The sequence below is a fragment of the Pseudoxanthomonas taiwanensis genome, assembly GCF_010093135.1.
Classification (GTDB): domain Bacteria; phylum Pseudomonadota; class Gammaproteobacteria; order Xanthomonadales; family Xanthomonadaceae; genus Pseudoxanthomonas; species Pseudoxanthomonas taiwanensis.
The window spans coordinates 1-51,930 of sequence record NZ_PDWK01000013.1 but is presented as its reverse complement, the minus strand read 5'-3'; the positions used below and the strand labels follow the sequence as shown (position 1 = coordinate 51,930).

Genomic DNA, 51,930 nt, shown 5'->3' with positions numbered 1-51,930 from the left:
AGTGAAACGCAACAGCGCCGATGGTAGTGTGGGCTTCCCATGCGAGAGTAGGTCATCGCCAGGGTCTTTACCCCGAACCCCCAGGCCAAAAGCCTGGGGGTTCTTCTTTGCGCCAGCCCAAACCCACACCCCGACAGACGCAGCCCCACCTGACCACCCGTCACCCCCACAAACCCGAAGACGGAAAGGGCGCGCCGGCCATGTACCGGGCCGAGGCGGATGCCCCCGGGGGAAGCAGGACTTCCGTACCTGTACGCGGCGGCCCGCATCGCCAACAATCGGCGGACCTGTCATGGGGGAGAGCCGATGAAAGCAGTTGTAGCCGCGACGCTGGCCGCGAGCCTGGCCCTAGCCTGGCCGTACGCATCCGAAGCCGCCGGGAAGAAGGTCGATCCGCAGGAGGCCGCGCGCATCCACGAGCGCCTGCTGGTGCTGGACACCCACCTGGATACGCCGGCCAACTTCGCCCGGCCCGGCTGGAGCATCCTCGACGACCACAGCCACGAGCGCGACCTGTCCCAGGTGGACCTGCCGCGCATGCGCAAGGGCGGCCTGGACGGCGGCTTCTGGGTGATCTACACCGGCCAGGGCGAACGCACCCCCGAAGGCAACCGCCGGGCGCGCGACCACGGCCTCAAGCGCCTGGTCGAGATCCGCGAGATGGTGGCGGCCCATCCGCAGCACTTCGAGCTGGCGCTGAGCGCCGACGACGCGGTCCGCATCGCCGCGGCCGGCAAGCGTGTGGTGTTCATCAGCATGGAGAACGCCTCGCCGCTGGCCAGCGATCCCACGCTGCTGACCGCCTACCACGCCCTGGGTCTGCGCATGCTGGGCATCACCCACATCGGCAACAACGACTTCGGCGATTCGGCCAACTCCGCGCCGGAATGGAACGGCCTGAGCCCGGCCGGCAAGGCGCTGGTGGCCGAGGCCAACCGCTTGGGCATCGTGCTGGATGCCTCGCATGCCAGCGACCTGGTGTTCGACCAGCTGCTGGAGCTGTCGCGCGCGCCGATCGTGCTCTCGCACACCAGCTCCGATGCGGTGTACGAGCATCCGCGCAACATCGACGACGAGCGCATCCGCAGGCTGGCGGCCAAGGGTGGTGTGATCCACGTCAACGCCTATCCGGGCTACCTCATCCCGCGCGAGGAAAGCCCGGAGCGCAAGCGCGCCATGGACGAGCTGGAGGCGCGCTTCGGCGACTACGAAAAGCTGCCGCCGGAGCAGGTGGCCGCCTACCTGCGCGAGCGCGACGCCATCGACGCCCGCTACCCGCTGGCCCAGGCCACGTTCGAGGACTACATGCGCCACCTGCTGCACATCCTCGAGGTGGCCGGGCCCGAGCACGTGGGCATCGGTGCCGACTGGGACGGCGGTGGCGGCGTGCAGGGGCTGGAGGACGTGTCCGCGCTGCCGCGCATCACCCAGGCCCTGCTGGAGGCTGGCTACAGCGAGCAGGACCTGGCCAACATCTGGGGCGGCAACATCCTACGCGTGCTGCGCCAGGCCGAGCAGGTGGCCGCGCAGATGGCGGAGGAGGCCACCGGCGGCTGAGCCGCCCGGTCACGGGTACGGCAAAAGGAAGGGCCGGTCGCCGCAAGGCGCCGGCCGAGGTCTCCAGGCCGATCCGGGCCTTCTCCAGCGCGTCGCGGGCACGTGCCAGCTCGTTGTTGGAGACCGCGCCGCCGGCGGCCGGCCACAGCCAGCGGCGCCAGCGGGGAACGGGAGTGGTCGAGAGGGGGCGGTCCTGGGCGGAGGTGTCGCGGATCATGCGGGTCCGGGGGTGTGGTGTCCCTCCTGCCTGTGCAGGCCCCGTGCCAAGCGCAAGCCATTGATGCGCAAGGGTGTCCGCCGCCGTTCACGGTGTCCGCGGTGTCCGCCGGACACCCGCGCGGACACCGCCGGCGGGCCGGTCCGGACAATTCCGGCCAAGCTGTCCGGAAGCTGGCCGGACGGCGGCCGCGCCCGCCGCGGCGCCCGGGTGCGCCGGGCCGCTCGGCTAGAATCACGGGCCTTGTCACGGATGGAAGCAGCGCAATGTGCGGCATCGTTGGCGCGATCGCGGATCGCGACGTGGTTCCGGTCCTGGTCGAGGGCCTCAAGCGCCTGGAGTACCGCGGCTATGACTCTTCCGGCATCGCCGTCGCCGATCCGGACAGCGTGCGCCGCGTGCGCCGCACCGGGCGCGTGGCGGAGATGGAGCAGGCGGCGGTCGCCGAGGGCTTCAACGGCCGCCTGGGCATCGGCCACACCCGCTGGGCCACCCATGGCGGGGTGACCGAGGCCAACGCCCACCCGCACATCAGCCACGGCGAGCTGGCGCTGGTCCACAACGGCATCATCGAGAACCACGAGGAGCAGCGCGAGCGCCTGCGCGGCCTGGGCTACGAGTTCGAGTCGCAGACCGACACCGAGGTCATCGCCCACCTGATCCACCACTACATGGCCAGCGGCAAGGACCTGCTGGGCGCGCTGCAGGCCGCGGTCAAGGAGCTGACCGGCGCCTACGCCCTGGCCGTGGTCAGCCTGCGCGAGCCCGACCGCCTGGTCGGCGCGCGCATGGGCTGCCCGCTGCTGGTGGGCCTGGGCGAGGGCGAGAACTTCCTGGCCTCGGACGTGTCGGCCATCGTCCAGGCCACCCGCCGGGTGATCTTCCTGGAGGAGGGCGACACCGTCGAGGTGACCCGCGCCGGCGTGCGTGTGTTCGACGCGCAGGACCGCCAGGTGCAGCGCGAGGTGCACGTGTCGGACGTGTCGCTGGCCTCGCTGGAGCTGGGCCCGTACCGGCACTACATGCAGAAGGAGATCCACGAGCAGCCGCGTGCCATCGCCGACACCATCGAGGCGGTCATCGACGCCGGCAGCTTCCGGCCGGCCCTGTTCGGTGCCGGGGCGGAAGAGGTCCTGGGCAAGGTCCGCGGCGTGCAGATCCTGGCCTGCGGCACCAGCTACTACGCCGGCCTGACCGCGCGCTACTGGATCGAGGCCATCGCCGGCCTGCCGTGCAGCGTAGAGATCGCCAGCGAGTACCGCTACCGCGAGGCTTGGGCCGATCCGGACCACCTGGTGGTGACCATCTCCCAGTCCGGCGAGACCCTGGACACGCTGGAGGCCCTCAAGTACGCCAAGGCGCTGGGCCACCGCCACACCCTGTCCATCTGCAACGTGCCCGAGAGCGCGATCCCGCGCGCTAGCGAGCTGGTCTGCTATACCCGCGCCGGCGCCGAGATCGGCGTGGCCTCGACCAAGGCCTTCACCACCCAGCTGGCCGCGCTGTTCCAGCTGACCGTGGTCCTGGCCAAGCTGCACGGCCGCCTTGGCCCGGAGCAGGAGGCCGACTACCTGGAGCAGCTGCGCATGCTGCCGGGCAGCGTGCAGCACGCGCTGAACCTGGAACCGCAGATCCAGGTCTGGGCCGAGCGCTTCGCCGCCAAGCAGAACGCCCTGTTCCTGGGCCGCGGCCTGCACTACCCGATCGCCCTGGAGGGCGCGCTCAAGCTCAAGGAGATCTCCTACATCCACGCCGAGGCCTACCCGGCCGGCGAGCTCAAGCACGGCCCGCTGGCGCTGGTGGACGCGGACATGCCGGTGGTGGTGATCGCCCCCAACGACCGCCTGCTGGAGAAGGTCAAGTCCAACATGCAGGAAGTGCGCGCCCGCGGCGGCGAGCTGTTCGTGTTCGCCGACCAGGACAGCAACTTCACCGCCTCCGAGGGCGTGCACGTGATCCGCACCCCGCGCCATGCCGGCGTGCTGAGCCCGGTGATCCACACCATCCCGGTGCAGCTGCTGGCCTACCACACCGCCCTGGCCCGCGGCACCGACGTGGACAAGCCGCGCAACCTGGCCAAGTCGGTCACGGTCGAGTAGCCGGCATCGGCCGGGGCGGCGCGGGTGCGCTGCACCGCGCCGGGCGCCATGGCCCCCGGCGCGGCCCGCGGCAGGGTGGCGCGGGGACGCCCCCCCGCCGCGTCACCGGGCGGCCGATTCGCGCATGACCATGGCCGCCTCGACCATCCTGCGCAGCGCCAGGTCCGTTTCCTCCCAGCCGCGTGTCTTCAGCCCGCAGTCCGGGTTCACCCACAGCTGGTCCGGCGCCAGCACCTCCCGCGCCTTGCCGAGCAGTTCCACCATCTCGGCGGTGGTGGGGATGCGCGGGGAGTGGATGTCGTACACGCCCGGGCCGATCTGGTTGGGGTAGCGGAACCTGGCGAAGGCATCCAGCAGCTCCATCCGCGAGCGCGAGGTCTCGATCGAGATCACGTCCGCGTCCATCGCCGCCACCGCCTGGATGATGTCGTTGAATTCGGCGTAGCACATGTGGGTGTGGATCTGGGTGGCATCGTCCACCCCGGACGCGCACAGGCGGAAGCATTCGACCGCCCATTCCAGGTAGGCGTCCCAGTGCGCGCGCCGCAGTGGCAGCCCCTCGCGCAGGGCCGGTTCGTCGATCTGGATCACCCGGATGCCGGCCGCCTCCAGGTCCAGGACTTCGTCGCGCAGGGCCAGTGCGATCTGCCTGCAGGTGTCCGCGCGCGGCTGGTCGTCGCGCACGAACGACCACTGCATCAGGGTCACCGGGCCGGTGAGCATGCCCTTGACCGGGCGCGAGGTCAGCGACTGGGCGTACCGCGCCCAGCGCACCGTCATCGGCGCCGGCCGCGCCACGTCACCGAAGATCACCGGGGGTTTCACGCAACGGCTGCCGTAGCTCTGCACCCAGCCCAGCCTGGTGAACGCGAAGCCGTCCAGCTGTTCGCCGAAATACTCGACCATGTCGTTGCGCTCGAACTCGCCGTGGACCAGGACGTCGATCCCGACCTGCTCCTGGAAGCGCACGCACTGTTCGATCTGCGCCTCCAGGAACGCCTCATAGGCCGCCCCCTCCAGCTTGCCCGACTTGAACTTCGCCCGCGCCTCGCGCACCTGGCGGGTCTGCGGGAAGGAGCCGATGGTCGTGGTCGGGTACGGCGGCAATGCCAGGGCCGCCTGCTGGGCCTGGCGGCGCGCCGGGTAGTCCGAGACGCGGCGGCCCAGCGCCGGGTCGATGGCGGCCACGCGCTGCGCCACCTCCGGCCGGTGCACGCGCGTGGAGGCGCGGCGCGAGGCGTGGCGCAGGCGTGCGTCCTCCAGCGCGGCCTCGGCACCAGGGTGGCCATCCAGGGCATCGGCCAGCACCCGGATCTCGCCGAGCTTCTGCTTGGCGAAGGACAGCCAGGAGCGCAGTTCCGGATCCAGGCCGTTCTCGGCGTCCAGGTCCACCGGCACGTGCAGCAGCGAACACGACGGCGCCAGGCACACGTTGTCCGCGCCGAGCCGGGTGCGCGCGTACCGCGCCAGCAGCAGCGCGTTGTCCAGGCGCGTGCGCCATACGTTGCGCCCGTCCACCAGGCCCAGCGACAGCATGCGCCCGGGCGGCAGCGCATCCAGCGCCGCTTCCAGCTGCTCGGGGGCGCGGACCAGGTCCAGGTGCAGGCCGTCCACCGGCAGCGATGCGGCCAGCTGCAGGTTGTCGCCGAGCGCGCCGAAGTAGGAGGCGAGCATCAGTTTCGGCCGGGGGCCGGCTGCCAGAGCCGCATAGGCCCGGCGGCAGGCGTCGCGAACCGGCTCCGGCAGGTCCAGCACCAGCGCCGGCTCGTCGACCTGGACCCAGCCCGCGCCCGCCGCGTGCAGTTTCTCCAGCAGCTGCACATAGGCCGGGACCAGCCGGTCCAGCAGCGCGAAGCGGTCGCTGCCGTCGACCGTCTTGGACAGCCACAGGAAGGTGACCGGCCCGATCAGGACCGGCCGGGTCTCGATGCCGAGCCTGCGCGCCTCCAGGTACTGCGCCACCGGCGTGTCGCCGCGCAGGGCGAAGTCCTGGCCGGCCTCCAGCTCGGGCACGAGGTAGTGGTAGTTGGTGTCGAACCACTTGGTCATCTCCAGCGCGTGCAGGTCGATGCCCGGGCGCTGCAGTCCGCGCGCCATGGCGAAGTAGCCGGCCAGCGGTGCCGCCTCGACCACGGCGCGGTAGCGCCGGGGGATCGCGTCGAACAGCAACGCCGTGTCCAGGACCTGGTCGTACAGCGAGAAGTCGTTGGAGGGCGGCAGGTCGATGCCGGCCTCCCGTTGCAGCCGCCAGTGGCGGGCGCGCAGCTCCCGCGCGGTGTCGAGCAGTTGCGTGGCGGGCAGCTCGCCGCGCCAGTGGGCTTCCAGGGCCCGCTTCAGTTCGCGGCGTGGCCCGATGCGGGGAAAGCCGAGGTTGGTGGTCAGTGTCATCGATGTGATTCCTCATGCGTGGACGATGAGGAACGAAGGACCGGCGGCGTGCGCGGCTGGACACCGCGCACGCCGCCATGGCGACCTTCGCCCCCGCGGGCGAGCCGGAGCAGCCAGGGGGACGGGCGCGGGAACACTGCGTGGCCACGGCCACGCGATGCCTCCGGCCACCTCCCCGCGGAGGCTCCAGGTCAGGCGGAAGACGGACGCGTCTTCCGGCCGGGGCAGGTCTTCGGGCTCATGGACGGGCGGCCGGGGCCGCGTGCCTACTGTCCGCCGCTTCCCGGCCGGTGGGCCAGTGCGATGGCGGGGTTCGTTTCCAATTACCGCTGCGGGGCAGCGCCGGAATTGTCCTGCAGGGCAGGACGCACCGGACTTCCCTTTTAATTCATCGCTACATCTGGATGAAGCGATGAAACCTTCGGCGCGGAGAAGGTAGCCGGTCCACCGGCGACCGGTCAACCGCCGCCGCCTGCGCGGGCATGGCGCCGATCTGGGAAAATGGCGGCCGATCCGGGCCTGGCGCCCGGCAGGATTCCCGCTTGAGCAGTACCGCGTTCCCGTCCCTGTTCGCGCACGTGCCGGCCGGCGCCTTCGGGCCGCTGGCCTCGCCCAGCCGCGAGCGCTACTGGCGGCTGCTGGGCCGCCTGTTCGACGAGTACTTCGGCCCGGACGCGCCGCTGCCGCCCAGCCACGGTTTCCCGCGCCGGGAGATCGTCGGCGCGCTGGAGCGCTACCTGCTGGCCGAGGAGGCCTGGGAGGACGAGGACGGCGCGCCGCTGCAGGAGGGCCTGGCCGCGCGCGCGGTGGCCGTGTACGAGCGCCTGCGCCAGGCCGGCTGGCTGCGCCAGGACAGGCTGGGCGCGCGTGAGATGGTGCTGATGCCGCCGGTGATGGCGCAGCTGCTGGCCACCCTGGTGGAGTTCGCCGAGCGCGGCCCGACCTTCGTCTCGGCCAAGATCCGCTCCATCGAACTGCAGCTGCAGCAGGTGGCAGAGGGGCGCGCCGGCGCCGAGGCGCTGGACGAGGCGGCCGAGCAGGCGCGCCGGCTGCTGGCCTCGCTGGCCTCGATGAGCCTGCAGGTGCGCGACCTGATGCCCGAGCTGGTGCGCGCGGAGACCACCGCGCAGTTCGCCCGGCAGTGGTTCGAGCGCTACGTGGCGCAGTTCTTCATCCGCGACTACGCCGACCTGCACCGCGCCGACCACCCGCTGGCACGGCGCGCGCAGATCCTGCTGCTGGTGCAGCAGATCGAGACCGGCCCGCTGCGCCAGGCCATGCTCGACTGGTACCGCACCCACCTCACCGACGGCGACGGGACGCGCGCCCAGCAGCGCCTGCAGCGCAGCCTGATGCGCCTGCGCGAGCTGGAGCGCATCGACGAATACCTGGCCCGCCTGGACGAGGACGTGCGCCAGGCCAACCGCCGCGCGCTGGCCTTCCTCGACTACCGCCTGCGCGCACCCGACCGCCTGGACGTGCTGCTGCGGCGCGCCGCGCGCGGCGCCCTGGCCGCGCCGGAGGGGGCGCTGCGCCTGCCGGTCGGCCCCGGGCCGCTGATGGACGAATCGCAGCTGCGCCCGCCGCGGCTCCGGCCGCAGCCGATCCCGCGCAGTGCCAACAGCCCGGCCCGGCCCAGCCCCGAGCAGAACGCGCGGCTGAGCCTGCTGCGGCGGATGAAGCGCGTGCGCCTGGTCACCGCCGAGGACATGGCCGCCTACGTCGGCCGCCAGCTGCCACCGGGCGGCAGCGTGGACTCCACGCGCCTGGAGATCGCCACCATCCAGGACCTGCGCGCCTACCAGACCCTGCTGACCCTGGCCCTGCGCGGCAACCGCCCCGGCGGCCTGCGCCGCGACGACCCGCTGCACCGCCTGCTGCGCGGCTTCCGCGTCGAACTGGTCGACGGCGGCGAGCGCGGCGACAACGGCTGGCTGCGCGCCCCGCGCTTCGTCGTCCGCCACGTCGCCGGCCGCCAGGCCGCCACCACCGCCGCGCGCCCCGCCGCGCCGGCCGAGTCCGATCCCGCATGAAACGTACCTGGAACACCCTCAGCCAGCAGTCCAACGGCCTGTACACCGTGGCCGACTTCGAGCGCGCCGCCTACCGCCTGGTGACCGAGCAGGTGCTCTATGCCAGCGACCCGCGCTCGCGCAGCGCCTACCACCTGGTGGAGGCCTACCTGGAGGATTTCGCCGCCGCCCTCGAGCCGCTGGGCATCCGCCTGGAACGCAACGCCCGCCACCGCTACGTGGTCGCCCTGCCCAGGCACGGCGAGGGCACGCCGGTGCGCCTGGACGAGACCCTGCTGCTGCTGGTCCTGCGCCAGCGCTACGACGAGGGCATGAAGCAGGGCCTGGTCGAGGACTCGGGCGAGGTGGTGGTGGAACTGCCGGACCTGCAGGAGGCCTGGCCGGCGTTGACCGGCCGGCCGATGCCGGAAATCGGCGCGCTGCGCGCGCTGGCCGCCACCGCCCGCCGCTGGGGCGTGTGCCGGCTGGTGGAGGGCGAACCGGACGAGCTGCAGCCGTTCCACCTGGTGGTGCGTCCGGCGATCGTGGACATCGTCGGCGAGCAGTGGCTGCACCGCCTGGACCAGCACAACCTGGGCACGGACGGGACGGACGAGGATGCCGACGCCGACACCCTGGACACGGAGGACGACCATGCAGCTGCTTGAGCGCATGCACCTGGTGCAGTACTTCCTGTTCGAGGCCAAGACCCTCGAGCTGGACCGCACCAGCGCCATCATCGCGCCCAACGGCGCCGGCAAGAGCGCGCTGCTGGACGCCCTGCAGCTGGTGCTGCTGGGTGGCGACCGCCGCCACATCCACTTCAACGCCCAGGCCGGCGGCAAGGCGCGCGCACGCAGCATCCGCGACTACTGCCTGGGCGTGTACCGCAGCGGCGAGGACGGCCGCAAGCGGCGCACCGCCACCACCTACATCACCCTGGTGTTCCGCGACGAGGAAACCGGCACGCCGCTGAGCGCCGGCATCGCCCTGGGCGCCTCGGCCGACGAGCCGGACCACCGCCAGCATGGCCTGTACCTGCTGCCGGGCGTGGCCCTGGAGCTGGACGAGCACCTGGAGCGGGTGGACGGCCGCGAGCTGCCGCTGGAATGGAGCCGCTTCCGCGAGCGCGCGGCCAGGCGCTGCCGCCAGGCCAGCACCGCACCGGAGTTCCACGCCAGCGGCGAGCGCTTCGTCAAGGACCTGCTGCACCGCCTGCGCGCCAGTCCCGGCGCCGGCGTGGACTTCAACGCCTACCGCAAGGCGTTCCAGAACGCGCTGAACCTTCAGCGCGTGGAGGACGTGGACCTGTTCGTGCGCACCCTGGTGGCCGAGGACCGGCCCACCGACGTGGCCCGCTTCCGCGCCCTGCTGGACAGCTTCCGCCAGATCAAGGAGCGTATCGAACAGCTGGAGCGCCGCATCGCCGAGGCCGAGGCGGTGGACGCGCAGTACGCGAAGGTCGCCGCACAGGCCGTGCGCGCGGCCTCCTACCGTGCGCTGGCCGCCGAGTACACCCGCGACCTGCTCGGCGAGCAGGTCGAGCAGGCCGGCGCCGACGTGGAGGCCGGGCGCGAGCAGCTGGCCGCCGCCGGCCGCGCGCTGGAGCAGGCCCGCGCCGAGCGGCGCAGCCTGCAGGAGGAGTACGAGCGGGTGCGCGAGCAGCTGCAGGGCAGCGCCGGCTACGGCGAGCAGGCCTCGTTCCGCGAACTGGCCGCGCGCGACCAGGAGCAGCTGCAGCGCCTGCAGGCCGAACTGCTGCGCCGCTTGGAGCAGCTTCGCGGGCCGCTTGAGGAAGTGGCCGCGCTGCGCCTGCCGGGCGTGGACGGGGCCGTTCTGGCGCAGGCGCTGGAGCCGCTGCGGGCGCTGCAGGAGGAGGTGGCCACGGCCGGGCATGGCGAAGGCCCGGCCCCGGATGCCTTCCATGCCCGGCTCAGGCAGGCGCTGGCCGCGGCCGCGCCGGTGCAGGCCGCGATCGCGGCCTGGGCGCGGCAGCCGCACGAGGCCTGGCAGCGGGCGCGCGCGCGCCGCGACGCCGCGCGCGGCAACCGCCAGCGCCTGGACGCCGGCCAGGTCAGCCTGCGCGACGAGGTCATGCGCCTGCTCAACCACCTGCGCGAGGCCGGCATCGAGGCCCGCCCGGTGTGCGACCTGGTGCGTGTCACCGACAAGAGCTGGCAGCCGGCGATCGAGGCCTACCTGCGCAGCCACGTCGAGGCGCTGCTGGTGCCGGCCGGGCAGGAGGAGGATGCAGTGCGCGTGTACCGCTCCCTGCAGGGCGCGCGCGCGGTGTACGGAGTCAAGCTGGCCCTGCCCAGCCAGGCGCGCAGCCACCGCCTGGAGCACCCGGCGCCGGACAGCGTCGCCGCCCTGATCGAGGGTGACAATGCCGACGCGGTGGCCTACCTGCGCCGCCAGCTGGGCGACCTGCGCTGCGTGGAGACCGAGGCCGAGGTGGTGCGCGCCCGCCAGGGCCTGACCCGTGACGGCCTGGTGGCCAAGGGGGGTGGCATCGAGCGCCGGCGCCTGCCTTCCAGCGGCGAGTTGAAGATCGGCGTGGCCCAGGACGGCGAGCGCCTGCGCCTGCTGCGCGCCGAGCTGGACGAGGCCGAGCGCGAGCTGCGCCGCTGCGAGCCGGAGGCGCGCCGCGCCGAGGCGCTGCGCCAGAAGCTGGCGCGCCTGGAGGGCGAGGACGCCGCGCGCGGCCTGCACGAGCTGCTGCTGGAATACCGCCAGGTGCTGGCGCGCTGGCGCGCGCTGGAGCGCAGCCATGCCGAGGCCATGGACCCGGACCTGCTGCGCCTGGGCGAGCGCGCCGGCGAACTGCGCCGCAGGATCCAGGAGGCCGAGGCGGCCATCGAGTCGCTGGTGCGCGCCGAGGCGCTGGCCCAGGGCGAGCTGGAACGGCGCGAGGGCCTGCTGCGCGCGCTGCAGGCGCAGGAGGAGGTCGTCGCGCGCAACGCGGTGGAGGCCTTCCGCGACCCGCACGTGGATCCCAACCGGGTCGAGCAGCTGCGCGAGGAGCTGGAAGCCAAGGGCACCAGTCTGGAGGAGGCGCGCAACCTGTGCGAGCGCCGCGCCCAGGACAACGACCGCCAGCTGGCGGCGCTGCTGCCGGAGGCCTGGAGCCAGCTGCAGCGCTACGCCGGCAGCCACGGCCTGGACCTGGAGCTGGCCGCCGACCAGTGGAAGGCGGCGCGCGCGCTGATGCAGCAGGAGCTGGTGCAGCTGCGCGAGTCGGAGCTGGTCAACTACCGCGCCGAGGCCGAGCGCGCCTACGAGACGGCGGTGGAGACCTTCCGCTCCAACGTGGCCAATACCCTGCACGACAACTTCGTGCGGCTGAAGGCGCAGATCGACTCGCTCAACCGCACCCTGCGCAACAGCCCGGCCTTCTCCAACAACGAGCGCTACCGCTTCCACTACGAGGTGGTGCCCGAGTACCGCGAGCTGTACCAGTTCATCCGGAAGGTGGCCGACGTGGGGGCCGAGGACACCCTGTTCGGCTCGGCCGGACAGGTGCCGGAGGCCTTCCGCCAGCTGATCGAGGACAGCGCCAGCGCGAAGCTGGCCGCCTCCCCGCTGGACGACTACCGCCGCTTCTTCCACTTCGGCGTGGAGATCCGCCAGGACGACCGGGTGATCGGCACCCTGAGCGAGCGCATGCGCTCCGGCTCGGGTGGCGAGCACCGCGCACCGCTGTACGTGATCGCCGGTGCCGCGCTGGCCGCCGCCTACGGCAAGAACGAGGCCAACCCGGGCGGCATGGGCGTGATCCTGCTGGACGAGTTCGGCGACAAGATCGACGCGCAGAACGCCCGCGCCACCACCAACTACCTGCGTTCGCTGGGGCTGCAGCTGGTGCTGGCCGCGCCGGACACCGCGCTGGGCACGCTCTCGGGGGTGCTGGACAGCTACATCGAGCTGTTCCGCGATGGCGACCTGCTCCAGGCCGAGCGCATCGAGGTCAGGGAGGCCGCGCGCGAGCTGCTGCTGTCGGACCAGTTCGACCTGCACCCGGAACTGCTGGCCGAGGAACTGGAGCGGCTGGCGCGCGAGACCGGCGTGACCTGAACGCCTTAACGGGGCTGGCACTCGCCGCCGGCGGCTGCCAACACCCGGCCCGCGGGCCGTACTAGGCTCGTGGGCAGGTGGTGGCAAGTCGCAGGAGAAGTTCCATGTCCGCCAACTTCAGCCAGGGGGCGCCGGCCGCTTTGTGGCAGGCGCTGGTGCACGAGGCGGCCGGCCGCGCCGGCCATCCGCTGGACGAAACGCGCGAGAGCTACCTCGTGTTCGTGCTGCTGCGTTTCCAGAACGACGGTGCGCTGCTGGCCCGGACCCAGGCCCTGGACTGGCTGCACGCGCTGGGCCAGGCGGGGCAGGTGCGCGCCGACGCGCTGCGCGACGTCGGCGACCGCTGCCTGCTGATCGCCGGCCTGTTCCCCGGCCTGGCGGCGCGGCGCCGGGTCAGCGTGGACTATTTCGTGGAACTGGGCCGCGGCGCGTACCGTGAGGTGGCCGAGGCCGGGCGCAGCGCCTACGCGGCGCTGTTCGGCCAGCTGGCCGAGGGCTACCGCGAGCTGGTGGAGGTGCTGCGCGGCCTGTGCGGCGATCCGCGCAGCGCCGGGCTGGAGCGGCTGGCCGCGGCGGTGCCGGCCCACGCCACGCGCCACTGAACGGCGCGACAGCACGGCGTGACGGCGGTCCGGCCCGCGGCGGCCGGCCCCGGTAGAATCCGGGGTTTTCCACTTGCCGCACCGCCATGTCGCAACGCCAGTGGGTGGCCGCCGCCATCCGCAAGATCGAGGCCGACTTCAACCGGTCGGCCGACACGCATCTCATTCCCATGCCGCTGCCCGGCTATCCGGGCATCGACGTGTACCTGAAGGACGAGTCCAGCCATCCGACGGGCAGCCTCAAGCACCGCCTGGCGCGTTCGCTGTTCCTGTACGCCCTGGCCAACGGCTGGCTGAGCGAAGGGCGGCCGGTGATCGAGGCCTCCAGCGGCTCGACCGCGGTGTCCGAGGCCTACTTCGCCCGCCTGCTGGGCCTGCCCTTCATCGCCGTGATCCCCGCCGGCACCTCGCCGGAGAAGATCGCCGCCATCGAGTTCCACGGCGGCCGCTGCCACCTGGTGGACGATCCGTGCACGATCAACGAGGTCTCCGCGCAGCTGGCGCGGCAGACCGGCGGCCACTTCATGGACCAGTTCACCTACGCCGAACGGGCCACCGACTGGCGGGCCAACAACAACATCGCCGAGTCCATCTTCAAGCAGATGGCGCAGGAGCCGCACCCGGTGCCGGCCTGGATCGTGTGCGGCCCGGGCACCGGCGGCACCAGCGCCACCTTGGGCCGCTACGTGCGCTACCGCCAGCACGACACTGGCGTGCTGTGCGCCGACCCGGAGCACTCGGTGTTCTTCGACTTCTACCGCGGCGCCCGCGCCGGCCAGCCCGACCCGGGCCTGACCCTGGCGTGCGGCTCGCGCATCGAAGGCATTGGCCGGCCGCGGGTGGAGGCCAGCTTCGTGCCCAGCTGCGTGGACGCGATGGTCAAGGTGCCTGACGCGCTGAGCCTGGCGGCCATGCGCCACGTCAGCCGGGTACTGGGCCGGCGCGTGGGGGGATCCACCGGCACCAACTTCGTCGGCGTGCTGCTGGCGGCGCAGGCCATGCGCCGCGCCGGCCGCAGCGGCTCGATCGTGGCCATCCTGTGCGACAGCGGCGAGCGCTACGCGCACAGCTACTACGACCCGGACTGGTACGCGCGCCAGGGCATCGACATCGCTGCGGCCGACCGTGCCATCACCGCGGCGGTGGCCGGAGAACCGCTGGACCTGCCCGTGTGCGGCGACCTGTAGGCCGCCGCTCCGCTGGACCCCGCCTGCGCGTGGCCGTGCGGCCGCACCGCGCGGCTTGATTTCCCGGCGCCGGGCGCGCATCTGCATGGAATGCGCGGCCCGGCACCGCTCCCACCGTTCCGAGGACGTCCCATGGACAATCCGCTGCTCGACTTCTCCGGCCTGCCTCCCTTCGACCGCATCCGGCCCGAACACGTCGGCCCGGCGCTGGACGTGCTCCTGGCCCGGGCCGAAGTGGCGGTGAAGCAGGCCGAGGCGGTCAGTCCGGTGACCTGGGACAGCTTCGTGCGCCCGCTGGAGGACGCCACCGAGCGGCTGTGGCGGGCCTGGGGCCAGGTCTCGCACCTGCAGGCGGTGGTCAACACCCCGGAGCTGCGCGAGGCCTACAACGCCAACCTGCCACGGGTGACCCGCTTCGCCAGCGCGCTGGCGCAGAACCAGGCGCTCTACGCCCAGTACCGCGCCCTGGCCGCCTCGCCCGAGTACGCCGGCTACGACGCGACGCGGCGCAAGGTGGTGGACAACGCCCTGCGCGACTTCCGCCTGGGCGGCGCCGAGCTGGACGAGGCCGCGCGCCAGCGCTTCGCCGCCATCCAGGAGGAGCTGGCCGCGCTGTCGGCCAGGTTCGCGCAGAACGTGCTGGACGCCACCGACGCCTTCGCCCTGTACGTGGAGGACGAGGCGCGCCTGGCCGGCCTGCCGGCCGAGGTGGTGGCCGCCGCCCGCGCCGCCGCGGAGAAGGACGGCAGGCCGGGCTGGAAGCTGACCCTGCAGATGCCCTGCTACCTGGCGGTGCAGACCCATGCCGAGGACCGGGCCCTGCGCGAGGCGCTGTACCGCGGCCACGGCCTGCGCGCCTCCGAGGCCGGCCCGGCCGAGCTGGACAACGGCCCGTTGATCGCCCGCATCCTGGCCCTGCGCGCGGAGCTGGCCGGGCTGCTGGGTTTCGCCAACTACGCCGAGTATTCGCTGGCCACCAAGATGGCGCAGAGCCCGGACGAGGTACTGGCCTTCCTGCGCGACCTGGCGGCCCGCGCGCTGCCGTTCGCCCGCCGTGACCGCGCCGAGCTGGAGGCCTTCGCCCGCGAGCAGCTGGGCCTGGACGAGCTGCAGCCCTGGGACATCGCCTGGGCCAGCGAGAAGCTCAAGCAGGCCCGCTACAGCTATTCCGAGCAGGAAGTGAAGCGCTACTTCACCGAGGAGCGCGTGCTGGCCGGCCTGTTCGGCCTGATCGAGACCCTGTACGGGGTGAAGGTGAAGCCCGACAGCGCCCCGGTCTGGCACGAGGACGTGCGCTTCTACCGCGTCGAGGACGCGCAGGGCCGCCTGCTGGGCCAGTTCTATCTGGACCCGTACGCGCGCGAGGGCAAGCGTGGCGGCGCCTGGATGGACGACTGCCGCAACCGCCGCACCACCCCGGCCGGGGTGCAGACGCCGCTGGTGTACCTGGTGTGCAACTTCGGCAAGGGCGTGGACGGCAAGCCGGCCACCCTGGGCTTCAACGAGGTCACCACCCTGTTCCACGAGATGGGCCATGGCCTGCACCAGCTGCTGACCACGGTCGGCGAGCTGCCGGTGGCCGGCATCAACGGCGTGGAATGGGACGCGGTGGAGCTGCCCAGCCAGTTCATGGAGAACTTCTGCTGGGAGTGGGAGCGCGTGCAGGCCATGACCGCGCACGTGGACACCGGCGCGCCGCTGCCGCGCGAGCTGTTCGAGCGGATGCTCGCGGCGAAGAACTTCCAGAGCGGCATGTTCACCGTGCGCCAGCTGGAGTTCGCCCTGTTCGACATGGAACTGCACAGCCGCTTCGACCCGGCCCGGGACGATTTCATGCAGCTGCTGGAGCGGGTGCGCGACGAGGTGGCGGTCAACCGCGCCCCGGCCTGGCACCGCTTCCCGCACCAGTTCAGCCACATCTTCGCCGGCGGCTACGCGGCCGGTTACTACAGCTACAAGTGGGCCGAAGTGCTCAGCGCCGACGCCTACGCCGCCTTCGAGGAGGCGCCGGACCGGCTGGCCGAGACCGGCGCGCGCTTCCTGCGCGAGATCCTCTCCCGCGGCGGCAGCCGCAGCGCGCTGGAGAACTTCGTCGCCTTCCGCGGCCGCCCGCCGCGCATCGACGCCCTGCTGCGTCACAGCGGCATGGCCGCCGCCTGATCCGGTGCCCCTGCAGAAGCCGCGTTCGCGGCGACCCGGCCGGCGCATCCGGCGCCGGCGTCCGCGCGCGTCGTGCCCTGGGCACGTGGAACGGCCCGGGCGGGTCGCATCAGGGCCGGGCGAACACCAGGGTGGCGTTGGTGCCACCGAAGCCGAAGCTGTTGGACATGACCACGTCCAGCTTCGCGTCGCGGCTTTCGCGCGCGATCGGGAAGCCCTCGGCCTTCGGGTCCAGGGTCTCGATGTTGGCCGAGCCGGCGATGAAGCCGTCGCGCATCATCAGCAGGCAGTAGATGGCCTCGTGCACGCTGGCCGCGCCCAGGGAGTGGCCGGACAGGGCCTTGGTCGAGGAGATCGGCGGCATGTCCTCGCCGAACACCTCGCGCACCGCGTTGAGCTCGACGATGTCGCCCAGCGGGGTGGAGGTGCCGTGGGTGTTGAGGTAGTCCACCCTGCGCCCGCCCAGGTTCTCCAGGGCCATGCGCATGCAGCGCACCGCGCCCTCGCCCGAGGGGGCCACCATGTCGGCGCCGTCCGAGGTCACGCCGTAGCCGACCAGCTCGGCGTAGATGCGCGCGCCGCGCGCCACCGCGTGGTCCCAGTCCTCCAGCACCAGCATGCCGCCGCCGGCGGCGATGACGAAGCCGTCGCGGCCGGCGTCATACGGGCGCGAGGCCTTCTCCGGGGTGTCGTTGTAGGAGGACGAGAGCGCGCCCATGGCGTCGAACATCACGCTCATGGTCCAGTGCAGGTCCTCGCCGCCGCCGGCGAAGACGATGTCCTGGGCGCCGTGGCGGATCAGGTCGGCGGCCGCGCCGATGCAGTGCGCCGAGGTGGCGCAGGCGGCACCGATCGAGTAGCTGACGCCCTTGATCCTGAAGGCGGTGGCCAGGTTGGCCGACACGGTCGAGCACATGGTGCGCGGGACCATGTACGGGCCGACCTTGCGCACGCCCTTCTCGCGCAGCAGGTCGGCCGTCTCCACCTGCCAGTGGCTGGAGCCGCCGCCGGAACCGGCCACCAGGCCGGTGCGCGGGTGGCTGACCTGGGCCTCGTCCAGGCCGGCGTCGGCGATGGCGTCGCGCATGGACACGTAGCTGTAGGCGGCCGCGTTGCTCATGAAGCGCTTCAGCTTGCGGTCGATCAGCGCGTCCAGGTCCAGGTCCACCGGGCCACCGACCTGGCTGCGCAGGCCGCGCTCGGCGGCCTCGGGCAGGTGGCGGATGCCGGAACGGCCCCCGCGCAGGGCGGCCGAGACGGTGTCCAGGTCGTTGCCCAGGCAGGAGGCGATGCCCATGCCGGTAATGGCGACGCGACGCATGCTCAGAAGTCCTCCGTGGAGGTGAACAGGCCCACGCGCAGGTCCTTGGCGGCGTAGATCTCGCGGCCATCCACCAGCATGCGCGCATCGGCCTGGGCCATGACCAGCTTGCGGTTGATCACCCGGCTGATGTCGATCTCGTAGGTCACGAGCTTGGCGGTCGGCAGCACCTGGCCGAAGAACTTCACCTCGCCACAGCCCAGGGCACGGCCGCGGCCGGGCGCGCCCAGCCAGGTCAGGTAGAAGCCGACCAGCTGCCACATCGCATCCAGGCCCAGGCAGCCGGGCATCACCGGATCGCCGATGAAGTGGCACTGGAAGAACCACAGGTCCGGATGGATGTCGAGCTCGGCGCGGATGAAGCCCTTGCCGTACTTGCCGCCCTCCTCGTTGATCTCGACGATGCGGTCGAACATCAGCATCAGGTCGGCGGGCAGGCGGGCGTCGCCGGATTCGAACAGTTCACCGCGGCTGCTGGCGACCAGCTGTTCGCGGGTGAACGAGGAAGCGCGAGTCATGGCTGTCCCGGGAGGAGGTAAATCGCCAAGCGTGCCCGATGCCGCCGGCCGGCGCAAATGCCGTTGGACAGGGTCGCCCGGGCGGGCGCGGGCAGGATGGTGCGGCAGGCGTTAGCCCGCCGTCCACGGGCCGCGCCGGCGGCCGGGAGCGCACAATAGGGCCCGTGACCCAGCCCGAGGCCCCGCCGCGCAAGATCATCCACGTGGACATGGACGCGTTCTACGCGTCGGTGGAACAGCGCGACGACCCGTCCCTGCGTGGCCGCCCGGTGGTGGTGGCCTGGCGCGGGCCCCGTTCGGTGGTGTGCGCGGCCTCCTACGAGGCACGCAAGTTCGGGGTGCGCTCGGCCATGCCGGCCCTGCGCGCCGAGCGGCTGTGCCCGGAGGCGGTGTTCGTGCCGCCGGACTTCACCCGCTACCGTGCCGTGTCCCGCCAGGTGCGCGAGATCCTGCTGCGCCACACCGGCCTGGTGGAGCCGCTGTCCCTGGACGAGGCCTACCTGGACGTGACCGTGCCCAGGTCCGGGTCGTCCACCGCCACCGCCGTGGCCGAGACCATCCGCCGGCAGATCCGCGAGGAGCTGGCCCTGACCGCCTCGGCCGGCGTGGCGCCCAACAAGTTCCTGGCCAAGATCGCCTCGGACTGGCGCAAGCCCGACGGCCTGTTCGTGGTCCGCCCGCACCAGGTCGAGCGCTTCCTCACCCCGCTGCCGGTGGAACGCATCCCCGGCGTGGGCCGGGTGATGCGCGAACGCCTGCAGGCGCTGGGCGTGACCACGGTGGGCGAGCTGCGCGCGCTGCCGCTGGAGGTGCTGCAGGAGCGCTTCGGCAGCTTCGGTGCCACGTTGTACCGGCGCGCCCGCGGCATCGACGAGCGCCCGGTGGAGCCGGACCAGCCGGTGCATTCGGTGTCCTCCGAGGACACCTTCGCCCAGGACCTGCCGCTGGAGGCGCTGGAGCCGGCCATCCGCGAGCTGGCCGCGCGCACCTGGCAGGCGGCCGCGCGCACCGGCCGCGTCGGCCGCACGGTGGTGCTCAAGCTCAAGACCGCGCAGTTCCGCATCCTCACCCGCAGCTTCACCCCGGACGTACCGCCGGCCTCGGCCGCGGAGCTGGTGGAGATCGCCCTGGCCCTGCGGGCGCGCGTGGACCTGCCGGCGCATACCCGCTACCGCCTGGTCGGTGTCGGCCTGTCCGGCTTCCGCGACCGCGAGGAGGTGGCCCTGCAGCGCGACCTGTTCCAGGCCTGAAGCGGCAGCGCCGCTACAATGCGCGTTTCCTGCAAGGCGGAGCGTGGCGTGGCGACGAAGGCGGTGCTGTTCGACCTGGACGGGACGCTGGTGGACAGCGCGGCCGACATCGCCGAGGCGCTCAACCGCACCCTGGAGGCCCTGGGCCATGCCCGGGTCTCCGAAGCCACGGTGCGCGGCTGGATCGGCGAGGGCACGCGTCACCTGCTGGCCACCGCGCTGCGCCATGCCGGCGACGCGCGCGACCCGGACGCGGTGCTGGCGCCGTTCATGGCCCACTACCGGCAGTGCCTGCTGCGCTCGCCGGTGCTGTATCCGGGCGTGGCCGAAGCCCTGGCCCTGCTGCGCGGACGCGGCCTGCCGCTGGCCGTGTGCACCAACAAGCCGGAGGCGATGGTGGCGCCGCTTCTGGAGCACCTGGGCATCGCCGGCTTCTTCGCGGCCATCGTCGGCGGCGACACTCTGCCGCGGCGCAAGCCGGATCCGGCCCCGCTGCTGCACCTGGCCGGCCGCTTCGGCGTGGCGCCGCGGGAGTGCCTGATGGTGGGCGATTCGGCCACCGACCGCGACGCCGCGCAGGCCGCGGGCATGCCGGTGGTGCTGGTGCGCTACGGCTATCCGCGCGGCCTGGACCTGGAACGCGCCGGCGCGCTGGCCGTGCTGGACGACCTGCGCCAGCTGCCGGCCCTGCTCTGAGGGTGCCCGGGCCGCGCGGGGCGGCCCGGGCACTCCGCTTCAGCGTGCCTGCGGCCGCCAGCGCAGCTGCAGGCCGAACTCGCGGCCGGGCTGGTTGTACCAGTCCACGATCTGGTAGCGCTGGTCCAGCAGGTTGGTCACCCGCGCCAGCAGGCTCCAGTCCGCGTCCAGTGCGTACTCGGCGCGCAGGTCGAAGGTCAGGTGCCCGCCCACACGCGCGCTGTTGGCCGCATCGTCCCAGCGCGGGCCGGCGGCCTTGAGCGTGGCACCCCAGGCCAGGCGGCCGTCGCGGCGGTCCAGGTCCAGGCGGCCGCTGTCGCGCGCGCGGCGCGGCAGCAGGTGGCCACGGTAGGGGCCGTCGGAGCGGTTGCGCGGATCGACGTGGCTGTACTGCGCCGACAGGTCCCAGCCGCCCAGCGTGGCGGCCACGGTCAGTTCGCCGCCGCGCAGGCGCGCGCGGTCGATGTTGCCCGGCAGGAAGGTGGCCGCGTCGTAGCTGATCAGGTCGTCGACCCGGTTCTCGTACACATCCAGGCTCCAGCGCCAGTCGCCGTGCTCGCCGGCCAGGCCCAGGTTGAGGTTTTCCGACTCTTCCGGGGCCAGGTCAGGGTTGCCGAAGCCGGGGTAGTAGAGGTCGTTGAAGCTCGGGGCGCGGAAGCCGGTGGCGTAGCGCGCCGACAGCCGCAGGCCGCCGCCCAGGTGCCAGCCCCAGCCGAGGTTGCCGGTGGTGTGGCCGCCGAACTGCGCGTTGTCGTCGTGGCGCAGGCCGGCCTGCAGCTGCTGGGCGCCGAAGCGGCCCTGGTATTCGGCGAACACGCCGGTATTGTCGCGATGGTCTACCTCGTAGGCGGTGGTGCCGTCGATGCGGTCCTCCAGCCAGTCGGCGCCGGCCATCAACGACTGGCCGTCGCCGAGCACGAAGTCGCCCTGCAGCGAAGCCTGGTCGCGGCGCGTGCGCAAGCCGCCGGCATGGCCGCTGGGGCCATAGTCCTGTGCGTCGTCGTAGCTGCGGCCGGCATTGGCCTGCAGCGCCAGGCGCGCGGACGGGGCGTAACGCAGGCGGCCCGAGTACACCCGCTGCTCGGTCTCGGAATAGTCGGCCCAGCTGCCGTCATAGTGGTTGTAGCCGGCCGCGTGCAGCACGCTGCCCTCCAGGGTCCAGGCCTCGGCCAGCCGCGCGCCGCCGCGCACGCTGGCCGAGCGGTTGCGGTAGCCGTCGCGGTCAGGGTCGTCGGCGAAACAGCCCGCGCCCCAGCCGGCGGCGGTGCCGGCGCAGGCATTGATGCCGTCGGTACGCAGGAAGGCCAGGTCCGCGCCGAACCAGCCGCGCTCGCCGCCCAGCCCCAGGCCGGCGCCGGCCTCGCGCAGGCCGTTGCTGCCCGCGCCCAGCATCAGTCGCGGCTGCGGCGCACCACGGTCGCGGCGGGTGAAGATCTGGATCACGCCGCCGATGGCGTCGGCCCCGTACAGGCTCGAGTGCGGGCCGCGCACGATCTCGATGCGCTCGATCTGGGCCACCGGGATGTCCTGGATCGCCGGCTGGCCGGCGGTGGCCGAACCGATGCGCACGCCGTCCACCAGCACCAGCACCTGGTTGGAGCCGGCGCCTCGCAGGAACAGCGAGGTCTGCTTGCCCGGCCCGCCGGTGTTGGCCAGGTCGATGCCGGCGCGGCCGGCCAGCAGTTGCTGCAGGCTGGTGGCCTGACTGCGCTCGATCTCGTCGCGGTCGATCACCTGCGCGGGAGAGAGGCTGTCGCGCAGGGCGATCTCGGTGCGGGTGGCGGTGACCAGCACCTCGTCCAGGCCGGTGGCCGGGTCCTGGGCGGAAGCGGGGAGGGAACGGGAAACCGCCAGCGCTAGGAGGGTGGCGGTGGCGAGCGGTCGGACGATCATCAACGGCTCCAATGCGTACTTGGCGCCGCACCCGGCGCCAGGGAGGGGAGTCACGAGGGAGGACGCATGGACGCGGACAGGCGCACGGCGGCGCCGGCACGCCGCGACGCCCTCCGCATCGCAACCTGTGGACCGCAAGGCCGGTCTCCGGGCTCGCGACCCGGACCGTGCGGTCCTTCCGCGACGCCTTCCCATGCCAGGAGCACAGTGGCCGAGGTCGCGGCGTTGGGGTCGCCTACCGTTGCGGGGGCAGCGCCGGACTGGTCCTCGCGGACGCACCGGCTTCCCGTTTCAACCCGCCGGACACGCCGGCGGGTCACCTTGCAGCGGGGCGATTGTATGCCATCGCCCCCCCGCTGGGGGTAAGTCTTCGGCGTCCGCGTCGTCGCCGGACACGGGCACGCCGCCGTCTTCCCCGCCGCCGGGATAGGGGGTGGTGACCGGCGTGGCCACCGGCGTGCCGCGCGGCGGCGGCAGCGCGGCGCTGGCCGTCTCCAGCTCGTCCAGCAGCTGCCGGCGGCGCGCCTCCGGCACGTCGTGCCAGTGGCAGCGGGCCAGCGCGCCTTCCAGCGCGTACAGCAGGTTGAGGCTGGGCCGGAAGCCGGCGCGGCGCACCCTGAGGAAGGCCTGCACCGGGCCGAGCGCGGCCAGGTCCGCCGCGCCGTGCACGCCGACCTGGCGCAACCACGCGGCGCTCTTGGGGCCGATGTTGCGCAGGCCGGTCAGGCTCATCGCAGCGAGTCCAGGAAGGCGGCGGCGATGGCCTCCAGCCCGCGCTGGTCGTCCTCGTCGAAACGGTCCGGCACCGGACTGTCCAGGTCGAACACGCCGACCAGCGCGTCGCCGTCCACGAGCGGCACCACCAGCTCCGAGCGCGAGGCCGCGTCGCAGGCGATGTGGCCGGGGAAGGCGTGCACGTCGGGCACGCGCTGGGTGGTGCGGGTGCGCGCGGCCGCGCCACACACGCCCCTGTCCAGCGGGATGCGCACGCAGGCCGGCAGGCCCTGGAACGGCCCCACGACCAGTTCCCTGCCGTCGTAGAAATAGAAACCCACCCAGTTGAGGTCGGGCAGGGCGTGGTAGACCAGCGCGGAGAGGTTGGCGGCGTTGGCGATGCGGTCGCGCTCGCCGCCCAGCAGGCCGCGGGCCTGTTCCAGCAGCTGGCGGTACTGTTCCGGCTTGTCGCCGGTGAGGGGGATGGAAGCGAAGGACATGGCGCGATGGTACCCCGTGCCGGCCGGCGGCGGCGCGCCGCGTGTATGATGTGCGCCGCGGACCTCCGCCGCGCGCCGTTTCCCGCCATGCCCTTCAACGGAACCGACCGCCTGTACGTGACCGGTACCGACACTGGTGCCGGCAAGACCCTGGCCAGCTGCGCACTGTTGCACGCGTTGCGCGGACACGGCCTGCGCGCGGTGGGGATGAAGCCGGTCGCCTCCGGCTGCACCCTGGTCGAGGGCTACTGGCGCAACGGCGACGCGCTGGCCCTGCAGGAGGCCAGCGATCCACAACCGCCGTACGCCGACCTCAACCCGTACGCGCTACCGGAGCCGCTGGCGCCGGAGCTGGCCGCGCGCGCGGCCGGCATCGAGGTGGCCCTGCCGCCGCTGCTGGACGCCTTCGCCCGCCTGCGTGCACAGGCCGAGGTGGTGGTGGTCGAGGGCGTGGGCGGCTGGGCCGCGCCGCTGGCCACGGACGTCGAGCAGGCCGACCTGGTGCGCCAGCTGGGCGCACCGGTGGTGCTCGTGGTGGGGATGCGCCTGGGCTGCATCAATCATGCCCGGCTGACCGCGCGGGCCATCGCCGCCGAAGGCTTCCATCTGGCCGGCTGGATCGCCAGCGAGGTCGATCCGCGCATGGCCTGCCGCGACGAGAACCTGGAACTGCTGGCCATGCGCCTGCCGGCACCGTTCCTGGGCCGGCTGCCGTACACGCCAGATCCGGACCCGGCGCAACTGGCGGCCTGCCTGTCGCTGCCGCGCTAGGCGGGCCGGCGCCGGGCAAAAAAAGACCCGGCAGCGGGAGGGAGGGCTGCCGGGTCGTGTCTGCGCGGGGGAGGGGAGCCGCGCAAAGACGTGGAAAGGTCTCAGTGCTTGGCCGACTTGGCCGGCCTGGTCGCGGCCGGCGCCGCCCCGGCGGCGGCCTCGAACTGGCTCTTGGCCAGCTGGCCGAGGGCCTCGCTGGTCTTGAGGGCCAGGCCGATCACTTCCTGGCTGGCGGCGGCCACGCGCTCGACGTTGTCGCGGGCCACCTGCAGGCCCTTCGGCCACAGGGTGCGGTAGGCGTCCAAGTCACGGGCCTCGGCCAGCTCGCCGAGGTAGCTGGTGGTGGCGTCGACGTTCTTCTCCAGGGTGCGCAGCTGCACGTCCAGGAGCGTCTCCGCGTTTTCCAGGGCCAGCTTGTTGACCCGCGAGGCGACCGCGGCGAACTGCTGGGCGTAGACGCTGAACTGCTCGGCGAACTGGTAGGACATGGCGGCCTCCATGAGGGATTGCCTTTTGGTGCGGTGCAGCATACGGCAGCCTTTTGTGCAATGCAACAAGGCTGTTTTCAACCCTTCAGGAACGCAGACAAAACGTCAAGAATCAGCAGGTTGCGTGCCTCCCGGTCCGCCGCCCGGGCGGCGCCGCGTGCGCGGACGACCCGCGGCCGGTACCGGTGCCGGAGCCACGCCGCGACCGGTGGCGACCGTCGCGGCGCCCGGTGTTTTTCTGCGGGAGCCGCGTCCGCGGCGACCCGGCCGGCGCATCCGGCGCCGGCATTCAACGCCACGTCCAGCCAGTGCGGGGCCGCCGGCCCGGCCGGCTCAGCCGCGGTAGCGGCAGCCGGAGGTGCAGGTCTCGTGCACCGCCACCTCGCTCAGCTGCGGCAGGGCCGGCTTGAGCCGCTCCCAGATCCACATGGCCAGGCGCTCGCTGGTCGGATTCTCCAGGCCCTCGACCTCGTTGAGGTAGTGGTGGTCCAGCTGCGCGTACAGCGGGGCGAAGGCGGCCTTGATGTCGGCGAAGTCCATGATCCAGCCGGTATGCGGGTCGGGCTCGCCGGCGACGTGGATCTCCACCCGGAACGAGTGGCCGTGCAGGCGCCCGCACTTGTGCCCTTCGGGCACGTGCGGCAGGCGGTGGGCCGCCTCGATGGTGAAGACCTTGAAGATGTCCATGCCGCCATTGTACGGCGTGGCGGGCCTGGCCCCGCCACGCCGGCGGTTCACCGCGCGCGCGTCGGCGGGGTGAAGTCGAGGCGGCGGCGCTCGTCGATGCGGCCGTCGCGCACGTGGCCCTCGACCAGCTCGTAACCCATCAGCGCGAACACCCGCTCGCCGACGAAGATCGGCCGAGCGTTGCCGTACCAGTCCACGCAGCTGGCCTGGCAGCCGTCGTCCTGATCGCCCGCGGGCCGCGCCTCCAGCTGGCCCAGGCCCTGCAGGCGCAGGGCCGCGTTGCGCAGGAAGGCCACCGCCGCGCCCCGGCCACGCAGGACCGGCAGTCCGACCATGCCCTGGTCGGTACCGGTGGGGCGGTAGAAGAATCCGTGGGTGCGCGATTCGGCCTGGCGTGCGCCGGGGTGCACGTAGACGCCGGCCAGGCTGGCGTCGCGGTCCAGGCGCAGGCTGCTGAACAGCAGGTCGTCGCCGGCGTTGCCCACCAGCACCGCGTCCCTGCCCATCGCCTCGATGCGTTCCACGCCGTGGCGCAGCGGGATCTCCCGCACCGCCGCGGCGGCGTCGGCGTGGCGCAGCGCGTAGGCGCGGCCACCGTCCCCGGACCCGCGTCCCCAGCCGGGGTGGCGCGCAGCCTGGCCGTACACCAGCCAGTCGCCGATGAAGCGGTTGCTGAGCGGTCCGCCGGGCGGCGCGGGCAGGCTGCGGTAGGCCGAGGCGGGTGCGGCGGTGGTGCCGTCGCCGAACAGGTCCAGCGGCACCCGCAGCAGCGCCAGCTCGCCGCGCTGCAGGCGCCCGGCCCACATGCCCTCGCCCGCGCTGTCGGCGCGCAGCAGCACGTTGAGGTGGCCGTCCTCGCCCTGCAGGAAGGACAGCTGGTCCACCGGACCGCCGGTGGTCTTCAGCGCGGTGGGCGTGGCGCCGTCCAGCGGGATGCGGAACACCGCCGAACGGCCGGGCCCCGTGCCGCGGGCGCGGGCGGTGGTCCAGACGAACACCGAGTCCTGGGAGACGTAGAACACCCGGCCCGGCGGCCCCAGCACCGCGGTGGCGGTGCACTCCAGCTCCGGCCGCGCCAGGTCGCAGGTGGTGACGGTGTGCAGGGCCACGCCATCGCCGAACGGGTCCAGCGGATCGTCGGTGCGGAAGATGCGCGTGGCCGGCAGGATGCGGCGGAACTCCCCCGCGTCCTTTGCCTGCCAGCGGCGCAAGGCCGGCAGCCGCTCCTTCATCGGCCGTCCCCACGGCCCGAAGTGCTGCGGGGTGTAGAGCACCAGTGTGTCACCGACCAGGCGGGTGGCGTAGTTGCCGGCCGAGTAGTAGTCGCTGCTGCGCAGGTGGTAGCTGGCGCGCCAGGCTAAGTGGCCGCCGGCGTCGATGTCGAACAGGCCGATTTCGGTGCCGCCGCGGCGGTAGCTGTAGCCGACCACCACCACGGTGTCGCCGGCCACCAGCAGCTCGTCGTACCAGTCGCCGTGGGCCTGCGCACCCGGCGGGAAGGCGTCCACGTGCGCCACCGGTTCCAGGCGGGCTGCGCCGATGCGCACGGTGAACAGGCGGCCACGGCGCAGGACGATCAGGTGGTCGCCGTGGCGGTTGACGATGCCGCCCTCGTCCACACCGGCGGTCTGCACATTGGTGATGGACTCGGCCGCGGCGGCCGGCGCGGGCATGGGGGCGGCGGCCGGTGCCGGGGCGGCCGGCATCGGCAGCGCGGAGAGCCGCCGCCGCGAGCGCTGCTCCTCCTCGGCCTTGGCCTGCCAGTGCCGTAGCAGGCGGTCCAGCTCGGCCTCGTCGGCGAACGCGCGCAGCCCGGCGCGTGGCGCCGGCGTGTCGGCCGCGGCCGCCGGCATGGCCGCGGCGCAGGCCAGCACCAGGCCGAGCGCGGCGATGACGATGGTGCGTGCAGGCATCTCTCCCCCTCCCCCTGAGCAGGCGCGGTGTGCGCCGGTCCACCCTAGCAGACGGGGGGAGACGGGAGGCCAGCGGCGCGGGATCAGGCCTGCGGCGTGGCGCCGTGCCGCGGCGGCTGCGGGCGCGGCGGACGGTGGCCGCCCGGGGCACCGGCGTGGGCATGGCGCGGTGCCTTGCCCTGCGGGCGGCGGCCGCGGTGGCCGGCAGGCTTGCGCGGCGCGTCCGCGCCGCCGGCCGCCCGGGCCTTGCCGGGGGCGCCTTCGCCCCAGCGGATCGGCGTGGCCGGGGCGAACCCCTCCACCTCCTGGATGTCCATGTCGCGGCCCAGGAGACGCACGATCTGGCGCAGCAGCCTGGCGTCCTCCTGCGCGACCAGGGAGATGGCCTGGCCACTGGCGCCGTTGCGGCCGGTGCGACCGATGCGGTGCACGTAGTCCTCGGCCACCATCGGCAGGTCGTAGTTGATCACCCGCGGCAGCTGGTCGATGTCGATGCCACGGGCGGCGATGTCGGTGGCCACCAGCACCTTGACCTTGCCGGCCTTGAACTCGGCCAGGGCGCGCTGGCGCTGGTTCTGGCTCTTGTTGCCGTGGATCGCGGCGGCGCGCACGCCGACCTTCTCCAGGAACTGGGCCAGGCGGTCGCTGCCGTGCTTGGTGCGGGCGAACACCAGGGTCTGCACGCGCGTGTCGGCGGCCAGCAGGTGCAGCAGCAGGGCGCGCTTGCGGCCGCTGTCCACCGGATGCACGCGATGGGCGATGGTCTCGGCCACGGTGTTGCGTGGAGTCACCATCACCTCGCGCGGGCTGCGCATGAACTCCATGGCCAGTTGCTTGATCGGGTCGGCGAAGGTGGCCGAGAACAGCAGCGTCTGCCGCTCCTGCCGCGGCAGCTTGGCCAGGATGCGCTTGATCGAGGGCAGGAAGCCCATGTCCAGCATGCGGTCGGCCTCGTCCAGCACCAGCACCTCCACCGCTGACAGGTCCACGCTGCCGCGCGCGAGGTGGTCGATCAGGCGGCCGGGGCAGGCGATCAGCAGGTCCACGCCGCGGCGCAGCGCCTCCAGCTGCTGGCCCATGCCCACGCCGCCGTAGACCACGGCGCTGGAGACGCGCTGGTACCTGGTGTAGGCGCGCAGGTTCTCGTGCACCTGCAGGGCCAGCTCGCGGGTGGGGGCCAGCACCAGGGCACGCGGGCGGCGGTCGCGCTGCGGCGTGGCGGCCAGGCGCTGCAGCAGCGGCAGGCCGAAGGCGGCGGTCTTGCCGGTGCCGGTCTGGGCGCCGGCCAGAAGGTCATGGCCCTCCAGGACCAGCGGGATCGCGGCCTGCTGGATGGGGGTGGGGGTCTGGTAGCCCTGTTCGGACAGCGCACGCAGCAGGGTGGGCGCCAGGCCCAGGGATTGGAACGACATGGGGGAACACTCCTTGGTGACGGCCCGCGCGGGCGGACCGGGCCGTGGTGGGGCCGGGGGACTCGGAGCGTTCCCTTGAACCGCGCTGCGAGAAAACGGGAACCGGTGCGGGACACCGGACGATTGCCGCGGAAGACGTCGGAGCGGGCGGGGCGCCGCCGGGGGCGGAGCCGGCCCATGGGAAACGGGCCACCGGGCAACCGGCGCGGATTCTACGCCATGCCGGGCGCGGCGGCCGGCGCTGGTGCGGGCGCCGTTCATGTGGCGGCAGCCAAGTTTCCCCTGAAACCATTTCCCGTCGCCGCTACAATCCGGCCACCAGACCGCAGGAAACACCCCGGATGAAGCTCGGAACCCTGAAGGAAGGCGGCCGCGACGGCACCCTCGTGGTCGTCTCGCGCGACCTGACCCGCGCCGTGCGCGCCACCGGCATCGCCGCCACGCTGCAGCAGGCCCTGGACGACTGGCAGGCCACTGCGCCGCGCCTGAACGCGCTGGCCGCGGCGCTGGAGGAAGGCCGGGCCGAGGGCGTCTTCGAGCTGGACCACGCCGCCCTGGCCGCGCCGCTGCCGCGCGCCTACGAGTTCGTGGACGGCAGCGCCTACCTGCCGCACGGGGAGCGGGTGCGCCGTGCCCGCGGTGCCGAGGTGCCGGAGAGCTTCTACACCGACCCGCTGATGTACCAGGCCACCAGCGCCGGCTTCCTCGGTCCGCGCGACCCGGTGCGCGTGGTCAGCGAGGACTACGGCATCGACCTGGAGGCCGAGATCGTGGTGGTCACCGACGACGTGCCGATGGCGGTGACCCCGGAGCAGGCCGCCGGCCACATCCAGCTGGTCGGCCTGGTCAACGACGTGTCCCTGCGCAACCTGATCCCGGCCGAGCTGGCCAAGGGCTTCGGCTTCCTGCAGTCCAAGCCGCGCTCGGCGCTGAGCCCGGTGTTCGTCACCCCGGACGAGCTGGGCGAGGCCTGGCGCGGCAACAAGCTGCACCTGCCGCTGGTGACCCACGTCAACGGGGAGTGGTTCGGCGCCCCGGAGGCCGGCGAGGACATGCAGTTCGACTTCGCCCAGCTGGTGGCCCATGCCGCCAGGACCCGGCCGCTGGCCGCCGGCACCCTGGTCGGCTCCGGCACCATCGCCAACCACGACCTCTCGCGCGGGGCCTCGTGCTTCGCCGAGAAGCGCACGGTGGAGATGCTGCGCGACGGTAAGCCGAGCCCCCCGTTCCTGAAGTTCGGCGACCGGGTGCGCATCGAGATGTTCGACCGCCAGGGCCGCAGCATCTTCGGCGCCATCGACCAGCGGATCGAACGCCAGGACCCGCCGGCGGCCTGAGCCGCCGCGCGGCCACAGGGGAGGGAGCATGCAGAGCCGGGACCACGACACCGAACCGTTGCGCCTGTACACCTACTGGCGCTCCTCGGCCGCCTACCGGGTGCGCATCGGCCTGGCACTGAAGGCGCTGGCATACGAATCCGTGCCCGTGCACCTGCTGCGCGACGGCGGCCAGCAGCACGCCGCCGGATACCGCGCGCTCAACCCGCAGGAACTGGTGCCGGTGCTGGTGCACGGCCGGCGCGTGCTGCGCCAGTCGCTGGCCATCCTCGAGTACCTGGACGAGTGCTGGCCGCAGCCGGCGCTGCTGCCGGCCGACGCGCGCGGCCGGGCGCGGGTGCGCGCGCTCGCCCAGGCGGTGGCCTGCGACGTGCACCCGCTCAACAACCTGCGCGTGCTGCAGTTCTTCGAGCAGCAGTGGGCCGTGCCGCAGGCCGAGCGCGAGACCTGGGTGCGGCACTGGATCGGTACCGGCCTGGCGGCGCTGGAGGCGATGCTGGCCGACGACCCGGCCACCGGGGCGTTCTGCCACGGCGACGCGCCGGGCCTGGCCGACTGCTGCCTGGTGCCGCAGCTGTACAACGCCCGCCGCTTCGGCATGGACGTGGAGGCGTGGCCCACCCTGGCCCGGATCGAGCGGGCCTGCCTGGCGCTGCCGGCGTTCCGGACCGCGGCCCCGGAGGCGCAGCCGGACGCGCCCGCCGCGTCCTGACCGCGCCCCGGCCGCCGCGGCGGCCGATCAGAGGAAGCCGTGGGTGATCTGCGACGAGGCCGCCGGGGCCTCGTTGACGTCCGCGTACGGGTCGTGTTCTTCGTCGGCGCCCTCGGAGAAGCGGAACTTCAGCGCCAGGCCGTCGCGTGAGTCGGCCGCGCGCAGCGCCTCCTCCTGGGTGATGCGGCCCTGCTTGGCCAGGCGGAACAGGCACTGGTCGAAGGTGTGCATGCCTTCCTCCAGCGACTCCTCCATGGCCTTCTTCAGCTCGTGCACCTGGCCGCGGCGCAGCAGGTCGCCGATCACCGGGGTGTTGATCAGCACCTCGGTGGCCGGCAGGCGGCGGCCGTCCACGCCCTGGACCAGGCGCAGCGAGACCACCGCGCGCAGGTTCAGCGCCAGGTTCATCAGGATGTTCCTGTGCGCGCTCTCCGGGAAGAAGTTGAGGATGCGCTCGATGGTCTGGTCGGCGTTGTTGGAGTGCAGGGTGGCCAGGCACAGGTGGCCGGTCTCGGCGAAGGCGATGGCCGCCTCCATGGTGGTGGCGTCGAGGATCTCGCCGATCAGGATCACGTCCGGCGCCTCGCGCATGGCGTTCTTCAGCGCGTTGTGGAAGGCGTGGGTGTCCAGGCCCACCTCGCGCTGGTTGACGATCGACTTCTTGTGCTTGTGCAGGTACTCGATCGGGTCCTCAATGGTGAGGATGTGGCCGGTGGTGTTGCTGTTGCGGTAGTCGATCATCGATGCCAGCGCGGTGGACTTGCCCGAGCCGGTCGAACCGACGATCAGGACCAGGCCGCGCGGGGTCATGATGATGTCCTTCAGCACCTCCGGCAGGTTCAGCTCCTCGATCGAGGGGATCACGCTGCGGATGGCGCGGATGACCATGCCCACCTCGCCGCGCTGCTTGAACACGTTGACGCGGAAGCGGCCGGCGTCGCGCACGGCGATGGCCATGTTGAGCTCCAAGTCGCGCTCGAACTGCGGCACCTGGCCCTCGTCCATCAGCGAGTAGGCGATCTTCTTGACCAGCCCCGGCGGCAGCCCGGTGCTGCCGAGGGGATACATCTTGCCCTCGATCTTGATGTAGACCGGCGCCCCGGTGGTCAGGAACATGTCCGAGGCGTTCTTCTCGGTCATGAGCTTCAGGAAGTAGCCGATATCCATGTGCGCGATATCCCCCAGGATTCCTCCGGCCGGGAACTTCCACGTTGCGCGTGCGGTCCTGGCTTCCGACAATGGCCGCGACCCTCAGGACGCGACGTTCCCCGATGAACGATCCTAGCTTCGCATACTTCCCGCGGCGCCTGTGCGCGCTGCTGCTCGCTTCCGGGCTGGCCGTCACGGCCCACGCCCAGACGGCCGCGGTCCCGGAGCTGCAGCGGGCCGAGCAGGCGGTGGTCAAGGCCCAGCGGGCCGACGCCGACCACTACGCCCCCGACCTGCTGGAACTGGCCCGGCAGACCCTGGTCCAGGCCCAGACCGCGGCGCTGTCCTCCAGCCGGCGCGAGCGCAGGGAGGCCGCGCCGCTGGCCCTGCGCGCGGAGGCCGACGCCGACCTGGCCCGGGTCCGCAGCGAGCTGGCCCAGGTCGAGGCCGCCGTGCAGGCACGCCGAAACGAGGTGGACGAGCTGCGCCAGCGCCTGGGCCTGGCCACGGAGGGTGCCCGATGAGCCGCCGCTTCCCGTGCGTGCGCGCCGGCCTGCTGGGGCTGGCGCTGCTGGTGGCCGTGCCTGCGCCGGCGGCCGACGATCCGGACGTGCTGCGGCTGCAGGCCCGCCTGGAGGCGCTGCAGGCCGACCCGGACGTCGCCCGGCTGGCCCCGTTCGAGCAGATGCAGGCCCGCGAGGCGCTGGCGGCGCTGGCCGCGGCCCGGCGCGCCGCCCGGCCCGAAGCCCTGTACCTGGCCGAGCGGCGGGTGGAGATCGCCGAGCTGGCGGTGCGGACCGAGGCTGCGCGCCAGGAGCTGGCGCGGCTGGACCAGCGCCGCACCGAGCTGCTGCTGGAGGCCAGCCGCCGTGAGGCGGAGGAGGCCCGCCGCGAGGCCGAACGCCTGCGCATCCAGGCCCAGATCCAGGCCGAGGAGGCCGAGCGCCTGCGCCTGGCCGCGGAGGCCGAGGCCGCGGCCCGCACCGAGGCCGAGCAGGCCCTGGGCAAGGCCGCCAGCCGGCAGAGCGCGCAGCTGAGCGCGGCCCGCCGCAAGGAGGCCGAGCTGGCGCGCCAGGAGGCCGAGCTGGTGTCCGGCAAGAAACTGCCGCCGGCGCGCTTCGACGGCCAGAGCGAGGTGTTCACCCTGCCGGGCAGCGCCTACGCCGCCGGCAAGGGCGCGCTCAGCGCCTCCGGCAAGGACGCCGCCGCGGCCCTGGCCGCCTACCTGCAGATCAACACGCGCAACGTGCGCGTGCAGGCCTGGTCGCAGGATGCCAAGCTGGCCCAGGCCCGCGCCCAGGCCCTGCGCGAGGCGCTGGTCCAGGCCGGCGTGCCCGCCGCGCGGATCAAGGCCGAGGGCAGGAGCGGGCCGGCCAGCGCGCAGCGCGCGGCCGAGGTGGTTGTCGCACCCTGAGCCGGTGCGGTCGCATCGCCTGAATACGCGACGGTCGTGGCCGTCGCGTATTCACCTAGTCCAACGGTTTGCGTTCCCTGGTCCGTTTCTGACTGGCGGTCGCAGTTCCGGGCAAACCCCGCTTGTCCGCTCCTGTGGGGTGGGGTAGGGTCGAAGCGTCCGGGCGGTACTCCAACCGCCCGGTCGACCGGAGCCAGCCGCCATGCATCCGTCCGCCGTCCCGCTGGAGAACGCCGCCCGGCCCATGCGCCGTCCCGCGGACGTTTCCGGTGGTTCGGTGGTCCCGCACGACGTCCTGCCCGGTCACGAGACGCCCCGGTCCCGCACGGCCCGGGGCGTTTGTTTTTCCGGAGCCGGCGTGGGCGCCGGCGACCGCGCAGGGATGCGCCTTTCCTGATGAGGTGTAGACATGTTCGAAGGGCAGCAGGCTGAAATCGAAGCTCTGATGAAGCGCAACCCCGAGTTCAAGCAGCTGTACCAGCGACACCGCCAGCTGGACAAGAAGGTCATGGACGCCGAGCTCGGGGTGCTTCCGATCGATGACGTCACCCTGGCCCAGATGAAGCGCGAGAAGCTGGCCACCAAGGAAAAGCTCCTGCGCCTGTACGAACAATGCACCACCCACTGACGGCTGAGGCTTCCCGCGGCGGGCGGCGGCAGCTTCCTCGTCGGCTGCCGCCGCCCGCACCATCCGGGGACCACGGAGGCCCCGCTGACCTGGCGCCGGGTTCCGGCCGATAATCCGGGTTCCGCCGCGTCCCGCGGTGCCGCAACCGGATCTAAGATGGCCATCCATGCCTCCGTGCTCGAACTGATCGGGCGTACGCCCATGGTCAAGGCCCGCCGCCTGGACACCGGGCCGTGCGAGCTGTACCTGAAGCTGGAATGCGCCAACCCCGGCGGCTCGATCAAGGACCGCATCGGCCTGGCCATGATCGAGGCGGCCGAGCGCCGCGGCGACCTCAAGCCGGGCGCCACCATCGTCGAGGGCACCGCCGGCAACACCGGCATCGGCCTGGCCCTGGTCGCGCAGCAGAAGGGCTACCGCCTGATCCTGGTGGTCCCGGACAAGATGAGCCGGGAGAAGATCTTCAACCTCAAGGCCATGGGCGCCGAGGTGGTGCTGACCCGCTCCGACGTGGGCAAGGGCCACCCGGAGTACTACCAGGACCTGGCCGCGCGCATCGCCGCCGAGACCCCGGGGGCGTTGTTCATCAACCAGTTCGGCAACCCGGACAACCCGGCCGCCCACGAGTTCGGCACCGGCCCGGAGATCATCGAGCAGATGGCCGAGGTTGGCGGCTTCGACGCCATCGTCTTCGGCTGCGGCAGCTCCGGCACCATGACCGGCCTGTCGCGCTGCTTCGAAAAGCACGCCCCGCACGTGGAGCTGGTGCTGGCCGATCCGGTCGGCTCGATCCTGGCCCAGTACATCAACGAGGGCGTGCTCAGCGACAAGTCAGGCACCTGGCTGGTGGAGGGCATCGGCGAGGACTTCCTGCCCTCGATCTCGGACTTCAGCCGGGTGAAGAAGGCCTACGCCATCCCCGACGCGGAGAGCTTCCACACCGCGCGCGAGCTGCTGGCCAGGGAGGGCATCCTCGGCGGCTCCTCCACCGGCACGCTGGTGGCCGCCGCGCTGCGCTACTGCCGCGAGCAGAGCCGGCCGAAGAAGGTCGTGGTGCTGGTGCCGGACACCGGCAACAAGTACCTGTCGAAGATGTACAACGACTACTGGATGCTGGACAACGGCTTCCTGCAGCGCCCGTACCACGGCGACCTGCGCGACCTGATCATGCGCCCGTACGCGCAGCGCGACACCGTGGTGGTCGCCCCGACCGACCTGCTGACCACCGCCTACCAGCGGATGAAGCTGTACGACGTGTCGCAGCTGCCGGTGATGGAAGGCGACCGCCTGGCCGGCATCATCGACGAGAGCGACGTGCTGCTGCACGTGTACGGCGACGAGGCGCGCTTCCGCGACCCGGTCTCGGTGGCCATGGTCACCAAGCTGGAAAAGCTGGACGTCAAGGCCCCGATCGAGGCCCTGCTGCCGGTGTTTGACCGCGGCCAGGTCGCCATCGTCACCGACGGCGACCAGTTCCTGGGCCTGATCACCCGCATCGACCTGCTAAACTACCTGCGCCGCCGGGTGCAGTGAGCCCCCAGTCCCCGGTGGCTGGCCGTTAAGCCGGTCACCCCTAGGAATCGCCGGTCATTTTCCAAGGACGTGCATGTCGGACCATCAGAAGCACGGGCGGCAGGAGCGCCGCGCCATGGCCAAGGAGACCCTGGCCATCCACGGCGGCCAGGCTCCGGACCCGGCCACCGGGGCGGTGATGCCCCCCATCTACGCCACCTCCACCTATGCGCAGTCCAGCCCCGGCGAGCACCAGGGCTTCGAGTACTCGCGCACCCAGAACCCCACCCGGTTCGCCTACGAGCGCTGTGTGGCGGCGCTGGAGGGCGGTGTGCGCGGCTTCGCCTTCGCCTCGGGCATGGCCGCCACCTCCACCGTGCTGGAGCTGCTGGACAGTGGCGACCACGTGGTGGCGATGGACGACCTGTACGGCGGCAGCTACCGGCTGTTCGAGCGGGTGCGCCGGCGCAGCGCGGGCCTGGACTTCAGCTTCGTCGACCTGACCGACCTGGCCGCCTTCGAGGCGGCCATCACGCCGCGCACCCGGATGGTGTGGATCGAGACGCCCACCAACCCGATGCTGAAGGTCGTGGACATCGCTGCGGTGGCCGGGGTGGCGCGGCGCCACGGGCTGCTGGTGGTGGTGGACAACACCTTCGCCTCGCCCATGCTGCAGCGTCCGCTGGAGCTGGGTGCGCACCTGGTGGTGCATTCGGCCACCAAGTACCTCAACGGCCACTCGGACATGGTCGGCGGCGTGGTCGTCGCCGGCGATGACGAACTGGCCGAGCGCATGGCCTTCCTGCAGAACTCGGTCGGCGCCGTGCAGGGGCCGTTCGACAGCTTCCTGGCCCTGCGCGGCCTGAAGACCCTGCCGCTGCGCATGCGCGCGCACTGCGCCAACGCCCACGCCCTGGCGCAATGGCTGCAGTCGCACCCGGCGGTGGAGAAGGTGATCTACCCCGGCCTGTCCTCGCACCCGCAGCACGAGCTGGCCGCCCGGCAGATGCAGGGTTTTGGCGGCATCGTCTCGGTGGTGCTGCGCGGCGGCTACGAGGCCGCACGCCGCTTCTGCGAACGGACCCGGCTGTTCACCCTGGCCGAGTCGCTCGGCGGCGTGGAAAGCCTGGTCAACCACCCGGCGGTCATGACCCACGCCTCGGTGCCCCCGGAGCGCCGCGCCCGCCTGGGCATCTCCGACGCCCTGGTGCGCCTGAGCGTGGGCGTGGAGGCGCTCGAGGACCTGCGTGACGACCTGGAGGATGCGTTGCGCTGATGGCGGAGAGCATGAGCCAACTGTTGCCCAGGGTCCTGCAGTATCGTTCCCTGCTGGCTGAGCTGACCAAGCGGGAGATCCTGGGCAGGTACCGCGGCGCGGCGATCGGGTTGCTGTGGTCGCTGATCAGCCCGTTCCTGATGTTGATGGTCTACACCCTGGCGTTCGGTTACATCCTCAAGAGCCGGTGGCCTGGCACCTCGGGCTCGACCACGGACTTCGCCCTGATCCTGTTCACCGGCCTGATCATCCACGGGTTCTTCGCCGAGTGTCTGACGCGGGCCCCCAATCTGGTCCTGTCCAATCCCAGCTACGTGAAACGGGTGGTGTTTCCGCTGGAGCTGCTGGCCTGCAGCACCATGCTCACCGCCCTGTTCCACCTCGGCATGAACGCTCTTGTGCTGATCCTGCTCAAGTGGGTCTGGCACGGGGAGCTGTTCTGGCACACGCTGCTGCTGCCGGTGGTGATCGCGCCGCTGGCGATCCTGGCCGTGGCGGTTGGCTGGTTCCTGTCCGCGCTCGGCGTCTACCTGCGCGACATCGGCCAGATCGTCGGCGTGCTGGCGGCGGCGATGCTGTTCCTGTCCTCGGCCATCGTGCCGGTGGACAGCCTGCCCGAGAGCTACCGTTGGGTGTTCTATGCCAACCCGCTGACCATGATCATTGACCAGGCGCGCGAGGTCGTGATCTGGGGGCGGATGCCGGACTGGAGCGCCCTGGGTCTGTATACCGCCTGTGTCACCATGCTGGGGGCGCTGGCCCTGGCCGTCTTCCGCAGGATGCGCGGAGGGTTCGGCGATGTCCTCTGAGCGGCAACAGCCGGCTCTGGGCGAGCCGGTGATCCGGGTGGACGGGGTCGGCAAGACCTACCGGATGTACGAGAAGCCATCGCAGCGCCTGTGGCAGGCACTCACCGGCCGCGACGGCAAGCACCGGGAGTTCCACGCCCTGCGCGACGTGTCCTTCCAGGTTCGGCGCGGCGAAACGGTGGGCATCATCGGCCGCAACGGTTCGGGCAAGTCCACGCTGCTGCAGATCATCGCCGGCACCCTGAGGCCGACCACCGGCACCTGTCAGGTGCACGGCCGGGTGGCCGCCCTGCTGGAGCTGGGCAGCGGCTTCAACCCCGACTTCACCGGGCGCGAGAACGTCTACCTCAACGGCACGATCCTGGGCCTGACGCGCGCCCAGATCGACGAGCGCATGCAGCAGATCCTGGACTTCGCCGACATCGGCGAGTTCATCGACCAGCCGGTGCGCAGCTATTCCAGTGGCATGGCCGTGCGCCTGGCCTTCGCGGTCATCGCCCATGTGGACGCGGACATCCTCATCGTCGACGAGGCGCTGTCGGTGGGCGACGCGTTCTTCGCGCAGAAGTGCATGCGCTTCCTGCGCAACTTCCAGAAGCACGGCACGCTGCTGTTCGTCAGCCACGACGCGGCCGCCGTCACCAACCTGTGCTCCAGGGCGATCTGGCTGGAGGACGGACAGGTGCGGATGGAGGGCCGCGCCGGCGCCATAGTCGAGGCCTACATGGCCCAGCAGCACGCGCGCGGTCGCGCCGACGCTGTCGGCGAGGTCGTCCACGTGGACGTGGGCGTGGAGCGGCGCAGGCAGCGGGAGGAGGCCTGCCGGGAGGACTTCCGCAAGAAGCTGATGGACGAGCTGGGCGTCTGCAACCGCCTGGCGGTGTTCGAATTCGACCCGGACCGCGCCGGCCCGCAGTTCGGCGCCGGCGGTGCCACCATCGTGGACGTGGCCCTGCTGGATGCCGAGGGGCAGCCCGCTCCGCTGCTTTCCGGTGGCGAAGTGGTCAACCTGCGCATCAGCGTGCGTGCGAACAAGGCGCTGGAGTCGACGATCGTCGGCTTCTACGTGAAGGACAGGCTGGGGCAGCGCCTTTTCGGCGACAACACCTATCTGGCCTATCGCAACGCCGATACGTCCATGGCGGCCGGTGAGGTCATCGATGCGACTTTCCGGTTCCGCATGCCGGTGCTTCCATCGGGAAGCTACATGGTGGACGCGGCGGTCGCGTCCGGAAGCCAGGACGACCATACCCAACAGCACTGGCTGCACGATGCCCTCGAGTTCCGTGCGGTCGACGAAACCATGCGCCATGGGCTGGTAGGCATCCCCATGGCCGCCATCGAGATTGCACGCAGGCAGGGCGAATGAGCATGAAATTCACGGGCGAGCGCTTCATCCCCACGGAGGGGGGCGAAATCCGCCAAGAGCACCTCCATCGCTACTCCTGGTGCCTGTCGGCGGTGGCGGGCAAGGACGTCCTGGACGTCGCCTCGGGGGAGGGCTATGGCAGCGCCGCCATGGCTCGGGTCGCGCGTTCCGTCGTGGGCGTGGACATTTCGCAGGAGGCGGTGGAACACGCCCGGACGAAGTACGCCGGTATCGCCAACCTCCGCTTCGAACAGGGTTCGGCCGCCGCGCTCCCTCTGCCGGACAACTGCGTGGACGTGGTCGTCTCCTTCGAGACGCTGGAACACCTCCATGAGCAGGAGGAGATGATCGCCGAGATCCGGCGCGTCCTCAGGCCGGAGGGCTGCCTGATCCTTTCCTCGCCCAATCGCAAGGTGTATTCGGAGAAGGCGGGCCACCACAACGAGTTCCATGTCCGCGAGCTGGACATGGCCGAGCTGTCCGAACTGCTCGGGCGCCACTTCCCGGCCGTGCGGTACGTCGGCCAGCGTCTCGCGGTGGCCTCCACGATCACCCACCTGGCGCCCGACCGCCTGTCGGGAAGCTGGCAGGGCCTAGCCGAGGCGGCGGGGGCCGTCGAGGAGCGCGTGGCCACGTGGGACGAGCCGGTGTACTTCATCGCCTTGGCGGCCGCGGACGAGCGCCTGCTGCCCGGGCTGGGGCCGTCCATCCTGTTGTCGGAGACAGAGGATCTCTACGAGCGCCACCGTGAAGTGGCCAGGTGGGCACAGGCGCAGGACAAGGAGATCGCCGAGTGGCGCTCCCGTTACGCGACTCTGCAGGGCGAGTTCGAGGAGCGGACCGCCTGGGCGCTGTCCCTCGACCGGGAGCTGGGTTCGCTCCGGGATACGCTCGGCGAGCTGCGCCAGGCACATGAGGCGCTGGAGCAGGCGCACGAGGCCCTCGAGCGGAGTCACGACGAGACCTGCCACATCTACCAGGAGCTCCACCACGAGCACGAGAAGCTCCGTGGCGACCATGACGACCTGCAGGCGCGCATGTCCTCCGTGGCCGGTGCCATCCACAGGATGCGGGGCGACCTGCACGCCCAGATCGGCGGCCGGTCCGGCGACGGGTCCCGCTCCTGGCGGGTAACCAAGCCCCTCCGCTTCGCTGCACGCGTGGCGCGCGGCGACTGGGCAGCAGTGGTCGCTTCCCTGCGCGGTCGCGGGCTGGGATCGCATCCGCTGCTGGCGCCCTTCGCGACGCCGGTCCGGCGGTGGCTGCTGGCGAGGACGGAGAAGCAGCAGGCCAGGGCGATCACCGCGCAGGTGGTGGCCGCAGTCCAGGACGTGGAGCACGTCCTGGATGGTCTTGCGGTGCCGGTGTTCGACGCGCCCCGCGTGTCCGTCATCATTCCGGCCTACGGCAACCTCGGCTACACCGCCGCGGCGGTGCGCTCGATCGTCGAGTCGGCGCCGCGCGTGTCCTACGAGATCCTCGTCGCCGAGGACGCCTCCGGCGACACCGAGATCGGACGCCTGGCCGGGGTGCCGGGGCTGCGCTACCACGAGCATCCGCAGAACCTCGGTTTCATCCGTTCCTGCAACGCCGCGGCCGAACTGGCGCGCGGCGAGTACGTGTGCTTCCTCAACAACGACACCCAGGTGATGCCCGGCTGGCTGGACGGCCTGCTGGACGTGTTCGCCGACCATCCGGATGCCGGCATGGCCGGCTCGCGCCTGGTGTACCCCGATGGCCGCCTGCAGGAGGCCGGCGGCATCGTCTGGCGCGACGGCTCGGCCTGGAACTACGGCCGCCTGCGCGACCCGGGCGAGCACGAGTTCAACTATGTGCGCCCGGCCGACTACTGCTCCGGCGCGAGCATCCTGTTGCCGCTGGCCCTGTTCCGCGAGCTGGGCGGGTTCGACGAGCACTATTGCCCGGCGTACTGCGAGGACTCGGACCTGGCGTTCAAGGTGCGGCAGTCCGGGCGCGAGGTCTACTACACTCCGTTCTCCACCGTGGTGCACTTCGAGGGCATCTCCCACGGCACCGACACCTCCGGTGGCGTGAAGGCCTACCAGGTCGCCAACCAGGAGAAGCTGCGCCGGCGCTGGGAGGCGGAACTGGCGGCGCACTACCCCAACGGCGAGCAGGTGATGCGGGCGCGCGACCGCGCCTGGGGCCGCAAGGTCGTGCTGATCGTCGACCACTACGTGCCGCAGCCGGACCGCGACGCCGGCTCGCGCACGATGGTGGCCTTCATCGATTCCCTGCTGGCCGCCGGCTGGGTGGTCAAGTTCTGGCCGGACAACCTGCACCAGGATCCGGTGTATACGCCGCCGCTGCAGCGGCGCGGGGTGGAGGTGATCTACGGCAGCCGGCGCATGGGCGGCTTCGCCGACTACCTGCGCGAGTGCGGGGCCGGGCTGGACGCGGTGCTGCTGTCGCGGCCGCACATCTCGCTGCCCTACCTGCAGGCGCTGCGCAAGCAGGCGCCGGGGGTGCCGGTGGCCTATTACGGGCACGACCTGCATTTCCGCCGCCTGGCGCGCGAGGCGGACGTGGCCGGGCGCGATGACCTGCGCCACGAGGCGCGCCGCATCGAGGCGCTGGAACGGCAACTGTGGCAGGGGGCGGACATCGTCCTCTACCCGTCGCAGGAGGAGGCCGACGAGGTCGCGGCGCTGGCGCCCGGAACCCCGGTCCGCGCCATCTCGCCGTATGCCTTCGACCACTTCGTCGACGACGCCGAGCCGGACGGGCGTTCGGGGCTGGTGTTCGTCGCCGGCTTCGCGCATTCGCCCAACGTCGACGCCGCGCTGTGGCTGGTCCAGGAAGTGATGCCGCGGCTGTGGCGCGAACATCCGCAGCTGACGCTGTCGCTGGTCGGCTCCAATCCCACCGACGTGGTCAAGGGCCTGGCCGGGCGCCAGGTCGAGGTCACCGGCTACGTGAGCGACGCCGAACTTTGCCGCCGCTACCGCCAGGCGCGGGTGGCGGTGGTGCCGCTGCGCTACGGCGCCGGGGTGAAGGGCAAGGTGGTGGAGGCGCTGCAGAACGGATTGCCGCTGGCGACGACCTCCGTGGGTGCCCAGGGCCTGCCGGGCCTGGAACAGGTGGCCGCCGTGGCCGACGACGCCGTGGAACTGGCCGAGGCCATCGCCCGCCTGCTGGCCGACGACGGCCTGTGGCGCCGGCGCTCGCGCGAGGGCGCGCGCCTGGCCCGTTCGCTGTTCTCGCGCCAGGCGCTGACCGCGCAGCTGCTGGACGCGCTTTCGACCAATCGCGACAAGGAAAACCGGGCATGATCATCCGTTCCCGCGCGCCGCTGCGCCTGGGCCTGGCCGGTGGTGGCACCGACGTCTCGCCGTACAGCGAGCAGCACGGTGGTTTCGTCATGAACGTCACCATCGACAAGTTCGCGTACGCCACCCTCGACCGTTCCCCGACCGGCAAGCTCGAACTGCATGCGCTCGACGCCGGTTCGGTGCAGGTGCTCGACCCGGAGGAGGTTGACCGCTCGCCGGGCCCGCAGCAGCTGATGCGCGGCGTGTACCTGCACGTGGCCGACCGCCTGCTCGGCGGGCGCCGCCCGGCGCTGCGCATCCGCGCGCATTCGGACGCCCCGCCCGGATCCGGCCTGGGCTCGTCCTCGACCATGGTCGTGGCCCTGGTCACCGCGTTCAACGAGTATTTCAGCCTGGCCCTGGGCGAGTACGAGATCGCGCAGATCGCCTATGACATCGAGCGCAAGGACCTGGCCCTGGCGGGCGGCAAGCAGGACCAGTACGCGGCGGCGTTCGGTGGCTTCAACTTCATGGAGTTCTACGCCGGCGACCGGGTCATCGTGAACCCGCTGCGGATCAAGGAATGGATCTGGAACGAGCTGGAGGCCAGCCTGGTGCTGTACTTCACCGGCGTGTCGCGGGCCTCGGCCAAGATCATCGACGAGCAGTCGCGCAACATCCGGGAGGGCCGCACCGATTCGCTGGAGGCGATGCACCGGCTCAAGCAGGAGGCGGTGCAGATGAAGGAGGCGCTGCTGCGCGGCGACCTGGCGCGCTTCGCCCAGGTCATGCAGTCCGGCTGGGAAGCCAAGAAGCAGAGCGCATCCAGCATCACCAACCCGATGATCGACGAACTGGAGGCGCTGGCCTTCGCCAACGGCGCCCTCGCCACCAAGGTCTCCGGCGCCGGCGGCGGCGGCTTCATGATGTTCGTGTGCGACCCGGCCGAACGCGTGCGCCTGGTGCGCGCGCTGTCCGGCGCCGGCGGCACCGTCTACGACACCCACTTCACTCCGCACGGAGCGTCCTCATGGAAAATCGGTTGAATACCTTCGTCCAGGCGGAGTTCGACAAGACCCTGGCCAACTTCAACGCGATGGCCGCCGACGCGCGGCTGCGCGAGCAGATCGCGCAGGCGGTGCGGCTGTGCGTCGACGCCCTGCGCGCAGGCAGGAAGCTGCTGTTCGCCGGCAACGGCGGCAGCGCCGCCGACGCCCAGCACTGGGCCGGCGAACTGGTCAGCCGCTTCTACTACGACCGCCCGGGCCTGCCGGCGATCGCGCTGACCACCGACACCTCGATCCTCACCGCGATCGGCAACGACTACGGCTACGACTACACCTTCGCCCGCCAGGTCGAGGCGCTGGGCCAGGAGGGCGACGTGTTCATCGCCATCTCCACCTCCGGGCGCTCGAAGAACATCCTGCGCGCGCTCGACGCGGCCGAGGCCAAGGGCGTGAAGGTGATCGGCTTCACTGGCGCGGGCGGCGGCGACATGGCCGGCCGTTGCGACGTCTGCTTCCAGGTCCCATCGAACGAGACCCCGCGCATCCAGGAAGGCCACGAGTTCATCGGCCACCTGCTGTGCGCCCTGATCGAGTCGGAGATCTTCCCCAAAGATGGCCGCTGAGGAAGCGATCGTCCTGGTCGGCGGCCTCGGCACGCGCCTGCGTGCGGTGGTCAGCGACGTGCCCAAGCCGCTGGCCCCGGTGGCCGGCCGCCCGTTCCTGGCCTGGCTGTTGGACGCCTATGCGGCGGCCGGCCTGCGCCGGGTGATCCTCGCCACGGGCTATCGCGCCGCGCAGGTCGAGGACGCGGTCGGGCGCCGCTGGCAGGGCATGGAGATCGCCTATTCGGTGGAGGACGCGCCGCTGGGCACCGGCGGCGCCATCCGCCAGGCGCTGGCCCTGGCCCAGGGCGACGGCGTGCACCTGGCCAATGGCGACACCTTCCTGCGCTACGACCCGGCCGCGCTGGAAGCGGCCACCCGCGGGCACGGCTGCGCGCTGGGCATCGCCCTGGCGGCGGTGGACGACGTGGGGCGCTACGGCGCGGTCGAAGTGGCCGGCGGGCGCGTGGTCGGCTTCCGCGAGAAGGGTGGCGCCGGGCCTGGCCTGATCAACGCCGGCAGCTATTTCCTGGACGCGGCCGCGTTCGCGCGGCTGCCCGCGCCGCAGGGCGCCTGGTCGTTCGAGGAGCTGGTGCTGCGGCCATGGAGCGAGTCCGGCCAGGTGGCCGCGTTCGAGCGCACCGCGGATTTCATCGACATCGGCGTGCCGGAGGACTACGTCCGCGCCCAGCACCTGTTCCGGGAAGGCGCGGCGTGAGCGGGGTCCGCGAGCCCGTGGTGACGGTGCCGCCGGAAGCGGCGGGGCTGGTCGGTGGCGGGCCGCACCGGGCGCTGTTCCTGGACCGCGACGGCGTGGTCAACGTCGACCACGGCTACGTGCATACCCCCGGGCGCACCGAGTGGGTCCCCGGGATCTTCGAGCTGGCGCGCGCCGCGCGCGCGGCCGGCTACGTGCTCGTGGTGGCCACCAACCAGGCCGGCATCGCCCGCGGCTACTACGACGAGGAGCAGTTCCGCGCCTACACGCGCTGGGTGCACGCGCGCTTCGCCGAGGAGGGCGCGCCGCTGCTGGCGACCTATTACTGCCCGCACCACCCGGAGGCGGGGCAGGGCGCGTACAAGGTGGCCTGCGCCTGCCGCAAGCCGGAGCCGGGGATGCTGCTGGAGGCCATTGGCCGGCACGGGCTGGATCCGGCCGGGTCGGTGATGGTCGGCGACACGCCCAAGGACATGGAGGCGGCCGCGGCTGCGGGGGTCGTCCGCCGGTTCCTGCTGTGCGGCCCCGGGGCGGAGCCGGGCGAGAGTGCGGCGGGGATCGCGGTCGCCAGCCTGGACGAGGTTGCCAGGACGCTGGTGGCCGGCGCCGGGGAGGCCGCTCCGGCGGCCGGCCGTCACGGTTCGCGCGCGCCGCTGGCGTGAAAGCTTGAAGTGCATGGGCAATGCCCGGATCATTGGCGCCCGATGCGGCCGGTCGTCGCCAGGCACGGGCCCGGCGGACCGCGCGACGCAAAGCGGCTTGCCATCCATGGATCCGACGACAGTGCCGGTGGAGTAACGAGGTTCGAATTGCCTGCGGGAATCCCGCGGGTCTTTTCCTGAAAGGCGAGTCCGGTAACACATGATGCGAACTGCCATCGTTGGCACCCTGGCGGTGCTGGCCCTCCCGCTCCTGTCCGCCTGCGGGCGGATCGAGCCGGTGCAGGACGGCGTGCCCCCCCATCCGACCTCGGTGGAGAACGAGGATGCCGTGCTCAGCGTCGAGCCCGGCGCTGTCGGCGCCTGCGAGGGCCAGCGGGTCGCGGCGCGGATCGCGTGGAAGGTGAAGGATCCGGCGGTGCAGTCGGTCCTGGTCCAGGTGCGCGGCGACGATGGCGGGCGCAAGGTGTTCGCCTCAGGCGCGGCGCAGGGCGAGGCGGAAACCGGGCAGTGGGTCGCCGGGGGCACGCGCTTCTATCTGGTCGATGCCGACAGCCGCCGGGACCTCGCCGCCTTCGAGGTCGCGGGCCTGGCCTGCCTCGGACCGACTGACGGAGCAATGGAATGAACCAGCAGGTGTTGCGGTCCGGCCTGCGCGGGGGGGCGGAGTTCCTCCTCGTGCTGTTCTTCGTGGTCGTCGGCTATGCCGCATGGCGGAAGGGCCTGTTCCCGGCCAGCGCCAATGGCTACCTCGGTGGCTACCTGCAGGCGGCGCTCGCCGCCGCGGCCGGGGCACTGCTCGTCAACCTCGTGGCCGCCCGTTCCGGGCGCCCGGGCGGGGCAGCGCTGGTGCTCGGCTTCCTCGCGGTGCTGGGCGTGGCCTACTACTGCGGGCTTTCCGCGCTTGCCGCGGCGGCCCTGCTGCTGGCCGTGTCCTGGGGCGTCGGCAGCCTGTTCCACACCGGCTCCGGGTCCGATCCCTGGCTGACCAGCCTGGTCGGCCTCGCGGTGGTCGCGGCGGTGGTCGGCTGGCTGCTGCCGTTCCAGGTGCACGACGGCCGCATCCACCTGGCCGCGGCGGTGCTGCTGGTCGCCTGGCGCCGGGAAGCGGTCCTCGAGCAGGCCCGTGCGGTGGCTGCCGGGTTCGGCCAGCTGCGCCGCCAGCACCCGTGGTGGAGCTCGCTGCTGGCGGGCGTCGCCGGCTTCGCCTCGATCGCGCTGTGGTTGCCGAGCCTCAACTACGACGACAACGCCGCCCACCTGGGCATGGTCGGCCAGCTGCTGGAGGGCGGCTATTACCGGCTGGACGTCTCCAGCCAGGTCTGGGCGGTCGCGCCCTGGGCCAACAACGTCCTGCATTCCCTCGCCGCCCTGCTGGCGGGCCAGGAGTCGCGGGCCTCGATGGGCCTGCTGTGGCTGTTGCTCGGCATCTCCGGCGCCTACCGCCTGGCCCTGGCGCTGGACGGGCGCCGCGAGGTCGCGCTGGCCGCGGCGGCGGTATTCGCCTCGCACCCGCTGACGGTTTATTTCGGCTCGACCATGCAGGTCGACGGCTGCGTGGCCGCGGTGGTGCTGCACCTGGCGGCGCTGCTCGCCGGCAGGTGCGACCTGTCGCGCGGCGCGCTGGCGATCGGCGCGCTGTTCGGCCTGCTGGCCGGGCTGAAGGCGTCGAACGTGGTCTATGCCCTGCCGGCGCTGGCCTGGATCGGCTGGCAGGCGCTGCGGCACCGGCAGTGGTGGGGGCTGGCCAGGCTGGTGGTCGCCGCCAGCGTGGTGGGCGGGAGCAGCTATTTCTACGCTTTGCTCGTCACCGGCAACCCGGTGTTCCCGCTGTTCAACTCGATCTTCCAGTCGCCGTACATGCCGCCGGTCGACTTCCTCGATACGCGCTGGCGCGCGGGCATCGACGCCTCGCTCCTGTGGGACCTGACCTTCCACAGCCCGCGCTTCGGCGAGCACTTCCCCGGCGCGGCCGGACTGGCGTTCCTGGTGCTGCTGCCGGGTTGCATCTACGCCATGTCCTGCTCGCGTGCCGCCTGCGCCGTGGGCCTGTGGGCGCTGGCCTCCGGCCTGCTGCTGTTCGCCCAGCTGCAGTACCTGCGCTACGTCTTCCCGGCGCTGGCCCTGCTGGGCACGGTCGGCGTGGTGGGCGCCGCCGGCTGCCTCCGCCGGGCCGGCTTCGCGGCCGGCATCCCCCTGCTGGCCGCGGCCAACCTGGCGCTGGCGCCCACCACGGACGGGATCTTCAAGGAGAACCCGTGGCAGGCGCTGCTGCTCGAGGGCAGGGGCGCCAGGACGCAGCTGGTCGCGGAGATGATACCGCAGCGCGCGCTGATCGAGCGCTACCTGGCGCGGGATCCGGATACCTGCGTGCTCAATTCCGACACCAGCGCGCCGTTCGTCGCCGGCGGCAAGGGGCGCGCGCACTCGATGGCCTGGTACGACCAGCGCCTGAAGCTGGCCAAGGAGTGGGCCGACGAGGACCCCAGTGGCGAACGCTGGCGCGAAGTGCTCAGGGCCACCGGCACCTCCGGCATCGTGGTGCCGGCCGAGGCCAGTCCCGGCCAGCGCGCGGCGATGCAGGCACTGGGCTACGTCCCGGTCGACCGGGAGCGCGGGGTCGAACTGTGGTCGCTGCCCGGCAACCGCCAGGGCGAATGCCGCCTCGGCGCAGTACGCGACCAGGCCAGGCGGATCCTCCAGAGGAACAACCGATGAAACCGACCGATTCCTCGCCGCCCAGCGTGGCGGTGGTGATCCCCAGCTACAAGGTGACCCGCCACATCCTGCAGGTCATCGCATCCATCGGCGACGACGTCGACCACATCATCGTCGTCGACGACGCCTGCCCGGAGGGGTCCGGCAAGCTGGTGGAATCTGGCTGCAGTGACCCGCGGGTGTGCGTGGTCTACCACGCGCAGAACCAGGGCGTGGGCGGCGCGGTCCTGACCGGCTACCAGCGCGCGCTGGAGCTGGGCGCGGACATCATCGTCAAGATCGACGGCGACGGGCAGATGGATCCGGCGCTGCTGCCCAACTTCGTCGCCCCGATCGCCGCGCTGGAGGCCGACTACACCAAGGGCAACCGCTTCTACGACCTGCGCAACATCGGCCAGATGCCCGCGATCCGCCTGTTCGGCAACGCGGTCCTGTCGTTCATGGCCAAGGTCTCCACCGGCTACTGGGACCTGTTCGATCCGACCAACGGCTATACCGCCATTTCCGCCAGGGTCGCGGCGCTGCTGCCGTTCGAGCGGATCAGCCGCCGCTATTTCTTCGAGACCGACCTGCTGTTCCGGCTCGGGACCTTCCGCGCGGTCGTGGTCGACATCCCGATGGACGCCCGCTACGGCGACGAGGTGAGCAACCTCAGGATCGGCAAGGTGCTCACCGAATTCCTGCTCAAGCACGGCCGCAACTTCTTCAAGCGGGTGTTCTACAGCTACTTCCTGCGCGACATGTCGCTGGCGTCGCTGGAGCTGCTGGCCGGCTGCGCGCTGGTGCTGTTCGGCGCCGTGTTCGGCCTCTACCACTGGGGGCTGTCGGTCTCGACCGGCGCGCCCGCCAGTACCGGCACCGTGATGCTGGCCGCCCTCCCGCTGCTGGTCGGCCTGCAGCTGCTGCTGGCATTCCTGGCCTATGACATCGCCTCCGTGCCGCGCAAGGTACTGAGCAGCCGCCTGGGGCTCAGGTTGCGCGGCCGCTAGCCCGGCGCAGTGGACCTCCCGCCGCCCCGGTCCGTGCCGTGGCGGCTCCGGCGCCCGGGGTTTGCCGGGATTGGCCGTTCCCGGCCCTTTCCCGGCAGCGCCGGCGCCGGGTGCTAGACTGCCCCTTGCCAGTTGTCAGCCCCGGGGGGGGGCGGTAGCTGGATCCGTCGGCCCTCGCCGACGGGTCCGGGAGGGGCAAGTGGAAAGATTCCCGACATCGGAAATCGCGGTCCGGCGCCAGCCGGATGGCCCGGTGGCATGAGGCAGGCGTTGCCTGTTGCAGTCCCGGGAAGCGACGCGTGGCGGGGGCGGGTACCCTGGCACTGGCTGTGCGCGTGCCTTGGGTTAGCACTGTACGTGCCGCTGCTGTGGGGCATGGACCGCTGGGTCCTGGGCGTGGCGGCCAGCGCCTATCGCACCCCGGCGGCGATGCTGCTCAACGCCGCGGTCGCGGTGCCGTTCGTGCTGGTGCTGTGGAGCCTGAGCCGGCGCCTGCTGTCCTCGCTGCTGTTGGTCCTGCTGCTGCAGGTGCTGTTGTATAAGGTGTCGGCGGTGAAGCTGCAGGTGCTGGGCGCGCCGCTGGCGCTGCAGGACTTCTATTTCCTGACCAGCTTCAACCGCGCCAGCCTGGAGCTGCTCGGCTCCTACCTCGAGGATGCTGCGGCCGTCTGGGCCTGGACCGGCGGCGGGGCCTTGCTGCTGGCCCTGGCCTTCTGGGCCGAGCGGCCGTGGATGGGCCGCGCCCGCCTGGCCAGGGTGGTGGTCTTCGGCGCCGGCGCGGCGCTGGTGGCCGCGCTGTACCTGGCAGCCTGGCCATGGACCGCGTTCTATACCCGGGACGCCGTGCGGCCCTCGCCGCTGGGGCCGGGGCCGGGCGCACTCCACGCCGGGCTGATGAGCAGCCTGGTGTTCAAGCACCTGGACCTTTCCAACGCCGTGCATGCGGTGGACGAGGCGGCTTTGCGCGCGCTGCTGGAGGCCACCGCTGAGGAGCGCGCGGGCATCGTGCCGGCGCAGGCCGGCGCGGAGGCATTGCCGGACATCGTGGTGATCCTCAGCGAGTCGTTCATGGATCCGCGGATCCTGGCCGGCATGGACCAGGTCGCCGACCCGATTCCCGCCACCCGCGCGCTGCTGGAGCGGGGCGCGGGCGGGCCGATGCGGGTGCCGACCTACGGTGGCGGCACCGTGCGTACCGAGTTCGAGGTGCTGACCGGGATGCCGGTCAGCGCCTTCCCCTCGGTGATGTATCCCTACGTGGACATGGCCAGGCCGCGGATGCCCGGACTGCCTGCATTGCTGCGCGACCTCGGCTACGCCACGGTGGCGGTGCACGGCAATTCCGGCGCGTTCTGGAACCGCACCGATACCTTCCGCGCCATGGGCATCCAGCGCTTCCTGACCGAGAAGGCATTCCGCGGGCAGGGCGTGCGCGACGGCGTCTGGTACTCCGACGCCTCGATGACCGACCTGGTGCTGCAGGAGCTTGAGGCGGCCGACGCGCCGCTGTTCGTGGCGGCCATCAGCATCGAGAACCACGGCCCTTACGAAAGCGAGGCCCCGGTTCGCGATGCCGCCGGCGGTGCCGGTGCCCGACGTCCCGCCGGCGCGCGCTGCCGGCAGCTTGCGCAACTACCTCTACCACCTGGGCAACGCCGACCGCGAACTGGAGCGCCTGCTACGGCGGATGGAGCAGCGCGGGCGTCCGTTCGTGGTGGTGCGCAGCAGCTCCAGCACCCGTTCGTCGTAGGGCAGCGTTTCCGGCACCAGCTGCACGCGTGCGGCGATCTCGCGCTTGAAGCCGACCTTGCCCTTCAGCAGCCAGAACGGCAACGCGAACAGGTACAGCAGGTTGCGTGACAGCAGGGCCAGCAGCGCCTCGTACAGCAGGTCCGTGCGCAGCAGCGTGCCATCCAGGTCGATGCACAGGGCGCGATTCGGGACGGGGGCAGGGGACTGCATGTTGTGGGTGGACCGTTCGCGGTTGACTGGTCTGCGTCGCCCCTGTCGCGCAGGAACACGGCGCCGGGCGGAGGGGCGGAAAGACTGGAGGGACGGGAGCCTGGGGCGGCGGGCCATTCCCTGGAGCCGGAGCCTCGGACGAGCGTCGCCATCATAGCTGACATAGTCGGCCCTGCAAAATTCATCTCGCGGCGCGACGAGAAGCTCCGGACGTGCAAGAGTAGCGAGTCGACTCGCGGACGCTGCGAGCGCTGACAGCAGCCAAAGCGAGCGCAAAAAGGCTGGAGCAATGCCCCGCCGGGCGATGGCACGCAGCAGCCAGCGGATGTTGAAGCCGGCTGCGCACAACACCGCATGCAGCGCGTCACCCTCAGCGCCCTTGAGCCAGCAGCGCTTCATGCCGTGATCGTGCTTGGCATGCCCGATGGCCGGCTCGACCGCCTGACGCCGCTTCAGCCAGCGCCGCTGGCTGCGCGTGAGCGAGCGGCTCTTGCCACGATGGATCAATGTCACCCCGCCAATGTCGGCATCCGCCCCCCGGTAGCCCAGGTCGACGATGGCCGTGTGCGGCTTGACGCCCAGGTCCTGCAGCAAGACGGTGGTCTGCTCCAGTTGCTCGGCCAGCGTGTGGCCGTCGTAGGGGTTGCCCGGCAGGCTGCGCGCACCGACCATCAAGCCCTGTTTGGCGCTCACCGCCACGCTGACCTTCACGCCGAACTCGTAGGGCTGGCGGGCCTTGCCCTTGCCGATGCACTCGACCTCCGGCGCATGCAGCGCGTACAGCTTGTGCTTGTCCTTGGGGCGCTGCGAGCGGATGCGCTCGCAACGCTCCAGCCATGGCTGCAGGCGATCACGCACGTCTTGCGGCGCCTCCAGCAGGCGGCGTTGCACGTCGCGCAGCACGCGCCCGAGCACGGTGCGCTGGCGCTTGAGCACCCGGCGCAGCCGCTTGAACTGCTTGGCGTGCGCATAGCCGCCGGCACGCCGGCGCAGGCTGCGGCCCTCGCGCTCGAAGGTCTGCTTCAGCCGCAGCCCGGCGCGCTGCGCCAGTTGCACCACCTTGGCCCGCGCCACTTCCAGCAGCCGGCTGTCGGTGGGATAGGCCACCGCCTTCTCCTGCACCGTGGTGTCCACGATCACTCGCTGCAGTTCGCTCTTGCGCACCGCCTGCATCTGCACGGCCGCCTCGATCGTCTTGGCCAGCAACTCCTCCAGGCCGGCATCGCCCGCGGCTACTACGACGAGGAGCAGTTCCGCGCCTACACGCGCTGGGTGCACGCGCGCTTCGCCGAGGAGGGCGCGCCGCTGCTGGCGACCTATTACTGCCCGCACCACCCG

At 71.9% G+C, this 51,930-nt stretch carries 38 protein-coding genes, 4 pseudogenes and 2 riboswitches; of the genes and pseudogenes, 29 read left to right on the top strand and 13 right to left on the bottom strand.

What is annotated here, in order from left to right; translation table 11 throughout:
• Positions 1-306: 306 nt before the first annotated feature.
• Both CR938_RS04150 and glmS read left to right on the top strand, forming a co-directional pair.
• The gene (locus tag CR938_RS04150) at positions 307-1,557 is read left to right on the top strand and encodes a dipeptidase (RefSeq protein WP_162123805.1); all 1,251 of its coding nucleotides are present in this window, start codon (positions 307-309) and stop codon (positions 1,555-1,557) included.
• A gap of 483 nt (positions 1,558-2,040) precedes the next feature.
• Entirely contained in the window at positions 2,041-3,873 is a 1,833-nt protein-coding gene (glmS, locus tag CR938_RS04145; protein WP_162123804.1) for a glutamine--fructose-6-phosphate transaminase (isomerizing), read from the top strand.
• A 102-nt stretch (positions 3,874-3,975) separates the two neighbouring features.
• Here the strand turns inward: glmS and metE are convergent, their stop codons facing one another.
• Positions 3,976-6,261, bottom strand: coding sequence for a 5-methyltetrahydropteroyltriglutamate--homocysteine S-methyltransferase (gene metE, locus CR938_RS04140; RefSeq protein ID WP_162123803.1), 2,286 nt, complete (start codon positions 6,259-6,261; stop codon positions 3,976-3,978).
• A gap of 206 nt (positions 6,262-6,467) precedes the next feature.
• Positions 6,468-6,700, bottom strand: a riboswitch (cobalamin riboswitch).
• Between the two features lie 103 nt (positions 6,701-6,803).
• On the opposite strand from metE, the gene CR938_RS04135 reads away from it, so the two are divergent.
• The 6 genes from CR938_RS04135 (at position 6,804) to CR938_RS04110 (ending at position 16,296) form a co-directional block, all read left to right on the top strand.
• Entirely contained in the window at positions 6,804-8,294 is a 1,491-nt protein-coding gene (locus tag CR938_RS04135; RefSeq protein ID WP_162123802.1) for a Wadjet anti-phage system protein JetA family protein, read from the top strand.
• Entirely contained in the window at positions 8,291-8,941 is a 651-nt protein-coding gene (locus CR938_RS04130) for a DUF4194 domain-containing protein (RefSeq protein ID WP_162123801.1), read from the top strand. The genes CR938_RS04135 and CR938_RS04130 overlap by 4 nt, the downstream gene beginning before the upstream one ends.
• Positions 8,928-12,347: an SbcC/MukB-like Walker B domain-containing protein gene (locus tag CR938_RS04125; RefSeq protein WP_162123800.1), complete on the top strand. Its 3,420-nt coding sequence runs from the start codon at positions 8,928-8,930 to the stop codon at positions 12,345-12,347. Before CR938_RS04130 ends, CR938_RS04125 begins: the two co-directional genes overlap by 14 nt.
• 104 nt (positions 12,348-12,451) lie before the next feature.
• Positions 12,452-12,949, top strand: a complete 498-nt coding sequence (locus tag CR938_RS04120; RefSeq protein ID WP_162123799.1) for a hypothetical protein — start codon at positions 12,452-12,454, stop codon at positions 12,947-12,949.
• Positions 12,950-13,035: 86 nt separating this feature from the next.
• The gene (locus CR938_RS04115; protein WP_162123798.1) at positions 13,036-14,136 is read left to right on the top strand and encodes a PLP-dependent cysteine synthase family protein; all 1,101 of its coding nucleotides are present in this window, start codon (positions 13,036-13,038) and stop codon (positions 14,134-14,136) included.
• 132 nt (positions 14,137-14,268) lie between these two features.
• Entirely contained in the window at positions 14,269-16,296 is a 2,028-nt protein-coding gene (locus CR938_RS04110) for a M3 family metallopeptidase (RefSeq protein WP_162123797.1), read from the top strand.
• A 109-nt stretch (positions 16,297-16,405) separates the two neighbouring features.
• On the opposite strand, the gene fabB is transcribed toward CR938_RS04110, so the two are convergent.
• Both fabB and fabA read right to left on the bottom strand, forming a co-directional pair.
• Positions 16,406-17,617 carry a beta-ketoacyl-ACP synthase I gene (fabB, locus tag CR938_RS04105; protein ID WP_162123796.1) on the bottom strand — a complete coding sequence of 404 codons (1,212 nt, stop codon included), beginning with the start codon at positions 17,615-17,617 and terminating at the stop codon, positions 16,406-16,408.
• Positions 17,618-17,619: 2 nt separating this feature from the next.
• Positions 17,620-18,135, bottom strand: a complete 516-nt coding sequence (gene fabA, locus CR938_RS04100; protein ID WP_162123795.1) for a 3-hydroxyacyl-[acyl-carrier-protein] dehydratase FabA — start codon at positions 18,133-18,135, stop codon at positions 17,620-17,622.
• A gap of 164 nt (positions 18,136-18,299) precedes the next feature.
• Between fabA and dinB the strand changes: the two genes are divergently transcribed.
• Both dinB and gph read left to right on the top strand, forming a co-directional pair.
• Positions 18,300-19,385, top strand: a complete 1,086-nt coding sequence (dinB, locus tag CR938_RS04095) for a DNA polymerase IV (protein WP_281350214.1) — start codon at positions 18,300-18,302, stop codon at positions 19,383-19,385.
• A 48-nt stretch (positions 19,386-19,433) separates the two neighbouring features.
• Entirely contained in the window at positions 19,434-20,081 is a 648-nt protein-coding gene (gene gph, locus CR938_RS04090) for a phosphoglycolate phosphatase (protein WP_246190963.1), read from the top strand.
• Positions 20,082-20,120: 39 nt separating this feature from the next.
• Here the strand turns inward: gph and CR938_RS04085 are convergent, their stop codons facing one another.
• From CR938_RS04085 to CR938_RS04075, 3 genes and pseudogenes are all read right to left on the bottom strand, one after another.
• Positions 20,121-21,974 carry a TonB-dependent receptor domain-containing protein gene (locus tag CR938_RS04085; RefSeq protein WP_162123792.1) on the bottom strand — a complete coding sequence of 618 codons (1,854 nt, stop codon included), beginning with the start codon at positions 21,972-21,974 and terminating at the stop codon, positions 20,121-20,123.
• A 121-nt stretch (positions 21,975-22,095) separates the two neighbouring features.
• A riboswitch (cobalamin riboswitch) is annotated at positions 22,096-22,313 on the bottom strand.
• Positions 22,314-22,349: 36 nt separating this feature from the next.
• Positions 22,350-22,706 (bottom strand): annotated as a pseudogene (locus CR938_RS04080) (TfoX/Sxy family protein); the annotation flags it as partial.
• Positions 22,703-23,188 carry a GAF domain-containing protein gene (locus tag CR938_RS04075; RefSeq protein ID WP_162123791.1) on the bottom strand — a complete coding sequence of 162 codons (486 nt, stop codon included), beginning with the start codon at positions 23,186-23,188 and terminating at the stop codon, positions 22,703-22,705. The gene CR938_RS04075 and the pseudogene CR938_RS04080, both read right to left, overlap by 4 nt.
• An 87-nt stretch (positions 23,189-23,275) precedes the next feature.
• On the opposite strand from CR938_RS04075, the gene bioD reads away from it, so the two are divergent.
• A complete protein-coding gene (gene bioD, locus CR938_RS04070; RefSeq protein ID WP_162123790.1) occupies positions 23,276-23,959 on the top strand; it encodes a dethiobiotin synthase in 684 nt (227 codons plus the stop codon).
• 101 nt (positions 23,960-24,060) lie between these two features.
• Here bioD and CR938_RS04065 read toward each other — a convergent pair whose 3' ends face one another.
• The 4 genes from CR938_RS04065 to CR938_RS04050 all read right to left on the bottom strand — a co-directional run bounded on the left by CR938_RS04065 (position 24,061) and on the right by CR938_RS04050 (position 28,459).
• Complete coding sequence (locus CR938_RS04065; protein WP_162123789.1) at positions 24,061-24,447, bottom strand: phasin family protein; 387 nt, start codon at positions 24,445-24,447, stop codon at positions 24,061-24,063.
• A gap of 333 nt (positions 24,448-24,780) precedes the next feature.
• On the bottom strand, positions 24,781-25,134 hold the full coding sequence (gene queD / locus CR938_RS04060; RefSeq protein ID WP_162123788.1) for a 6-carboxytetrahydropterin synthase QueD: 354 nt from the start codon (positions 25,132-25,134) through the stop codon (positions 24,781-24,783).
• 47 nt (positions 25,135-25,181) lie between these two features.
• Positions 25,182-27,047, bottom strand: a complete 1,866-nt coding sequence (locus CR938_RS04055) for a beta-propeller domain-containing protein (protein ID WP_162123787.1) — start codon at positions 27,045-27,047, stop codon at positions 25,182-25,184.
• An 83-nt stretch (positions 27,048-27,130) separates the two neighbouring features.
• Positions 27,131-28,459, bottom strand: a complete 1,329-nt coding sequence (locus CR938_RS04050; protein WP_162123786.1) for a DEAD/DEAH box helicase — start codon at positions 28,457-28,459, stop codon at positions 27,131-27,133.
• A gap of 341 nt (positions 28,460-28,800) precedes the next feature.
• On the opposite strand from CR938_RS04050, the gene CR938_RS04045 reads away from it, so the two are divergent.
• A complete protein-coding gene (locus CR938_RS04045; protein WP_162123785.1) occupies positions 28,801-29,796 on the top strand; it encodes a fumarylacetoacetate hydrolase family protein in 996 nt (331 codons plus the stop codon).
• Between the two features lie 28 nt (positions 29,797-29,824).
• Complete coding sequence (gene maiA, locus CR938_RS04040; RefSeq protein WP_162123784.1) at positions 29,825-30,508, top strand: maleylacetoacetate isomerase; 684 nt, start codon at positions 29,825-29,827, stop codon at positions 30,506-30,508.
• Positions 30,509-30,535: 27 nt separating this feature from the next.
• Here the strand turns inward: maiA and CR938_RS04035 are convergent, their stop codons facing one another.
• Positions 30,536-31,675, bottom strand: a complete 1,140-nt coding sequence (locus CR938_RS04035; protein ID WP_162123783.1) for a PilT/PilU family type 4a pilus ATPase — start codon at positions 31,673-31,675, stop codon at positions 30,536-30,538.
• Between the two features lie 104 nt (positions 31,676-31,779).
• Here CR938_RS04035 and CR938_RS04030 point away from each other — a divergent pair, with 104 nt between their 5' ends.
• The 16 genes and pseudogenes from CR938_RS04030 to CR938_RS14845 all read left to right on the top strand — a co-directional run.
• On the top strand, positions 31,780-32,181 hold the full coding sequence (locus CR938_RS04030; RefSeq protein ID WP_162123782.1) for a DUF4398 domain-containing protein: 402 nt from the start codon (positions 31,780-31,782) through the stop codon (positions 32,179-32,181).
• Positions 32,178-33,071, top strand: a complete 894-nt coding sequence (locus tag CR938_RS04025) for an OmpA family protein (protein ID WP_162123781.1) — start codon at positions 32,178-32,180, stop codon at positions 33,069-33,071. Before CR938_RS04030 ends, CR938_RS04025 begins: the two co-directional genes overlap by 4 nt.
• Positions 33,072-33,480: 409 nt before the next feature.
• On the top strand, positions 33,481-33,699 hold the full coding sequence (locus tag CR938_RS04020; RefSeq protein ID WP_162123780.1) for an HP1242/YdcH family protein: 219 nt from the start codon (positions 33,481-33,483) through the stop codon (positions 33,697-33,699).
• Positions 33,700-33,855: 156 nt separating this feature from the next.
• A complete protein-coding gene (locus tag CR938_RS04015) occupies positions 33,856-35,232 on the top strand; it encodes a pyridoxal-phosphate dependent enzyme (RefSeq protein ID WP_162123779.1) in 1,377 nt (458 codons plus the stop codon).
• 73 nt (positions 35,233-35,305) lie between these two features.
• Positions 35,306-36,487: a cystathionine gamma-synthase gene (locus CR938_RS04010; RefSeq protein WP_162123778.1), complete on the top strand. Its 1,182-nt coding sequence runs from the start codon at positions 35,306-35,308 to the stop codon at positions 36,485-36,487.
• Between the two features lie 11 nt (positions 36,488-36,498).
• Positions 36,499-37,296, top strand: a complete 798-nt coding sequence (locus tag CR938_RS04005) for an ABC transporter permease (RefSeq protein WP_211365171.1) — start codon at positions 36,499-36,501, stop codon at positions 37,294-37,296.
• Entirely contained in the window at positions 37,286-38,665 is a 1,380-nt protein-coding gene (locus CR938_RS04000) for an ABC transporter ATP-binding protein (RefSeq protein WP_162123776.1), read from the top strand. The genes CR938_RS04005 and CR938_RS04000 overlap by 11 nt, the downstream gene beginning before the upstream one ends.
• A complete protein-coding gene (locus CR938_RS03995) occupies positions 38,662-41,958 on the top strand; it encodes a methyltransferase domain-containing protein (RefSeq protein WP_162123775.1) in 3,297 nt (1,098 codons plus the stop codon). The genes CR938_RS04000 and CR938_RS03995 overlap by 4 nt, the downstream gene beginning before the upstream one ends.
• Complete coding sequence (locus tag CR938_RS03990; protein WP_019399584.1) at positions 41,955-42,983, top strand: GHMP family kinase ATP-binding protein; 1,029 nt, start codon at positions 41,955-41,957, stop codon at positions 42,981-42,983. Before CR938_RS03995 ends, CR938_RS03990 begins: the two co-directional genes overlap by 4 nt.
• Positions 42,980-43,567 carry a D-sedoheptulose-7-phosphate isomerase gene (locus CR938_RS03985; RefSeq protein WP_019399583.1) on the top strand — a complete coding sequence of 196 codons (588 nt, stop codon included), beginning with the start codon at positions 42,980-42,982 and terminating at the stop codon, positions 43,565-43,567. The genes CR938_RS03990 and CR938_RS03985 overlap by 4 nt, the downstream gene beginning before the upstream one ends.
• The gene (locus CR938_RS03980) at positions 43,557-44,264 is read left to right on the top strand and encodes a nucleotidyltransferase family protein (protein ID WP_019399582.1); all 708 of its coding nucleotides are present in this window, start codon (positions 43,557-43,559) and stop codon (positions 44,262-44,264) included. Before CR938_RS03985 ends, CR938_RS03980 begins: the two co-directional genes overlap by 11 nt.
• Positions 44,261-44,926, top strand: a complete 666-nt coding sequence (locus tag CR938_RS03975; protein WP_211365170.1) for a D-glycero-alpha-D-manno-heptose-1,7-bisphosphate 7-phosphatase — start codon at positions 44,261-44,263, stop codon at positions 44,924-44,926. The genes CR938_RS03980 and CR938_RS03975 overlap by 4 nt, the downstream gene beginning before the upstream one ends.
• A 202-nt stretch (positions 44,927-45,128) precedes the next feature.
• A complete protein-coding gene (locus tag CR938_RS03970; RefSeq protein ID WP_162123773.1) occupies positions 45,129-45,551 on the top strand; it encodes a hypothetical protein in 423 nt (140 codons plus the stop codon).
• Positions 45,548-47,641 (top strand): hypothetical protein, encoded by a 2,094-nt coding sequence (locus CR938_RS03965; protein ID WP_162123772.1) that lies wholly within the window; start codon positions 45,548-45,550, stop codon positions 47,639-47,641. Before CR938_RS03970 ends, CR938_RS03965 begins: the two co-directional genes overlap by 4 nt.
• Entirely contained in the window at positions 47,638-48,630 is a 993-nt protein-coding gene (locus CR938_RS03960; protein WP_162123771.1) for a glycosyltransferase family 2 protein, read from the top strand. Before CR938_RS03965 ends, CR938_RS03960 begins: the two co-directional genes overlap by 4 nt.
• Positions 48,631-48,888: 258 nt before the next feature.
• Positions 48,889-50,187, top strand: a pseudogene (locus CR938_RS14845) (LTA synthase family protein); the annotation flags it as partial.
• Between the two features lie 138 nt (positions 50,188-50,325).
• On the opposite strand, the pseudogene CR938_RS14380 reads toward CR938_RS14845, so the two are convergent.
• A pseudogene (locus tag CR938_RS14380) lies at positions 50,326-50,553 on the bottom strand (UbiA family prenyltransferase); the annotation flags it as partial.
• Positions 50,554-50,850: 297 nt separating this feature from the next.
• Positions 50,851-51,819 (bottom strand): annotated as a pseudogene (locus CR938_RS03950) (IS5 family transposase); the annotation flags it as partial.
• Positions 51,820-51,930 lie beyond the last annotated feature (111 nt).

Coding starts and splice junctions, on each gene's coding strand:
- CR938_RS04035 (WP_162123783.1), bottom strand. CDS start 31,675: ATGGATATCGGCTACTTCCTGAAGCTCATGACCGAGAAGAACGCCTCG.
- glmS (WP_162123804.1), top strand. CDS start 2,041: ATGTGCGGCATCGTTGGCGCGATCGCGGATCGCGACGTGGTTCCGGTC.
- CR938_RS04110 (WP_162123797.1), top strand. CDS start 14,269: ATGGACAATCCGCTGCTCGACTTCTCCGGCCTGCCTCCCTTCGACCGC.
- CR938_RS04010 (WP_162123778.1), top strand. CDS start 35,306: ATGTCGGACCATCAGAAGCACGGGCGGCAGGAGCGCCGCGCCATGGCC.
- bioD (WP_162123790.1), top strand. CDS start 23,276: ATGCCCTTCAACGGAACCGACCGCCTGTACGTGACCGGTACCGACACT.
- CR938_RS04025 (WP_162123781.1), top strand. CDS start 32,178: ATGAGCCGCCGCTTCCCGTGCGTGCGCGCCGGCCTGCTGGGGCTGGCG.
- CR938_RS03965 (WP_162123772.1), top strand. CDS start 45,548: ATGAACCAGCAGGTGTTGCGGTCCGGCCTGCGCGGGGGGGCGGAGTTC.
- CR938_RS04075 (WP_162123791.1), bottom strand. CDS start 23,188: ATGTCCTTCGCTTCCATCCCCCTCACCGGCGACAAGCCGGAACAGTAC.
- CR938_RS03995 (WP_162123775.1), top strand. CDS start 38,662: ATGAGCATGAAATTCACGGGCGAGCGCTTCATCCCCACGGAGGGGGGC.
- CR938_RS04120 (WP_162123799.1), top strand. CDS start 12,452: ATGTCCGCCAACTTCAGCCAGGGGGCGCCGGCCGCTTTGTGGCAGGCG.
- CR938_RS03990 (WP_019399584.1), top strand. CDS start 41,955: ATGATCATCCGTTCCCGCGCGCCGCTGCGCCTGGGCCTGGCCGGTGGT.
- fabA (WP_162123795.1), bottom strand. CDS start 18,135: ATGACTCGCGCTTCCTCGTTCACCCGCGAACAGCTGGTCGCCAGCAGC.
- maiA (WP_162123784.1), top strand. CDS start 29,825: ATGCAGAGCCGGGACCACGACACCGAACCGTTGCGCCTGTACACCTAC.
- CR938_RS04055 (WP_162123787.1), bottom strand. CDS start 27,047: ATGCCTGCACGCACCATCGTCATCGCCGCGCTCGGCCTGGTGCTGGCC.
- CR938_RS03980 (WP_019399582.1), top strand. CDS start 43,557: ATGGCCGCTGAGGAAGCGATCGTCCTGGTCGGCGGCCTCGGCACGCGC.
- CR938_RS04125 (WP_162123800.1), top strand. CDS start 8,928: ATGCAGCTGCTTGAGCGCATGCACCTGGTGCAGTACTTCCTGTTCGAG.
- CR938_RS04020 (WP_162123780.1), top strand. CDS start 33,481: ATGTTCGAAGGGCAGCAGGCTGAAATCGAAGCTCTGATGAAGCGCAAC.
- CR938_RS04115 (WP_162123798.1), top strand. CDS start 13,036: ATGTCGCAACGCCAGTGGGTGGCCGCCGCCATCCGCAAGATCGAGGCC.
- CR938_RS04085 (WP_162123792.1), bottom strand. CDS start 21,974: ATGATCGTCCGACCGCTCGCCACCGCCACCCTCCTAGCGCTGGCGGTT.
- CR938_RS04050 (WP_162123786.1), bottom strand. CDS start 28,459: ATGTCGTTCCAATCCCTGGGCCTGGCGCCCACCCTGCTGCGTGCGCTG.
- CR938_RS04045 (WP_162123785.1), top strand. CDS start 28,801: ATGAAGCTCGGAACCCTGAAGGAAGGCGGCCGCGACGGCACCCTCGTG.
- CR938_RS04015 (WP_162123779.1), top strand. CDS start 33,856: ATGGCCATCCATGCCTCCGTGCTCGAACTGATCGGGCGTACGCCCATG.
- CR938_RS04005 (WP_211365171.1), top strand. CDS start 36,499: ATGAGCCAACTGTTGCCCAGGGTCCTGCAGTATCGTTCCCTGCTGGCT.
- CR938_RS04065 (WP_162123789.1), bottom strand. CDS start 24,447: ATGTCCTACCAGTTCGCCGAGCAGTTCAGCGTCTACGCCCAGCAGTTC.
- CR938_RS04030 (WP_162123782.1), top strand. CDS start 31,780: ATGAACGATCCTAGCTTCGCATACTTCCCGCGGCGCCTGTGCGCGCTG.
- fabB (WP_162123796.1), bottom strand. CDS start 17,617: ATGCGTCGCGTCGCCATTACCGGCATGGGCATCGCCTCCTGCCTGGGC.
- CR938_RS03970 (WP_162123773.1), top strand. CDS start 45,129: ATGCGAACTGCCATCGTTGGCACCCTGGCGGTGCTGGCCCTCCCGCTC.
- CR938_RS04150 (WP_162123805.1), top strand. CDS start 307: ATGAAAGCAGTTGTAGCCGCGACGCTGGCCGCGAGCCTGGCCCTAGCC.
- queD (WP_162123788.1), bottom strand. CDS start 25,134: ATGGACATCTTCAAGGTCTTCACCATCGAGGCGGCCCACCGCCTGCCG.
- CR938_RS04130 (WP_162123801.1), top strand. CDS start 8,291: ATGAAACGTACCTGGAACACCCTCAGCCAGCAGTCCAACGGCCTGTAC.
- CR938_RS04000 (WP_162123776.1), top strand. CDS start 37,286: ATGTCCTCTGAGCGGCAACAGCCGGCTCTGGGCGAGCCGGTGATCCGG.
- metE (WP_162123803.1), bottom strand. CDS start 6,261: ATGACACTGACCACCAACCTCGGCTTTCCCCGCATCGGGCCACGCCGC.
- CR938_RS03960 (WP_162123771.1), top strand. CDS start 47,638: ATGAAACCGACCGATTCCTCGCCGCCCAGCGTGGCGGTGGTGATCCCC.